The sequence below is a fragment of the Paenibacillus medicaginis genome, from assembly GCF_042138635.1.
In the GTDB taxonomy this organism is placed as follows: domain Bacteria; phylum Bacillota; class Bacilli; order Paenibacillales; family Paenibacillaceae; genus Paenibacillus; species Paenibacillus medicaginis.
Window position 1 is genome coordinate 1 of sequence record NZ_JBHIRY010000033.1, and the last position, 52,761, is coordinate 52,761.

Genomic DNA, 52,761 nt, shown 5'->3' on the forward strand with positions numbered 1-52,761 from the left:
CCGCCGTATACCGAACGGTACGTACGGTGGTGTGGAAGGTCGGCTATCCAACTAATGGATAGCCTCCTATCCGATTTTGACTGGAATGAACCTGTTGAGACGCAAGAAAAGTTAAAATTTTATAAAAAAGGTTGCTTTGCTGCAAAGACCGTGCGGAAAGGCGGTGTTAAGATTAAACAGAGAAAATTATGAAAGCGTTATCTTTTTTTATTGGAATGGAGTGCATTTTGCCATTCAGGTCAGTATCAAGAAAGGAGAGTTCCGCATGAAAAAAGGGGCTGTTGTGCTGCTCGTTCTCCTGCTGGCTGTCGTATGCACCGCTTGCAATCTGGCGGAAAGCAGTGCGGGAGATAAAGAAAAAGGTTACATCGGCATCGCGATGCCGACCAAATCCTCCGAGCGCTGGGTAGCGGACGGTGAAAATATGGTGCGTCTGTTCCAGGAGCAGGGCTACAAAACCGATCTGCAGTATGCCGAGGATGTAATTGAGAACCAGATTGCCCAGATCGAGAACATGATCACCAAGGGTGTGGATGTCATCGTGATTGCCTCCATTGACGGCAATACGCTGACGGATGTGATCAAGAAGGCCCATGATCAGGGGATTGCGGTCATTTCGTATGACCGGCTGATTCGCAATACCGAATACTTGACCTACTATGCGACCTTCGACAATTTCAAGGTAGGTCAGCTCCAGGGCTCCTATATCGAGGAAAAGCTTGGGCTGAAGGAAGGCAAGGGGCCCTTTAATATTGAATTGTTCGGCGGTTCGCCGGATGACAATAACGCCTACTTTTTCTTTGACGGCGCCATGTCTGTGCTGCAGCCCTACATCGATTCTGGCAAGCTGGTCGTAAGAAGCAAGCAGATGACGATGGCACAGATTGCGACGCTGCGCTGGGACGGGGCACTGGCTCAGTCGCGTATGGATAATTTGCTGAGCGCTTACTATTCGTCGGAGAACATTGACGCGGTGCTGTCCCCTTATGACGGCATCAGCATCGGGATCATTTCTTCCCTGAAGGGCATCGGCTATGGTACGGAGAGCAAGCCTCTGCCAGTCATCACCGGGCAGGATGCGGAGCTGGCCTCCATCAAATCGATTGTAGCGGGTGAGCAGACGATGACGGTATTCAAGGATACGCGCAAGCTGGCTGAGCAGACAGTCAAGATGGCCAACAGCATTCTGAAAGGGGAAAAAGCGGAGGTAAACGATACGACTTCTTATGATAATGGCATCATGGTTGTCCCCGCTTATCTGCTTGAACCGGTATCCGTGGACAGGACGAATGTGGAAAAAGACATTGTGGGGACCGGATATTATACTGCTGAGGAAATCGGACTTTAACGGCCGGCAGAACGGCAAACGGTGCAGCACAATTGGTTTCATGAAGGGAGCGATGACGGAATGTCCGGAACGATTCTGGAAATGCGAAACATTACGAAGACCTTTCCCGGCGTGAAGGCGCTGGAGAATGTCAATCTGAAGGTCAAAGCGGGGGAAATTCATTCCCTTTGCGGAGAGAACGGGGCAGGCAAGTCCACGCTGATGAAGGTGCTGAGCGGCGTGTATCCCCACGGAACGTATGAAGGCGATATTCTGTTCGAGGGCAAGGTATGCGAATTTAAAAATATCAAGGACAGCGAAGAGCTTGGCATCGTCATCATCCATCAGGAGCTGGCATTGATCCCGGACCTGTCCATTGCGGAAAATATTTTTCTCGGCAATGAACGTGCCAGCCGCGGCATTATTAACTGGCATGAGACACAGGTCCGCACAAGGGAGCTGCTGGCCAAGGTCGGACTGAACGAGAATCCGAATACGCTGGTGACCAATATCGGGGTTGGCAAGCAGCAACTGGTGGAAATTGCGAAAGCGCTGTCCAAAAGGGTGAAGCTCCTCATTTTGGATGAGCCGACAGCCGCCCTGAATGAAGACGACAGTGAAAATCTGTTGAATCTGATGCTTGAATTCAAGAAGCAGGGCATCGCCTGCATTCTGATCTCGCACAAGCTGAACGAAGTGGCCAAGGTGTCCGATTCCATCACGATTCTGCGTGACGGCAAAACGATCGAGACGATGGACATGAAGCAGGACGAGGTGACCGAAGACCGCATCATCAGCGGCATGGTGGGCCGTGACCTGACGCATCGTTATCCTGAACGCGATCCGAAGATTGGGGATGTGATCCTGGAGATCAAGGATTGGACGGTATACCACGAGCATCATGCGGACCGCAAGGTGCTGAACCGGGTGAACATGAACATCCGTAAAGGTGAAATCGTCGGCATTGCAGGATTAATGGGGGCTGGTCGCACAGAGCTGGCCATGAGCATTTTCGGCAAATCCTACGGCAGGAACATCAGCGGCACCCTCCTGAAAGAGGGCAGGGAGATCCGCAATAATACGATTAACGAGGCCATTGCCAACGGTTTTGCCTATGTGACGGAGGACCGCAAGGAGTACGGGCTCATTCTGATGGATGATATCAAGCGTAATATCTCGCTGACCGGCCTTGCCAAGCTGACAAACGGTATGGTCGTGAACGAACGTGAAGAAGTGCTGGTAGCGGAGGATATGCGTAAACGAATGAACATTAAGGCGCCGAGCATTTTGCAGAAAACGGGCAATCTCAGCGGTGGCAACCAGCAGAAGGTCGTGCTGGGCAAATGGATTTTCGCCGATCCGGATATTCTGATCCTGGATGAACCGACACGGGGCATTGACGTCGGGGCCAAATTTGAAATTTATACGATCATTCACAAGCTGGCGGCCGAGGGCAAAGGAGTGCTGGTCATTTCCTCCGAGCTTCCCGAGGTGCTGGGCTTGTCTGACCGGATTTATGTCATGAACGCCGGACAAATTACCGGTGAAGTCAGCCGGGAAGAGGCATCGCAGGAAGTATTGATGAGATATATGACCAAGTCGGGAGGGGTATAAGCATGGAAACCATATCGAAAATGTTCAAAGGCAATGTCCGCCAGTACGGCATGATTATCGCGCTTGTCGTCATTATGCTCCTGTTTGAAATCCTTACTGGCGGATTGCTGCTGCAGCCGATCAATATTACGAATCTGATTTTGCAAAACAGCTATATTCTCGTACTGGCCATCGGCATGGTGCTTGTCATCATTACGGGACACATCGATCTGTCGGTCGGGTCCATCGCCGCGTTTGTAGGCGCAATTTCGGCCATCATGATGGTGGATATGCAGCTTCCGCCATGGCTCGCTGTCATCGCATCCCTGATCATCGGGGGGCTGATCGGGGCATGGCAGGGCTTCTGGGTTGCCTATGTGCGGATTCCCGCCTTTATCGTCACACTGGCCGGGATGCTGTTGTTCCGCGGTTTGACGATGATCGTGCTGGAAGGGCAGTCAATCTCCCCTTTCCCGGGCGGGTTCCAGAAGATCAGCTCAGGCTTTATTCCGGGCTTCGGCGGGTCGGGAATGAATATGGTAGCCATTCTGGTTGGGATCGTGCTGACCGTCTGGTACATCATCAACGAGCTGCGCGACCGCAAGGCACAGAGCAAGTACGGATTTGAACTGTCCCCGCAGGGGCTGTTCATTCTGAAGCTGGTGGTTGTGGCTGCGATCATTAACGCATTTACGATTGTACTTGCCAGCTATTCCGGGATTCCCAACATTCTTGTGCTGCTCTTTATCCTGATCGTGGTGTACTCCTTCGTGATGAACCGGACGATTATGGGACGCCATATCTATGCGCTGGGTGGCAGCGAAAAAGCAGCAGGCTTATCCGGTGTCAAAACGAAAAAAGTTACCTTCTGGGTGTTTGTGAACATGGGCGTGCTATCCGCCGTCTCGGGCCTGATCTTCGCTGCCCGTTTGAATGCGGCGACACCGCGGGCGGGCACCAACTTCGAGCTTGACGCCATTGCGGCCTGCTTCATCGGCGGCGCTTCGGCTTCAGGCGGGATCGGTACCGTGTTCGGCGCCATCATCGGTGGCCTCGTTATGGGCGTACTGAACAACGGGATGTCGCTGATTGGTCTCGGCATCGACTGGCAGCAGGGCATTAAAGGGCTCGTACTGCTGCTGGCTGTGGCATTTGATATATACAACAAGAATAAAAGGGCTGTATAACCTTTCCGCTTGCTTCATAAAACTTAAGCCCTGTCAGACACAGTAACTGGTGTAGATAAAAAAACGGCAAGCCTGATCTCCTTTGGGAGGAGCGGGCTTGCCGTTTGTTGTATATCCGCAGCTGCAGCCGGGAGCGGATGCCGTGAACCGTGAAAAAGCCGTGTTAACCTGGATTGCCCGCTTCCTTGGCGTGACGGTACAGGTCCGCATAATACCCGTCCAGGGCCATCAGCGTTCCATGTGGGCCCTGCTCGACGATCTGCCCGTCCTTCATGGCGATGATGTTGTCTGCATGCATGACCGTGGACAGGCGGTGGGCGATGACTATGGTGGTGCGTCCTGTGGAAACGGTATGCAAAGCCTGCTGCACGAGCTGCTCGGTATGTGAATCCAGATTGGCAGTTGCTTCATCCAGAATAAGAATTTTCGGTTCAAAGACGACGATCCGGGCAAAAGAGATCAGCTGCCTTTCCCCGGCGGACAGTCCGCTTCCGCGTTCGGACAGCAGGGTATCATACCCCTCCGGGAGGCGCGCGATCATCGGATGAGCTCCGACGAAGCGGCAGGCTTCCATGACCTGCTCGCGGGAAATGTCCTGCCGGAACAGCCGCACATTGTCGATGATGGAGCCGGAGAACAGGAACGGTTCCTGCTGAATCAGGCCGACCATCCGGTGCAGAAGCTCCTGCGGGAACCTGCGGATATCGTTGCCATCAATCCGGATACTGCCCTCCGATCTATCGTAGAAGCGGTTGAGCAGGCTGATCAAGGTGCTTTTGCCGGCTCCTGTCGCGCCTACGACACCAATCATTTGGCCTGGTGCAATGTGGAGATTGAGATTGGTGATGACCGGCACATCCGGGTTATAACCAAAGCTGACATTTTCAAAATCGATCTGTCCCTGCACATCCTCTGGCTGCAGAGAGGCAGTCTGCTCCGGACGGGGATCGCGGACATCCGGCTCTGTTGATAAGATCCGCCAAATCCGTTCCATGGACACTGTTGTGGATTGCAGGGTATTCCACTGAGATGTAATCTGGTTGATCGGTTGAAAGAACTGCCGGATATAACTGATGAATGCATACAGCACCCCGAACTGGATGGCACCGTCCAGCACGGCTTTGCCGCCAAGCCAGACGATGAGCGCCAGCGCGGCATTACCGAGAATGTCGAATGTTCTGTTAAACAGCACGTTCGACCGGGCTTGCTTAATGTTGGCGGCAAGATAATCCCGGTTCTGCTCGTCAAAACGGCGGATTTGCTCCTTCTCCTGCCGGAAGGACTGAATCAGGAACATGCCCGCCAGATTCTCGGCCGTGAAGGCGATCAGGCGGGACAAGCGGCTACGAGCCTGCTGGTAGGTCCTCCGCAGGTAGGAGCGGAAGGAAACGGCGATGATGGCGACAACCGGCAGGATAAGCACTGCATACCAGGCCAGCAGCGGGTCCAGTCTGAACATGAGATAGATAATAAGCACCAGCATCATGCCGTCACGGATGAGACTGAGCAGCACCTGGGTGAAGAACTGGCTGATCGTCTCCGTGTCACTAGAGACGTTGGTTACGAGACTGCCGGTGTGAAACCGGTCGAAGAAAGACATGGACAAGCGGGAAATATGGTCGAACAGATCCTTGCGGATACGGGCAACCACACTTTGTCCAGCATATTGCAGCAGATTGTTCTGCACATAAGTGAAAGCGAAGCTGATGGCTGCCAGCGCGAAATATACAAGGCTGATGCCGACAAGAAAGCCGGTATCATTCCGCCCGATCGCCAGATGGTCATCAATAACAATTTTTACGAGATACGGCTGCAGGAGGTCGGCGGAAATTCCGAGCAGCGAGCACAGCGCGATGGCCGTGAAGGTCCAGGCATGTGGGCGGGCGTATCCTGAAATGGCGCGAAACGCACTCGCTCTGCCCTTCGCCGGTTTCCCGGGTTCATGACCTGTTGACACGGTACTGGTCTGTTGCATCCTGTAATCCCTCCTCCTGCAGTTTGTGCATGGCTGCGTAAATTCCCTGTCGCGCAAGCAGCTCGGCATGTGTTCCGGACTCCGCCAATCGCCCTTCCTCAAGCACGATAATATGGTCCGCATGCATGACCGCGCTGATGCGGTGCGAGACGATCAGCGTCGTCTTTCCTTTGCGCATTTTGCGCAGGCTGGCGAGGATGCCCTTCTCTGTCATGGCATCCACGGCGCTCATGCTGTCATCAAGAATAAGCAGCGATGAATTTTTGATCAGGCCGCGTGCAAGGCTCGTGCGCTGTCGCTGTCCGCCGGACAGGGTGACACCGCGTTCGCCAAGCCGGGTATCGAACCGGTCGGGGAAGCGGATGATATTGTCATAAATCATCGCCTGCCTGGCCCCGTCCTCAATGTGGCGCATGGATGCGGAGCGGTCGCTGAATGCGATGTTGTCGCGAATGGTGGTGCTGAACAGGAAGCCGTCCTGCGGCACATAGGCAATGGTGGAGCGAAGGCTGTCAAGCGAGTATTCATGAATGTCCCTGCCATTGATCCATACGCTTCCCTCAGGAGGGTCATAAATGCGCAGCAGCAAATGGATAAGGGTGCTCTTCCCGCTGCCGGTCCTGCCCACAATGCCAAGGGTCTGCCCTTCGCGGATCAGCAGGTTCAGATCCTTAAGGGACGGCTGGTTGCTTCCTGAATAGCTGAAGGTCAGACCGCGCAGCGCAATATGTTGAACGGAGGCAAGAGTCACCGCTTGATCGCGGTCGCGGACGTCGGGCATCTCAGCCATCAGCTTATTTACTCTTTCCAGAGAGGCGCCTGAGCGCTGCATCATGTTAATGACATTGCCAATCTGCTGCAGCGGGCCTGCGATGATGCGCAAATACAGGGTAAGGGCCACAAAGCTGCCGAGTGTAACGCTGCCGTGCATGACCATAATACCACCGGTAAGCAGCGAAATGACAAGCGAGATGGAGCCGAGAAACGGAAGCAGTGCCTGAAACAGGGAGGACATCCGCACAAGCTTCAGCTGCTTCTCTGTAATGTCGTCCACCTTTACCCCAAAACGCTCACGTGTGATGTCTTCGACGGCGAACGTTTTGGAGACCCGGATGCCGCCAAGCTGCTCCTCGGCTGCTTCCGTCATGGCCGCAATCGTCTCCTGCACACGCCTGGATCGGTCACGAATGCGCGGGCCGAAGTAGACGACGAGAAAAGGGATCAGCACCAGCGGCCCCGCGCTAATACAGATGAGCAGGGGAGGTATTCCGCTCGCCAGCATCATCACGACACAGGAGAGAAGCAAAAAAACGGCGTTTGTCGTCTGGGTAATCCCGTTAGAAATGGCTTCCCGCACATAGGTCACGTCGTTCATGACATAGCTGAGCAGCTTGCCGTTGCCCTGCTTGGCATAATACTGTACACCAAGCTCGGAAAATTTGCCGAACAGCTTGTCACGTGTGAAAAATTCAAAACGTCTGCCCAATTTCATAATGGTGTACTGCCCGAGCGCAAACAGGACATTGTAGGATACGGCAACGGCAAGCAGCAGCAGACTGTAGCGGATCACATCCTGCATGGTGAGCAGTTCCTGCTGGAGACGGTCGGTAAACCGACCAAGCAGCAGCGGAAGCAGGGCCTGATCGATATTGGAGGCGATGATGAGCAGAACAGCGACCATGTATACCGCCCAATGCTTTCTGACATAATCCTTTAATAGTTCCTTATCGTTCAAAGGACTCGCTCCTTTCGGACGGATAAACCGTCAGGCAAGAAAAGGGCAGGCGCTCCTCCTGACGCGCCGTGCCCTTTCAAGCGAATATTTTCCGTTCTATATATCATTACATATTCTTGCGAAAAAGAACGGAGTTGTCAACGTCGGACTGTTTCCTTTTCCATGTTATGTGCGTAATAACTAGAATAGATTACATCTCTGAAAGAGGGGCAAGATTATGGAGCAGCAAACCGGGGTACCGGAAAGCCGGGAGTTTCTGCAGGACGAAATCAGGAAAATAGAGCGGTGGGAGAAGGAACAGAAGGATGTGTTCTTTTGGGAGAAAATCGGGCGTATTCCGTTTATGCTGCTGGATAAAATCACCCCCAAGGCGATCAAGGACAAAATCGGCGCCGCCTTGAATGAGCTCGGCAGCTTTGTGCAGACTGGCGGCCAGTACCTCGTCAGCGAGAATGCGGTCCTTAAACGGATGCAGAAGGCCGCCAAGGAGGAAGAGCCGCTGACGCTGGAGCGGGTCGCCAGGCTTCCGATAGCTGTGATGGACCAGACTGCCGATGATCTGGCCTCCGGGCGGGTCACCTTTGCTACGGCGCAGGGAGCGACAACAGGCATCGGAGGGATTTTCACATTAGCCGCAGATATTCCGCTTGTGCTCGGATTGTCGCTGAGGGTGCTGCAGGAGTCGGCTATTTGTTACGGGTTCGATCCGAAGGACAAGCGCGAGCGTGTGTTCATCATCAAATGCCTCCAGTTTGCTTCCTCCGATATTGTTGGCAAGAAGGCGGTGCTGGAGGAACTGGCCCGCTACGATGAGCCACGGGACGGCGAAGATCAGGTCGCAGCGCAAATTCAGGGCTGGCGTGAGGTCGTAACTACCTATATGGATAACTTCGGCTGGAAAAAGCTGTTTCAGCTCGTACCCGTGGCGGGTATGCTGTTCGGCTCACTTATTAACCGCAGCGCTATCGGTGATGTGGCCGAGGCAGGGAAAATGCTGTACAAAAAGCGCCGCATTCTGCAGAGGCTTGCGGAGTAGGAATGGTTCGTTCCCGGAGCGTCTGCTCTTATACTTCAGCTCCGTTTTCCTCAGCCCAGCGGTTCAACTGCTTGTCGGAAGGCAACAGGAAGCTTAATACACCGAGCAGGGGAAGGAAGCCGCACAGCATCATGACATTCTCAATGCCCGCCCTGTCGATCCAGTTTCCGAGCACGAGTGCGCCGACACCGCCAAGGCCGAAGGCGAGCCCCGTGATCAGACCGGAAATGGTGCCAATTTTGCCCGGAACGAGCATCTGGGCATAGACCACCGTTACCGAGAAGCTGGACAGCATGATGAAACCAATCAGCGCGAGCAATACACCGGTCCAGAACAGATTGGCATACGGCAGCAGCAGCGCCAGCGGCGCGGCGAGTGCCATTGACAGGAAGATCATGTTGCGCTTGCCGAAGCGGTCTGCCAGCGGACCGCCGAAGAAGGTGCCGAGCGCACCTGCGCCAAGAAACAGGAAAATGTAAACCATAGCTGTTTCCAGCGGCAGATGGAACACCTGGATCAGATAAAATGAATAATAGCTGCCGATCGAAGCGTTATACCATGAACGCACGAACACGATCACAATAAGAACGATCATGGCGAACAGAATGCGGTTCTTCACGTCCGGTCTAAGCTTCTGCGCCTGCGCTTTCTGCTTGCGCTGGTACAGATCGGTCTGCAGCATCCGTCCATACCAGCGGGCGATGAATAGCTGTACGAGAATGCCCGCACCGGCAACCACGGTGAACCAGATGGCTCCGAACTGGCCCAAAGGCACAAATACAAGGCTCGTCAGCAGCGGGGCAAGCGACTGTCCGGCATTGCCCCCAACCTGAAAGATGGACTGGGCGAGTCCCCGACGCGATCCGGCAGCCATATGGGAGACACGTGAGCCTTCCGGGTGAAAGGCGGCGGAGCCGAGTCCGACGAAGACAACCGAGAGCAGCACGGCCGCATAATCCTGCGCAAAGGCAAGCAGCAGCATGCCCGTCAGGGTAAAGCCCATGCCGATCGGCAGCAGGGAAGGGGTAGGCCGCTTGTCAGAGAACCAGCCGACCACAGGCTGCATGATGGAAGCCGTAAAATTAATGGCAAAGGAAATCCAGCCGAGCTGGGTGTAGGTGAGCTTCATCGAATCCATCAAAATCGGGAAAATCGCCGGGATCACCGACTGAATGGTATCGTTGAACAGATGCACAAGGCTGATGGCCAGCAAAATGGCGAATACCGTGGCCTTTGGTTTCTGGCCGGGAATGGGCAGCGGGCTGCCGGCGCTTTTGACAGCAGATTTCATTGACATGAGTACCTCCGGTTGTAACAGCAGCTTAGCAGCGCTGATATGTATATTTTTAAAGATAATGCAGTGATGTCATCCTGGCAACCCTATTTACACAATTTGGAATAAAATTATGCCGCAAAATAAAAAAGAGGCGGATGCCCGCCTCTCGTACGTTTACCGGTTATCGACCTTTTCCGGATACAGATCATGGTTGAACAGCCGCTGCTGTGCCATTTCCTCGAACTTGGTGCCTGGACGCCCGTAATTGCAGTACGGATCGATGGAAATACCGCCACGCGGCGTGAATTTGCCCCATACCTCAATATAGCGGGGATCCATCAGCTTGATCAGGTCATTCATAATGATGTTGACACAGTCCTCGTGAAAATCGCCGTGATTGCGGAAGCTGAACAGGTACAGCTTCAACGATTTGCTTTCCACCATTTTAATATCCGGGATATAGCTGATATAGATGGTTGCAAAATCCGGCTGCCCGGTGATCGGGCACAGGCTTGTAAATTCAGGGCAGTTGAATTTTACGAAATAATCGCGGTAAGGATGCTTGTTATCGAAGCTTTCCAGAATGTCCGGATCGTACTCGAATTTGTAATTGGTCCCCTGGTTGCCAAGGAGCGTAATATCCTTCATTTCCTCTGTTTCTCTGCCAGCCATGATTTATCTCCTTTAATATAAATGTTCTATGCCGTTAAACGCCTCTTTTATTGCCCCAGACCAAGGTGTGTAGCTGTGGAAGCACGCGTACGTCATTCAACCGGTCATCCTCCATGACCCGGTTAATCAACCATTCATAGCGGGCCAGCAGCGAGGCCGCCTGCCCCTCTGTATCGAGGGAATGCACATCCGGATTGCCTGTCTGCAGATACAGCTCCTGATCCGGGTAACGCTGATGAACGGAGCGGGCGTATTCCAGGTCGGTTTCGTCAAAAATAACAACCTTCAGGCTGACGGCATAACCTTGCGGCCGCCCGGAAAGCCGGTGGACCATTTCGTCCAGCGCATTCCAGTCGGTGTTCATGCCGGAGCTGGGTGGCTTCGGGGAAATGGTGACTTCATCGATATCCATCAGCCAATCCTGCCAGCGTGAGCCCTGTGTCTCGACAGCGGTAGTCACGCCCTGGCCGCGCAGCAGCTCTGCCAATGCGGAGATCTGCGGCAGCAGGGCCGGATTGCCGCCGGAAATGGTCACATGCGAGAAACGGCCGCCGCCAATGTCTTGCAGCTCCTGCCAGATGCCTTCCGCTTCCAGGCGGCGAATCTGGTCCTTGGCGCTGCCGTCCCAGGTGAAGGCGGAATCGCACCAGGAGCAGCGGTAATCGCAGCCGGCGGTACGGACGAACATCGTTTTACGGCCGATGACCATCCCTTCACCCTGGACTGTAGGGCCGAATATTTCCAGCACAGGGATGGCTGCAGGACTTTTTGACACACTGCTACTCATCCAGCATCCACTCCCGTCTCGCTTCCGCATAGCTGGTCGGTGTTTCATACAGCCGCACGAATTCGGTGCGCCCACCCTGCACGCTCCCCCTGTATTCTGATGAAGACAGAGCGGCGTCCATCTGATCAAACAGCCACACGACCATATTTTCCGCCGTCGTATTCATCGGAGGCAGCGTTTCGTTCAGATACTGGTGGTCAAGATAAATTTCGATCCGTTCCTTCCATATGCTTTTAAGGTCTGCAAAATCAAGCACCAGCCCCGTAGCGCCGGGATATCCGCTCACCCCGAATACAACCTTGTAGGTGTGTCCGTGCAGGTTTTTGCATTTGCCTTCATAGCCGTGCAAATGGTGGGCGGCATCAAATGTGAATTCTTTGCTGACCATCACCCGTTTGCCGTGATAGCGAAGCTGCTCCGCCTGGATGTCCTCTCCAAACTTCTGCAGCTTGTCAACAATGCGGAAGGTGCCGGGCTCACGCATGAGCAGAGCCCCCCTTGCCGGCAGTGTCCCGTTCGGCCAGGTACTGCTCCAGACCGGCTCTGCGCAGCTTGCAGGCCGGACATTCGCCGCAGCCGTCCCCCTGAATGCCGTTATAACAGGTGAGCGTGCGGGATCTGACAAAATCAAAGGCCCCCAGCTCATCGGCCATGCGCCATGTTTCCGCCTTGTTCAGCCACATTAGCGGGGTGTGAATGACAAACTGGTAGTCCATTGACAAATTCAGCGTCACATTCAGCGATTTGATGAATACATCCCGGCAGTCGGGATAACCGCTGAAATCGGTCTCGCAGACACCTGTGATCAAGTGGCGGGCCCCTTTCTGCTTGGCCAGAATGGCGGCAAAGCTGAGGAATAACAGGTTGCGCCCATCCACAAAGGTGCTTGGCAGCTCTCCCTCTTTCTGGGTAATCCCGATATCGCTCCGCGTAAGGGCATTCGGGGCCAGCTGATTTAGCAGGCTCATGTCGAGCACGGTTTGGGGGATCCCCAAATCGCGAGCTATATCGGCAGCCACCTCGATTTCCAGCTTGTGGCGCTGGCCGTAGTCAAATGTCACGGCCTCTACCTCGGCAAATTGCTCTTTTGCCCAGAACAGGCAGGTCGTGCTGTCCTGGCCACCGCTGAAAACGACAACAGCTTTTTCATTTTTAAGCATAAAAAAACCCTCCATCTTCTTAAAATTGTACAGAGCCGCCGGCTCTGCCTCGGGGAAGAAAGAGAGTTCTTGAACTGACATCCAACAAAAAACAGGCCTTGCCGGAAATGAGGCACCATCCGGGAAAGCAAGCTTAGTTTTTTATAGAGGGAGTTCGCGAACCTCTCCCATGCGGGCGCATGGATTCTCTTCAATTCTGGTCCTTTCGGATGCTGGTCCTAAAGGGCACAGGGGCTATTATAACATGAATGTGCTATTTGTTCTATTTAATGAAAACACCGCCGAACGGCAGCGCCTCCCGCAGAAAGCGTTTGATCACGCCTTCGTCGTCCAGATCCTGCGCCAGCCGCCGGTTGTATTCACCTGCCTGAAACAGCACCGTGCCTTTGCCGGTCATTTTAAAATGGTAGTTCATATGCTGACTGGCCAGATTGTTGCCATAAACGGTCAGCTCCAGGCTGGCGTTCTCCGGATAGGCGATGACGCTGCGGGCATCGATATACAGCGGCTCCGTCGGGTGCAGCACTTCCTGACAGACAATACCTTGGGTCAACAAGCCGATTTGCCCGCTTCCTGCAAATTTGATTTTAACAGCATCACGGGTGAACAGCATATTTTTCATGCTCAGCACCTTGGTCTTCATGTGTATCCCACTGGAGTAGCAAAAAAGATGCTTGAAATCATACAGCAAGTCGCTTCCGTCCTCCAGAGTGATCATTTTCAGGGAGAAGCCTGGGGGAAGGGCTGCAGTGAAACGGCACGGTCCTGTAAAGTCGCCCTGGATCAGCTTCCGTTTGCGGTAAATTCCTTTGATATTCATCAGCTTGTCGGAACGGCCGCTGCTTGGGCCCCGGTAAGCGATAATCTGCTGCGGATGCAGGACATGAACGAGCTCCCGGCCTTCCAGGGAAAAAGTCACCGCTGTACCTGAGGAGCTGTCCTGATGCTCACCGCCCGTTATGTTCATGACCTGCACATCCTTTCATGCTGCGTTTTTTTTCCTGATAACTGTTCATCACCTTAAAGCCGGTCAGACTTGCGTTTCATCATATATCTCATCAGCCTGATCAACACAAAATAACCAACCAGCAGGGCAAGTGAGGTCCAGAAGATGATTTTATTCCGGTGCAGGGCCGCTTCCCGCCGTTGTTGAAGCCGGGTCAGTTCAGTTACCGTTTCGGTCAGCTTGCGGTTTTGTTCCAGTAATTGTGTGTTCTGCTCCTGGTAGGACTTCAGGTTTTCCTGGGCCTGCTTTAATTGCTCCTGGGTCTGCTGGTAGCTTTCATGCAGCCGATTGACCTCATCGGGCAGATTGGAGTACCGCTCCCATCCCTCCACAATATCGTTCCAGCTCGCCTGTGCGCTGCCAGGGAAGGAGAACTGAATACCGGCGAGCAGGGACGCAGCAAGAACGTATGGAGCCAGCCTGCGCCTGACAGTGATTTTCATCCAGACTCCTCCTTAACCGTTCATTCCAGCATGGGTGATTTGAAGAAAAGTTTTATTTTATCGGTTCATGATTTAAGTGTACCTTAAATGGGGCATATGAAGAAAGTAGTTAGCAAGGGAGAGGAATACCTTCGTCTTCCTTCTCAATGATCCTGGTTCTAATAGTAAAATCAACCTGCTAATACAGGTTGATTTTTCGTTTTTATGCATTTATTTTCGTTAATGGTTATAACTTTTTACATAATTATCTACTTTTCGTACACAAAAAATGTATTTTTATCATGAAACATATGTTCCCTGACAATATAGTGTCGAGGTCTCCTGCTAACGTAAGAGATGATTTACCAGATTGGAGGGACTTGGAAAATGAATTCTACTATCAACGTCAATTACTCATGGGACAAAGAAGCAGTTTTTGCGAAGGGTGCCGATCAGGTACATTTGCTTGTAGAATGGGGCTGCGGAGCGGTTTACAAGAGAAAAGCGGCTGTCCAGCCAAAGCTGATCGGATTCGATCTGCAGCTGCGTATTATACCGGAGAGCGGGGTTAAGGTGATACATAAAAACGGTTCCAAAATCAATCCAAAGCAGGTTGCTTACGAGCAAGAAACAGTGCTTCACTGTGGTCATATGTTTAACGGCAAGCATAAGCATGCCATTTTTGTGTTTTCCTTCGACAAGCATAACAGCGGGAAGCAGGCTGTCGCGACCATGGAATGGAGCTGGTACAAGCCGCTGGCGGACAAGCGCACGGTGATCCGCACGGAACGCATCTATACCCAATTCACCTATCATCTGGGGCTGATTCAGCTTCCTGCCGATCCGAGAGTAGAGAAATTGTTGAAGATGGATGAATCATCCTCTGTATTAAAGAAGGCACTTCGCGCTTACGAAAAAGGAAAGAGAGATGAAGGAAACTGGAAATTGCGCAGTCATGCAGATATGCTGCTTTTGCTGGCGGCCCGAACTGGCGATCTGGACTACCTGCAGGAAGCCGAAATGTTTTTGGGCTTACAACGGCAATGGAATTACACTTATCAGATGTGATTCATCACTTTAGGCTTAATGTCTTGGTTTCAATGTAAAAATTTATTTAAAAAGGCAACGGGAATGCCGGTAACTTCGCAGAATTATGACTTATATTGTACTTTTAGGATAATTGTGTAGGTCTAATTCGCTACATAACGAGTGTGTGTGAAAGGAGGGCCTCTATTGACCGATCGACTAATTCGACTCATGCGGATTATCACTATAGTGCAGGCTAATCCGGGGATACTTGCCAGAGAACTTGCCGAACGATGTGAGACTTCCGAACGGACCATTTACCGGGATATGGAGGCGCTGAGCGCGATGCATATTCCGATTACGAATCTGGGACATGGTAAGGGCTACACCTTTATTAGCAATTTTGCCTTGTATCCTCCGAATTGGACAGATGAGGAGGCTGCGGCCTTTTCCATGCTATCCGGCGTTATGGACAAAATTAAACCGATGCTTCCTGCGGCTTTTGAACGGGCGTACGAGAAAGTCATGGCTTCGACCCATAAGAAAAAAATCGAGCAGGCCCATATTGCCCAGCAGGTATCCAACATCATCCAGCTCGGGAGACAGGCAGACTGGGAAGAGCAGCCATATTTTTTGATGCCCATTATCATGGCCAGCCTTTCTCAGCAAACGATAGAAGTAGAGTATCATCCTGTCTCGCATGACGAAGAAATCTCTACTTTGCGTATTGATCCTTATTGTCTTATTCCACAGGAACGGCGCTTTTACATGCTTGGCTATTGCCATTACCGGTCAGCCGTTCGAACGTTCCGCATCAGCCGCTTCCGGAATGTCCGTATTCTTCCCCGCACCTTTTCCAAAGATAAAACGGAAGTAGAGGCCTTTTTCAGGCATACGTGGGGAGTGGAGGGAGAAGGCAGCGCCACCACCCGGTTTGTTGTCCGCTTTTCTCCGGAATGGGCAGAGGCTGTCCGGGCTGAAGAACTGTTTGTAAAACCGGATATACAGCAAATGTCGGATGGCAGTCTGCTTTTCGAAGCTGTGGTGAATAATGAAAATGAATTTCTGAACTGGCTGAAAAAGTTTGGGCCTGGAGCTGAAATACTACACCCTGCCGCCCAGCGCAAGCGTTTTGCCGACATGCTCGCTGCCTGGGTCCGGATGTATGTTAAACCTGAACACGAGGAAGAGGTGGCAGCAAGCAAAGACCCCCGGTGATAAGAGCCGAGGGCAGGGGGAATGACTTATTTTTTGAACAGATCGGCCAGATTGCCAAACGGATTATAGGGTTCACTGTCATCCTCGTCGGTGCTTGAGTATACCAGCTTGGACCCTGAGCCTTCATTCTCGGTGGCGCTGTTCGTTTCCATGACAAGCCGGTCAACATAACGCATGAATACCTGTGCGGTGTTCAATGCATCATCCATGGCGCTGTGCTGGCGGCCGTCAAATTCGATCTGGCATAATTCCAGCACCTGACTCAGGCTGAGCTGGCGGTATTTGCCTTGCCCGCTCAAAATGCGGGAAATCTGCTTTTGAATATCGTTGGTATTCACGATCCAGGACAGATCAACATGATGAGTACGGCAGTGTGACACCAGCTTCATCCGGTCATCGGGCCCCCAGGCGCACAAGCTGTAGACACGATCGGTCCCAAGCCATTCACTGAACTGCTTGATCGCTTCAGGGAACAGGGGAGCGGCATCGATATCCTTTTGTGTAATACCGGTAAAACGAATGGTTTCCGCGGACAGCACGGGTCTGTTGGAGGGGCGGACGAAAGTATGAAAGGTGTCGGTGATCTCCAGCCCGTCCCCCTGCTGCTCTATTTTGACTGCGCCTATATCTATGATTTCGGAGGAGTAGCGGGGATCGCGGCTGACAGTAAACTCCAGATCGTATATGATGTAGACCATAAAAAGGGCTCCTTTTGCATGTTATTCTAATCCATCTTACATGTAAATGAAGCGTATGTCAGCATAAGCGGACAAAGCCAACCCAAAAAAAGAGAGTGGAGCCGATGTAACCCGGCGTGTTCCACTCTCTTAATGTTGTTTTTAAACATGAATGAATATTGGAAATCAGGCAGGGATTTTAATTTTTTGCCCCGGATAAATCCAATGTGCATTTTTGATTTTATTCAGCTTCTGCAGCTCCTGCCATGTTGTACCGTAGTTCTCGGCAATCGCGTACAGCGTATCGCCGGATTTTACCACATAAACCTGGCCGGCTGCCGTGTCCTGAGGCTTCGGTGTGCTTGGCTTGGGAACAGGAACGGGCACAGGTGCGGGCTCCTCCACTTCAGATACAGGAGTTGGTTCTGCAACAGGTGCTGGTGTTGGTTGCGGAACAGGAGCCGGTGCAGGCTCGGTCCCCGTATTGCTTCCTTCGTCAGCAGAAGTGACCCGTCCATCCGCCTGAACATGGACAGCGCCAAGCTCCTGCATGTGGCTGATCAACGCTTCATCCAGCGAACCGAACATGCCTGCCTGCGGGTATTTCGTAAACATAGTGTACTGGTCGCCGCCTGCCGCCGTAAAGTCATTGGTGGCCAGCGTGTACGTTGCTGCCGGATCGTATGGCTTGCCGTCGATCATCAGCGAAGTGACACGGCTGCCTGCAGCAGCAGACGTATCAATCTTGAACGTCATGCCGGATACCTGCGGAAATCCGCCGCTTGGTTCAGGATAGGCGGATACACCGTTCTCCAGCGCAGCTTTGATATCCGCGCCGGTGACTTCAAGGGTGACTACCTGATTTCCAAAAGGAAGCACAGAGATGACCTGGCCTTTGGTCACATCACCGGCAGGAATGGAGGTACGAATACCGCCGCCATTCGTCAAAGCCACGTCAGCGCCGCTGACATCCCGGATCGCATCGGCGACCAGATCGCCCAGGTTGGTTTCACCAGCACGCACGTTTTCACGTTCCCCGTTCAGGTTCACTGCGCTGTTGGCGACTTTCTCCTCCAGAATCGGCTTTTGCTCGGCCTGGATGGACTGCACCAGGGCGTTTACATCAGCGTCAGGCTGGATGTCTGCGGCTTCCTTGGAGTCTACCAGCGTTGCTTTTTTGCTGACCACATCGTTATTTTCATCAAGATACAGGTCGACCACGCCGAGGAATTTGGAATATTCGCCAGCGCTTGCAATCAGCGTGTCATTGCCGCCAACCAGCCCGTCCTGAAGCACAGTATGGCTGTGACCGTCGATGAACACGTCGATGCCGGGCACTTCCTGGGCAACTTTCAGGCTGGTATCCACACTGGACTTATCCTGCCCAATATGACCCACGGCAACGACCACGTCAACCTGATCCTTGATCTCGTTCACAATGGCCTGTGCTTCTGCGGCAGGGGCGGCAAAATCAATGCCTTCCACATTTTTAGGATTGGTTTTGTATGCCGTCTCTGGTGTAGTAAGGCCAATAATGCCGATTTTCACACCATCTACTTCTTTAATGACATAAGGCTTGAACAAACGGTTGCCGTCCGCTTGCTTCACATTGGCGCTGAGCAGCGGGAATTTCATCTCACCGGCCAGCTTCACGAGCTGCTGCCAGCCGTAGTTGAATTCATGGTTGCCTGGCGCCATGGCATCGTAGCCCATCTCGTTCATCACTTTCACGACACTTTCACCGTTGACGAGCGTAGCGAAGGTGGTGCCATGAACGGCGTCACCGGCATCAAGCAGCAGGGTGTCGGGATTCTCGCTGCGGTACTTGTCAATGATGCCGGCCAGCTTGGCGTAACCCATTTCTTCCTTGTTCTCGACGGCATGGGAATGCACGTCATTGGTATGTAAAATCGTGATGTGTTTGCCGCCTTCAGGGGCAGCGGCCTCATCTGTTGCCGGAGCCGCAGAGACGGCGGCTCCGAAGCTGCCGAACAGTACGGTGGCGCTCAGCAGTACGGAAGCAAATCTTTTCCTTTGGTTCATTGAATACATCACCCTTCCACAACATATAAATGCAAATCTATCATAGAGGTAGTTCAAAAAGTCATCTTTTGATCACGAAGGAAATCAGGAAGCGGACTCGACATCGAATCTTGAATTCAGCCGGGCCTTCCGGTGCTCACGTACCCCACGTACGCTCCGCTCCTCAGTCCCTAGCTTCATTCAACCTTCTTGGTGCTGAAAACCTGACTTTTTGAACTCGCACTCACAGCTGCTATTTTATCAGAGAATTGTAAATAAATCTTGAGTTTTGCGTAAAAATAGATGCCATGGAGCTGACAAAATACCAGGTTTCTCTGAAATTATTGAAAGTATTTGAATGGAACAGGCTTCCTTCAATCTATATCTGTAAGCCAGGAACAGCCGCTTTCCCGCTCCGCAGGCTGCGGCCAGAATATTGAGGCTTCACGGGGCAGGCCGATGCGCGGAAGATACGCGTCCAGCGTCTCGTCAGGCTGCGGCGGCTGGCCCTCGCTCAATAGCAAAACGGCAAAGCGGTTGGCCTGCCGCTCCCATTTTCCCGGCTGAAAATAGGAGTGCTCCTCCAGGAAAAAACGGCTGATTCCTTTGTGCAACCGATCATGCCCCAGTTCATGGGCACATACAAAACGTTCCCACTCCGGGGTCAGGCCGTTATGAAGCACGATAAAGCGGCGCCGGAGCTTGCGGAAGTAAAGGCCCTTCGTGGCCGTGCCCAAGTCTGAGTAGCGGATATGTATGCCGAGTGAGCGGGCGATTTCAAATGGACAGTTGGTCCGGTATTTTTTAACCAGCTTTTGTATGATTTCATGCATAGTTATTCACCTGCTATCGGTTGATAAATGGCGGTTTGGCTCATTTTCACTTGGAGGAGGGAGGCTTGCGCTTGTTCATCTGCTTGGCTTCCCAGAACAGTCCAGTCAGCACATCCTTGATCCGCCTCTTGTCCTCCTCATCAAGGGGGATGCCGTCAAACATCAGCTCCCCGTCTTCCTCCAGCATTTTTTTGAAGTCCCGGCGGTCCCTTGAAGTAGCCCAGGCTGGGGAGTTGGTGGCAACTTCCTCACTCGCGTCATGCTCCAAATACCCTGCCTGCTTCATCATCTCGGCGTAGGGCACCGAGAGCGAATCGGCCAGCTTGCGGATCGTGGCCGGCTTTGGTATGCCCCGCAAGCCGTTCTCAATGCGTGATATTTGTGAATTGCTGATGCCTGCTGCTTCTGCCAGCTGATTAATGCTTACCTTTTTTTGTTCTCTTAACTGTTTCAGGTATATTCCGAATGAAGGGTTTTCCACGTTGACGGACACTCCTTTATGCAGGATCCAAAACATAGCGCCGGCGAGCCTCAAGCAGGCCAGTCTATAGAATACTATAAAACCGTGATGCCAATAGGTAAAGGAAAATGGCAATAATCATGCCAAAAGGCATAGAAAACGAAAGCTTAGGCGTTTTTTTCTGGGAAAAACGGGCTAAAATGCGGTTTGGTTCGACAACCATAAAGTGGTATCTTAAGGTTAATATACGAACAAAAATACGAACAAAATGTGAATTTCTCGTTTTCCTCATGAAGAATCGGCTTCACAGAATGACAGCTGAGGTCCTTCATTACACTTAAATTGTTGCCAAAAGGCATAAAAAAGGAGACTGGCTGATGAATACTCTTTTACCTGAATTGGACCGCCGCAAAACACAAACTGCCCTGGAGGCTGTGTTTGAAAAATACCGTATTTACAAAACGATCACATTCATGGACCGTGAGGTGTCCGTAACGGCATCTTATACAGACAGGCCCCACGGCCCCACGAACCTGACCTCCGATCCGACCGCGCGCACCGCAATCTATAATGTAGACGCACCTGCGGCAAGAGCCGCTTATTGCGACATGGTGGATACAATCGTGGACCGGCTGAATGAACGCGAACAGCTGTTGATCCGGGAACGCTACCTGAAGCAGGACGATGTGTTCGACTATAAAATTTACAATCATGTATTCGACCCCCCGGTCAGCAAGGATACCTATATGAAAATCCGCGCCCGCGCGCTGTACAAAATGGCACTGGCTCTTGCAGACCTCGGCTGGCTGCAGCTCGACAATTTATGCAAGAAGGCAGCAGTGAAATAAATAAGCAGAAAGAAGACAAAACCGGATTGGCCGTACAGGCTTGTCCGGTTTTTTCACGTCTGAGCCGGATGCTAATATTTTATCATAAAATAACGAACATGTGTTCTACTTTTTGCCGCCAATTGTTGTCTCTTATTCGGTCCATTTTCGTTCTATTAAGCGTCAGCGTATACGTTTTGGGGGTGTAAGATTATAGCATCGGGAATGAAGGCAAGGGACAACCGAACACCCACACCGTTATCGTGATCCGGCCAATGAGAGCCGGTTTTTTACTGCGGTTTGCTCTTCTTGCTTCATTTCCGTACCCGGTCTTCGCCGGGGGTATGAGATTGCAATTTGAAGGAAAGGAGGGCTGTGTAATGAACCGGTTCAAGACTGACATGCTTCGTAAGCGGCTGCGGCTGGCAGTGTTAAGTAAAAGGCTGCTGATGCTGATGCAGCCCGCGGGCAATGCGGAAGGGAACGGTTTCAGGGCAGCGCAGCAGGCATAACGAATGAGAGAAGCAATCAAGCAAAAAATGGCGGAGCTTGTTCCGGAGCTGCAGGGCAGGATCTTCGACGTTCTACCGCCAGAGGGACAGTCAACACCGTTTGCTGTCATCGTGCTGGGTGAGGAAATATGGAAATCCGGCTGGGCTGGCTACAGGCAGGTTATTCGGATCCGGCTGCACGGGAGTGCAGCGGAAGCCCCTTCGCGGGACGAGCAGGCACGCAGATTGATTGACGGTCTGCATCGCATACCGGTCCCGGTAAGCACGGCTGACAGGGCCTCCACGGTGATGTTCCACTATTTGGGCAGCCGTGAAGCAGAGGGCACCGACAGCAGCTCCGGCACTACCGTGCGCGCACTCCGATTCGGAATTTATATTCCTGAATCCCAGGGTGAAGCACAGGCTGGGACTCCAGAGGATGAATGGCTTGCCGCACTTGCCGCCTGGACGAAAGAACAGTTGGATGACACCTGGGCGGTTTACCGCGACCAGTGGCCGGCCGATCTGGGCAGCAGAGCGATTCTATGGAGAATGACGGGTTATGAAACCCGGCTGCCGGGAGCTTCGATGTATGAAGTGAGGAAAAGCTTTACAGGGCACGTGATCGCACCTGATACGGCAAGCGAGCAAGGCATCGCCATCCTGCTGGCTGAACGGCTTAGCGCACAAATTCAGCTTCCTCTTAATGCTGCACAGCGGCGTTACCTGTCAGCCGCAGAGATCAAGGCTGACCTGCAGGCGGATGCGATCCTTGAAGGCCAGCTTCGACTCACACTGGCGCAGCGGCACGTAAGGCCAAGCGAGGAGGCTGCGCTGATCCGCAGAGTGGAGATGCAACCCAAATTGAAATGAGGTATTCGTATGGCAGCAAAAAAAACAACGGCAAAAGCCGTCCGTGAAGACAGCGCTCCGCGCTACACGCTGGACGAGCTGAAGGAAAAAGCGGAGCAGCTGTTCTCCGTGAAGGAAGAAGTATTGGTGGGCGCGTTTTACGGAAGCGGACAAACCGTCTGTTCAGTAGAAGAAGCGAAAGCAAAAATTAACGAATTTATGAAAGCGAAGGTGGAGTAATATGGCAGGCGGAACATGGGAAAACACGAATAAACCGGTATTGCCGGGTTTGTATATGAATTTTCAGGCGGCGGCCGCTTCGGCGATTCAGGGCGGCTCGCGCGGTACAGTGGTAGTGCCAGTCAAAGCGAACTGGGGACCAGTGCGCGAATTTGTGGAAATCGGCAGCGAGACGGCCATCGGCCAGGTTTTCTCCAACAGCACCGAGGACGGAGCAACGGCTTATACGACCCTGTATTTGGCACTGCTCGGCGGACCGAAGAAGCTGCTGGCCTACCGTTTGGCGGATGATACGGCAGCCAAGGCATCGGTAAGCCTGAAAAATGCGGAAGATGCTGAAGTATTGAAGCTGACGGCCAAATATTCGGGCTCGCGCGGCAATCAGTTTGCCGTAACCGTGCAGCCATCCCTCGAAAACAGCGCGGCGAAGGAAATCCGTCTTTATGAAGGAACCAAGCTGCTTAAGACTTTTACGGCCGCAGATAATACGGCTGCAGCTGTAGCAGCAGCTGTTAATAAAGACGGTGAAAATGTATGGATCACGGCGGAGGCCGTCAACGGGGCATCCGTCCCTGCGGATGTGACAAGCGTGCTGCTTGCAGGCGGTGTCAGCGGCAACAGCAAGCTGACCAATGCCGATTATATCGCCATGCAGGAAGCGCTGGAAGGCCAGGACTTCAATGTGCTGGCACTGGATTATGCGGCAGATATGGCCTTGCTGCAAAGCTTTGCCGCCTGGATCAAACGGATTCGTGATCATGGCAAAGGAGTGGTGGCAGTCTTTGGCGGCTCCAAGGCTGACGATACGGCGCCGAACGCAGCTGAACTGGCGGCGGCAAGATCCCTTGCTCTGAACCATGAAGGCATCATTAACGTCGGCACCGGCGTGCGCCTGTCCGGAACGGAGTACAGTTCTGCCCAGACGGCTGCCTATGTGGCCGGCCTGATGGCTGGACAGCGGTTGAATGAATCCACAACCTACGCGGTAACTCCGTTTGAGGACGTAACCCGCCGCTGGACCCGTCCGGAACAGGAAAGTGCTATCAAAAACGGCGTGTTCATTCTTTTCCATGACGGTCGTCAGGTGAAGGCGCTGCGCGGCATTAACAGCCTTGTCGTTCCTGCAGCCGGTCAAAACAACGCCTGGAAGAAAATCCGCTCGATCCGCGTCATGGACGCCATCAATGCGGATCTGCAGCGTGCGGCTGAAGAAACGTATATCGGCAAAGTGAACAACACCGAGGAAGGCCGGCTTGCCCTGATCGGTGCGATCAAGGAATATCTGGCCCAGCTGTCGCTGAGCAATGTCATTGAACCTTCCGGCTACGATGTCATCCTGGACCCTGCTTATTACGGAGATTCTCCGATCGTTACACCGGAGCCGGATCAGGTGTTCCTGCAGTGGAATGTGAAGCTGACCGACGTGATGGAGCAGCTCTTTGGCACTTTTTATGTTCAGTAAATAAATCCAGGGGAGCTGGAAGGCTCCCTTATCTAAAACTAAATTTTGATCATTTCGAGGAGGAAATAATATGTTGGATGCTTCAAGAGTTATTTTGGGAACGTACGGTCAGGCGTATATTGATGGGGTATGGCAGACCCATATCAACAAGCTGGAAGCTAGCGTGGAGATGGAAAAACGTGAGCTAAACCTGGTGGGCAGCGACTGGAAGGTGCATAAAAACGGCATTAAAAAAGGCACCGGCACCATGAGCGGTTACAAGGTTACTTCGGACATGATCAAGCGCGGTTTCACCAAATTTGAAATCATCACCAAGCTGGATGATCCCGAGTCTTACGGCCATGAGCGCATTCGCCTCATCCGCTGCATGCCGGACAAAATCCAATTGGCCAACTGGACAGCCGGCGAGGAAGTGCAAGAGGAAACCACGTTTACGTTCGAGGGTTATGAGCTGCTTGATCCGATTGTTGCGGACTAATCTTTTATTCATAATGGGCCTGGAGTAATCCAGGCCTAATTCTAAAGAAATTATTTAGGGGGATTTAATATGAGCTTGCCTGAAAATATGTCAGAAGAACAGATTTTGGATAGTCTTTTTGAAGCAGCTGACAAGTTACCTGAAGAAACTGTTCGTATCCAACGACTGGATATGCTCCTCACGCTTCGTGGTTTGACATCCAGCAAAGTCGATAGCATTCGTGAACGGTGTACTATTCGTAAGACCATTAAAGGCCGTGTAGATGAAAAAGTAGATACAGAAACGTTCAATGCACTGCTCATTTCTGAAGCTACGGCTAGTCTTGAAGTGAAAAGTCTGAAAATTAATGGATGGGGGGACCCGCGAATTACTAGCCGTCTTAAGTTGTCTGGAGGGGAACAGGCGGTGCGTCGTATGCTTCTGGCAGGGGAACTGGATGCAGTAGGTGACAAAGTTTTGGAGCTTTCGGGCTTCGGTGTGGAAATTGATGATCTAAAAAACTGATTCGCTCCGGCGGAATGACGACGGTGATGTATCATCTGTGGATACGTCATCATCTCCGTCCCGGAGAGTTTTGGGCCTTACCCAGAGGAGAAAAATCCATGCTAATCGCATTTGCAGAAGAGGAACTGGATGCATTATCCAAACAAATACAGCAATGATAGATATGTTGGGAGGTGAGTAAATGGCAGGATCAAGTAACTACAGAGTTAATATTGTTACAGATGTAGAGGATTTGATCATTACAAACCGGGAACTTAAAGCAACAAGCCGCTATATTGAGCAGATACAACGGCTTTCTGATCGCTTAGGACGTGCCCGTTATCAGAGCTTGATCAAGCTAAATACGGAACTTAAATATATGCATAGGCATCTGGGCAATATTTATAGTCTGGCTATTCGTCTCAGTCGTCTGCGTATTATACCAAAAGTCTTTTTGATTGATAAAGCGACCCCAGTGCTTGAAGCGCTTATCAGAAAGCTAAAAAGTCTTAAGGATGCTTATATTGTTGCACGTGCTAAAACGGGTATTGATCAAGACGGTATTAGGAAAGGTAAAGGCGGAAATGAAGGAAACAATTCAAATGTTTCAAATATTGTTGATAAATCTGTAAATGTTACTACGAATATAAATGATCCTAAATTTGACTTTAATTTTAACTTTAATAATGATATCAAAGTTGGACCACCTCGAATCATTTTTAGAGTTGCAGCGCCAAAATTTATACCTAGGATCAATGTAAGAACAGGCCCAATTCGAGTTTCTCCAAGAATCAATGTAAGAACAGGTCCAATTCGACTTTCCCCAAAAATTAATGTAAAAACAGGTGCAATTCGAGTATTTACAAAAATTAAGGTAATTTGTGATTGTTGCTGTGGAAAAAAAGGAAATAGCACGAGAAAGTGTCCTGAAAAAAAGTGTCCTAAAAAAAATGGGCCAAATTCTAAAGATAAAGATAAAAATAAGAACAACAGAAAAAATCCTGGCAGTAGACCTGGAGTTCCTAAACTATGGGAATCGTTAAAACGTTTTTTCAACCCAAAACCGGGCTCAAAGTCTACCAATGTGCCGGGAGTCCCAGAGGGGCGGCCAAATGGGAATAAGGGGACGCTTGACAAAATCTTTGATTTCGGAAAAAAGTTAGGTAAAGGAGCTACGAAGGCGAGTAAGAGGATACTTGGCCCGGCTAGCGTGGCTTTTGATGTTATAGACATTGCCAAGGCTTCGCCAGAAGATCGTCCAGCTGCCATTACATCAGCGAGTTTAGTAGGTGGTTTTGCTGCTGGTGGGGCAGCTATTGGTACAGCGATTGCTCCAGGAATAGGTTCTTTAATCGGTGGTCTTATTGGCGCAATTGTAGGGGTCGTAGCAGATAGCTTAGTAGGTGAATGGTTAGCTCAAAAGTTCACTGAAATGATTAATTGGGTCAAAGAAAAAATCCCTGCTGTAATGAAATGGGTCGGAGAAAAGGCTACTATTGCAAAGGATTGGATTGGTGAGAAAGCCACTGGTGTAATGGAATGGGTCGGAGAAAAAGCTACTATTGCAACGGAATGGATTGGTGAGAAAGCTACTGGTGCAATGGAATGGGTTGGAGAAAAAGCTTCCCAAGCTACGAATTGGATGGGTGATAAAGCAACCGAAGTAAGCAATTGGTTTTCCAGTCAAGCAGATAGTCTTAAAAATAACTTCTACGATTTATTCGGATATTCAAAAGAACCGGAAAAATCACAACCTGAGGTATCAGCAAATAATGTTTCGCATCCTTATAACCCTGCTTCCACTACACCTGGAGAAACGTTAGCTCTTTCAGGATTGCCGATACCACCTGTTATCCAAGGACTCCAAAACCGTTCTGAAACAATTCAAGGAATGGGTTCGGCCGGTTCACAGGTTCCCATGGCGAATGGAGGGAAAACTGCTCCGTATCTTGTTCAAATAACAGATGAGCAAATGAGCAGCCTTTCAGGCTTTCTTAAGGATTTCAAGACAGAAACGAACAATCAGGTCAGTGTAACGTTGCCTCCAGGCGCAGTGCAGGTAACGGTTAGGGAAGATTCCATTGATTTTGACGCGATGGCACTTCAAGTAGGATACCGAATCGTGAATGAGGTACGACAGGCAATGATTAATAGAAAGGGAGGGGGCGACAATAGTTCTCCTAAAAAGGGGAAGGCTGTATTAGTCTAATGTGAATTTATTACAGTAGAAAGGAGGAAGGCCATGAGCGTAGACTTTTTTCTTATTAATGGTGGGTTTATATTTCAATTCCCGGTTAACCCTGAAGAGGTTAACATTTCACGACAAAAGGGATATGAAACAATTACGATGCTTACGCATGGAGAATTTGATTTTCCACAAGGTGAAAAGGTGAAAGAAATCACCTTTTCTTCTTTTTTTCCAAAGGTATATGATGCATCGTTTTGCAGGTATAAAAATATTCCGGACCCTAATGAAGCGATGAATATGTTGAATGCTATGTTAAAAGCAGAGAAGCCGTGTCAATTTATTATCACGAATACGTTAATTAATGTTCCTGTTTATATCATTGCCCACAATACTACCTTTCGCGGAGGCGAGTCAGGGGATATATATTTCGAAATTACTTTGCGTACATGGCGTGAACCTAAAATAGCTTTGCGAAGTGGGAGCTCTGCTCAAAAAGTCAACGCAAGCAACCTTCCGCGTACGAATCTAAAAACCAAACCTAAAACGTACACTGTCAAGGCAGGGGATTCGCTTTCCAAAATTGCAAAGTTGGAGTTGGGGGACAGTTCAAAATGGAAAAATATATATCAAATGAATAAAAAAGTCATAGGCAATAATCCGAATTTGATTAAAGTGGGCCAAAAGCTGGTGATGCCATGAGCTATCAAGTAATACTTCAAGATAAATATGATCTTACCCCTATGGTTGAGAAAATAACTTTAAAAGATGCTCTTAACCAAATCGCATATCAGGCCAGCATCCGTGTAGCTGCTTCAAATAATATGCCCCCGATTACTCCGGGAATGCCCATTCGAGTCAGTGGCATTCCATTTGGAAAAAATGTCAAGGTGCCGCTTCTTCACCCTGCTGTTGTGTGGGAAGTAGAGAGCTCCAACAGCGGTACAAAACGATTTTCTTTGGTGGTATATGACCGAACGATTTATTTAGATAAATCCGAGGATGAATATTTATTTCCTAAAGGACAGACTGCCACACAACGTTTGAAAAAATACGCGAAGGATTGGGAGTTTAAGATCGCCTCAATACCCGACACGAAGGTGCAGCTTGGAAAAGGGATATATCGTGCCCAGACTCTTTATTCCATGATGCTTGCTGATTTGAAAGAGACAGCAAAATTGGGTGGAGACCTGTATCAGTTGCGTATGACAACTGCCGGGCTGGAGCTGTTTAAAATCGGCAGTAATCCTTCCCCCTACGTGTTAGACCGATTTATTGACATTACTCAGTTAAGGACACTTGAGGGAGCTGTTACTAAGGTCAAAGTAATGACAGCTAATGAGAATGTGGGCAGCGGACAAGAGGTACCATCTAAGGTGCTGGCTGTAGCAGAAGGGGATACTAAAGGGCTGGGCACTTTGCAAAAACTGGTGGAGGATGATCAAGTGAAAGCCGCTGGCGGGGCAAGTAAGCTTGCTAAAAGTCATCTCACCGGAATTCAGGAAACTTTTACTGTAAATTTACCGGATATTAACACTATACGTGCTGGTGAAGCTGTTGTGTTACAAGGATTGAAGCTGATCGTGACATCGGTCAGTCGCGATTTGGGTAACCCAGGAAATATGACTTTGGAGCTGGCTTCCTTCGATATGGTAAAAAGGAGGTATTTTCTTGAGTAAAGACCCTTACGGCGCATTTGTTAGTATAATGCAGTCTTCTATGGCAGGGCACACTCGCCAAGCGCTGAGTGGAGTAGGAGCAGTTCTGGGCACGATTACCTCCACGGGACTCAAGCTGGACGATTTTAAGCATGAGCTTCAGGATTATCTGGTTGCCGAGCTGCCGGGATTGCTGTCTGTCCCCCGCCATATGTATATAGGTACCACGACCTCGGTGGAAGAAGAGAGTTGGGAGGGCAAGGAGCTCAAAACTTCTTTTTACATTGGGGAGGACAAGTTGGAGGATGTGAATCTGGGCCTGAAAGAAGGGCTTAAGCCCGGGGATCGTGTACTGGCGGTTCAGGTAAATGGCGGCAACGACGTGGTTGTTGTGTGCAAGGTGGTGAATGGACGTGGCTAATTTATTTCCGGAAACGGAGGAAATGGTCTGGAAAGATGTGACCGACCCGGGCCTGCTGGAGGATAATCAGGCTGTGTTTGGAAGAAGCTGGCGGTTTGATTTTGAAACCGGAGATTTTGTCATGAGTCCCAGTCGTAAAATCGTAACCACAGGTGAAAAAGAGTCCTGGGTGCAGTGGTGTGAAAAAGCAATTCTTACCCCTCGCTACCGTCATGTCATCTATTCTCCTGACTATGGAAGTGAGCTGGAGGAACTGATTGGCAGCAGCTATGGGCGAGGTGTGCAGGAAAGTGAAATTAAACGTATGGTCACAGAAGCGTTGCTGGCAGATGCCCGTACAGCCAGTGTGGATCAGTTCACTTTTCGCTGGGAAGGCGAAGCATGCCATTTTAGCTGCCAGATTACAAATGTGCGTGATGAGACGGAAATTGTAGAAAGTGTGGTGATCTGATGGCAGACTTACCGGAATATTTGGTAGACCAGACGGAAGAGGAAATTTTAAATCGGATGCTGGAAAAAGTGCCTTCGGACATTGATAAGTCCGAGGGCTCTTTTATTTGGGATGCGCAGGCTCCGGCAGCGTTTATGCTATCAGAGGCGGCGATCTGGGCGCAGGAGTTGCTGCGGCGCGGCTTTGCCAGTACGGCAGCGAGCGACAATCCGGATTTTCGCTCGCCAGAGCTGGATTTGCGGACCGCAGAGCATGGGGTGACAAGGCGGGAAGCGGTAGCAGCCTCTGGATCAGTCACGTTTACGGGCAAAGCGGGGACGATTGTCCCGGCGGGAACGTTGGTGGCGACTCCGGCAGACGATGTATCGGGGGAAGCTTCGATTGAATTTGCGACTACTGCATCTCTAACGCTGGATGAGCATGGGACAGGGGATGCGGCGATCCGGGCGGTCAATCCCGGACGAAGCGGCAACGTGCCTGCAGGTGTCATACAGGTAATGGCAACCCCGGTTAGCGGGATATCCTCTGTGATCAATAAAGAGGAAACGAAAAGCGGCACAGACATAGAGAGCGACCAGCAGTTGCTGGAGCGTTTTTATGCCAAGGTGCGAAACCAGGGCACAAGCGGTAACAAAGCACAGTATATCCAGTGGGCGAATGAGATTGCCGGAGTTGGCGGTGTAGAGGTGGTTCCACTGTGGAAAGGGCCTGGAACAGTGGGGATCTATCTACTGGATACGGATAAACGGGCTGCCAGCCCAGATATCGTCGCGGCGGTGCAAAAGTATATTGATCCGACCCAGGATGGACAAGGCGAAGGCCGGGCGCCAGCAGGTCCTGTGGTAACGATCATGCCAGCGCAGGAAGTGGCCATTAACATCTCAGTCAAGGTACAGCGTACCAAGGAGAAACCATCCACCCTGGAAGAAATCAAAAAGCTGATCGAAAGTGGTGTGCAGGCTTATTTGAAGCAGCTTGCTTTCTACAAGGAGGACCCTTTGGTTCGGTATACCCGGATTTCTGCTGTTTTGCTTGATATTCCAATCATCATTGATTACTCGGACCTTCTCGTTAACGGGATGAGCAATCAAAATATTGAGATCAAGACCGGCCAGGTAGCGGTACTGGGGACGGTGAGCGTCAGTGAGTAATTTGCAGATGATCAGCAGCAGGGGAAGCGAGCTTTTTTCCTATTTGCCGGGATATTATAGCACCTCAAGGATTATGGGCTCGATGATGGACGCCCAGGGCGGCGAAATGGATCAACTGTATGCGGCGCTGAATGAAACGGTGGATCAGTTTTTTGTCAGCACGGCGACCTGGGGACTGGAGCGCTGGGAAAACGAGTTAGGGATATCAACGGATTTGACCAAGCCGATTGAGCAGCGCCGTGCTGTGGTGGAGTCGAAGCTGCGGGGGGCCGGTTCTTTTACCGGCCGGCTCGTGAAAAATGTGGCCGAGGCGTATGACGGAGGTACCGTGGACATCACCTTTCAGCCGCAGGAATGGAGCTTCACGGTCAAATTTGTGGATACGATTGGCATTCCGCCGAATCTTGAGGACCTGAAGGCCGTCATTGAAGAAATCAAGCCTGCCCACTTGGCGGTCGAATACGAATTCAGCTACCTCCTGATCCGCGATATCCATGAAGTGATGACCCTGGCCGAGATGGAGCAGACTTTGTTGCACAAGTTTGCGGGGGGCGTTCGTTTGGACAAGCAGCGTGTTTAATAGGGGGACGGCTAAGCAGCAGGATATTGATATTAAAACGCACGCCTATATTGACAGCTTTTTATGAATGAAGAGGTGAGAATCTTGAGCGAAAATACGCAACAGTTGAACTTGCTAATGAAAGACCCGACGTTGGATGGCCATGAATATTTTAATGTGAAAACGATGATGAACGACAACTGGGAGAAGATCGATAAGTTTGCTGGTGAGGCTAAGGCGAACATTGAGAATCTTGAGGGTCGTTTGAATTCAAGAACTGAGGAAGAGGTTGTTCTTAATGGGGGAGTTCAGATTGTTGATGCCGTCAAGGCGGCGCCGTTCAACCTGACCGGCCTTAAAGGCCGGACGCTGGTTAACCTGCTGGGGCGCTGGGGAGGCATGGAGAGCCTTATAGGTGTTTTAGGATATCAGGCTACGGTATCACTTGATACAACAAACAAAACACAGGGAAGTAGCGGTTTAAAAGTAACATTGGCTTCGGGGTATTCGAGTGGTGCGGGTTATTATTCATCCTTAAAACTAACTGCTGGAAAGTATTATGTTGGAATTGCAAATGTAAAAAACGGAAATGCGTCAACAGGTGCGACAATCTCATTCCCTTCAATTGGAGCTGGACCATGGATTACGGATGCTTCAAAGTTCCAACCTGTATTTTTAAAAGTTAACCCTACCACTGATGTAACTACAAATGTAGATGTGGCAATAAAAGGATCGGCGGGGCAATACGCCTATTTTGATGAAATTCGTGTCTACGAAATAAGCGCTGCTGAATATGCAGACCTTCCAGGTATGACCGCCGCACAAGTTGCTGCTAAATATCCATACGTAGACAGCGTTACACCTGTCCGTAATCCGTATGTGATCCGGTACGGGGAGAACCTTTTGCCGCCGTTTTATGAGTGGTCAGGCGTGAGCGCGGCGAAAGTTAACGGGCCATATGAAGAAAGTATTACCGTTGCGTCGGGAGCCACCGGAAATACAACGATTATTCATACGATGCCAGCTGTTCCCGGAACTACGTATACATTCTCATGTGAACGAACCGGTAGTGGGCTTTTGGGCTTCGATTTTCTGAATGCTGAAAGGGACACTGTCCTTTTAACTACAGGATTTATCGACGCTCCTGCGACAACTTTAACGGCTCCCGCAGGAGCGGGTTATATGCGGACGTGGACAGTCGCACCGCCTACAGCTGGAACATACACCTACAAAAACCCTATGCTAAACATCGGCAGCAAACCTCTACCGTTCGTGCCGCGTGAGGATGCTATGCTTGCGCTGCAAACGGACCTGTATGCCGATCCGGTGACAGGCGCAAATGCTGATTCTGTATTTGAGCAGGGCGGTCAGTATTTCAAGGCTAAAAAGTGGCAGAGGCTTGTACTAGATGGGTCTCAAAATTGGATGTGGTCTGTGTGGTCAACTACGGGATATAAACGGGTGCAACCGAATGTGGGTGGTAATTATGAAGTATTAAACAACCCTGTCAACGAATCTGGCTGGTTGGTGAAGTATGACGGGAAATTACTAACCCGCGCTGCATCAGGAACCGTTCAGTCAGCAGGAGACCAGCAGATTGTTACCGGGATTTACAACAATGCAGTTTATAACGCTTTTAACTTAACCGTATCTAATACTGACAGTGGATGGGGTGACAACTACACACCGACATCCGACGAGATCAAGGCGTATTTTATGGGTTGGGTGATGTATGACGGATCATTAGTTGGTGGTGCAGCCAGTCCTAATAACCCTGCAGGCAATACGTATAACGGCACAGGATCAAAAGCGTGGTGCTATCGTACAGACGGCGTTTCTCGCACATACGCAGGGCCTACAGCGACACTACCAACCACACAAGCTCCTGTATGGACGCCTTACGGGCTTGTATACCAACTCGCAACGCCTACCGTCGAGCCGATTGTTTCCGAGGGGCAGCTCACGTTTAATGAGGGCAGCAATCAGGTAGAGGTAGGTACGGGGATTGTGCTGCGTGAAGCTGTTAAGGTAGAGCCTTACTATGATTATAATCCCAATGCTAACAGATGGGCGATAAACCGCCTCTCTGGATCAAGACCTAATCCATTAAAGAACAAGCCTATTAAAATTATGGTGGTATATGGAAATAGCATGCCAGAGGCTTTTAATTGGGGGGTTACTTCTTTAAATGATGGTAATTGGTACGGGAATGTATATATAGATCAGATTTATGCTTATTCCAGCGATAAAGCATATTCCGTAACCTACCTTATGTCGGCTACTTCCCCGACCCAGCCAGTCACCGGAACCTATGCCGGAAATGAAAAATCATTGCTGGAGGACTTGGTGGATAGCGTCACACAGCAGGAAATCCGTCTCGCGGTCGTCGAGAATAAGAAGTCGGAGAAGGACAACCCGGCGTGGATTACGCCGACGCTGCTCAATGGCTGGACAAGTCCCGCATGGAAACAGATATCTTACTACAAGGATTCAGAGGGTGTTGTACGATTCCGGGGGGCGATACTAGGCGGAGTAATTACCGGAAACGCGCACATTATCCAACTGCCTGTAGGTTTTAGGCCCACCATCTATCAGCAGTTCGCAGCTATCACTATTTCGTCGTCCTCTGGCGCGATGCTAGGTCGTGTTGTGGTAGATAGTCAGGGCCGCGTATTCGTGGATTTCGGTAGCAATACAGAGGTTTCACTGGATACGGTCGCATTCAGAGCAGACTTATAAAAGGAGGTGCATAGACCATGAGAGCAGTTCCCAAAATTGATATTAGCGGACTCTTTATCGAGGACGTAATCACTGACGATTCCTTTACTGGGGTTGTCCCTTTTTATGCCGATCAACCAGTGAAGTCGGACTTGACGCCTAAAGAGGAGGCGGAGAGACAACTGGAAGGGGAATCGCAACCTGCCGGGTACATCGTCGGCGTCCCGGTCCCTGTTGGGCTATACAAGCCACGTTTCGATTTCGACGTATGGGAAGCATATCAGGAAAGCATCAGCACCGCTGGGAATGAATACCAAGCAGCATATGCAGATTGGTCCACCTTGCCGGAGAAAGAGCGTGGCGAGGCTCTTGTATATGTTCAGCAAGAGGAGCCAGCATTCTGGATCGAGGGACTAACCCCCGAGGAGATTGCCGAGTTGACCGCTGCGCCGCAACAGGAGCCAAGTGAGACCGAGCAACTGAAACAGCGGATCGCGGATCTGGAATTGGCATTGGCTCAGCTAGTGGCTGGAAAACAAAAATAAAGGAGGCGAGTGTGCTTGTCAGCACTAACTGAAGAACAACTGCGCATTTGCGCACGGGCGTGCATTATCCGTTATGACAAAGGCGAGCAGAATCTGGGTGGAATCATCAGCAGCTATACCATGAACCAAAGGGATGCAAATGCTATTCTCTCGGATATTTATGCCAAGCGTCCCGAACTACGATCTGCAGGAGAGGAGCAATCCGCCCCCGTCAAGGGAAAGTGGTACCACGCTGTTTTTCGTAAAAAGTCGGTATAACCCTATGCACAATAAATCTACAGCAAGAAGGAGGGAGAAGCTATGAATGAACAGACAGCTTTTATGCCTATGGCTCTGTCCACCGGGGGTGTGGTAGATTATCTTTTCGGCGGCTGGACGACGATGCTGACATTGCTGTGGTGGATGGTAATTATCGACTTTTTCACCGGCTGGGCGGCGGCCTGGATCAATGGCGAGCTCAAGAGCCGGTCCGGATATTATGGAGTGTTTCGGAAGGTCACTGTATTTTTGCTTATAACGATTGCTCATTTAATCGACGGTATCCTTGGAGATGAACACTATTTCCGGGATGCGGTCGTTTTCTTTTATCTGGCGAATGAGCTGCTGTCCATTATTGAAAATGTGGGCAGAATGGGCGTGCCGATGCCGGATATTTTGCGCAACGCAGTTGCCATATTCCAATCCAGGTCAGCTGTGAACAAAGGCGGCAAAGGCAATACAGAGCAGGATGAGATTGCGGAAGTGCAAAATGCACACCAGAATGAGAGCGGTGAAGCACAAAGATTTCAAGAAAGCGTTCTGCAGCAGAGTTCTGAGATTAATCAGGATAGCAGCAGGGATCTGCTGCAGAAGATGTTTGTAGACCCGGAAACTGCTCTGAAAGCAAAGGAGCGCATGACTGGCCCGAATGCTCAGGACAATCAAGAGACTGCTGCTCGTTCTAAGGGCCAGATCATGTAGTGATCAGGAAGACTATGGTAGATGACGCTTTTCAAAATGTCTAGGTAAATCGTGTTCTAAATACAGAAGGGACTTCGAGCCCCTTTTATCCAAGCTTATAGGAGGTACTTAATATGGCAAGTGATACGGAACATTTAAAATTGCTTAAAAAAGATCCCCTAACTGATGGCAATGAAACTTTCAACATCCAAACGATGCTGAATGACAATTGGGATAAGTTAGACGATGCAGTAGGAAGCTTGCAAGACGAAATCGCTAATCTGGACCCTGAAATTCCTGAGGGAAGCACTACGCAGAAAGGAATTGTGCAGCTAAGCAGTGCTACGAACAGTACATCGGAGACTTTAGCAGCAACGCCCAAAGCAGTGAAGGCTGCGTATGACTTGGCCGCGTCCAAACTTGACAAGAATACTGCATTCATCGAACTAAGAGATGGGGCAACGACAGCAGGACCTGCATTTATCGATTTCCACAGTGGGGCCAGTGTTACCGATTTCGATTCTCGAATTATCGCTGAGGGAGGCAACGGGAATACTGGGGGCGGCAATTTGTCCCTGCAAGCTAATAATATAATCATGAACGGTAGCACGACTCTGAATGGTTGGACCTCTGTAAAAAACAACATGGATGTTGTACGCGACGGGGGCACTGGTCTGAGGCTTATCGGTTCGACGCATACGTACATTCCGCTTTACCCGAAGGGTCTTGAAGCAGGGCGCAAAGGCTGGTTTGGATTTGGTAACCCAAACACTAATGACATACAGATAGTCAATGAGGCTTCTGATGGACGCGTAATCTTACAAGGAGCTAACGTTGAGTTTGTTGGACCTGTAAATGCAGGTAAGGTTTGGGTAGCAAGAGATCCGGCATACGGTACTGTTGCTGCAATTTCTTTAGCCATCGGGGACAGCGACACTGGCTTTCATTGGCTGCGTGACGGTTACGTCGATATTTACTCTAATGGTCAAGTGCCTGCCAGACTTATAGGCGGCGAAATTGAATTCAAAAACACCAGTGGCAGTTATGAAAATCTAAGACAGGCGATTGATAGGCTAAGGAACAGACATATTATTTCGTCTGCCGCCCCTTCTGGTGGCAATGATGGGGACATCTGGTTTCAATACCAATAAGCAGGGGGGCGCACCGAGTGGCTCTAGGTACTAAAGTTAATGGGGTATGGAAAACGCCGACAAGAGTGTCCGCCAAGGTTGCGGGGAGCTGGCGGAGCGTGCAAAATATCTGGGTTAAAGTGTCGGGAACATGGCGCCCCGTTTGGACCGCTGCCCTAACCATGCGGCAAGGTTCCATATGGGGGAGTAGTTCATACGTGGCCAAGCAAGTGGATCATGTGGAATGTTATGCGTATAACCCGAGTACAGGAGGCGGGGAGGCTGGCGTTGTAACAAGTACATCGGTGAATTTGACGGGTGTTTCAACTGTAACTTTTGTTGTGGCAATTGAGGGATCCAGCGATGTCCAGTCAGATGGTATTTTCATAGCGTCAACTGAGCAGATGGGCGGCGGCGGTACATATAACGCCCGAAAATACCAAGGGAAACTTACTAGCCGGACGTCAATAAATTTGGATGTGTCCGCTTTGTCCGGGTCCTACTATTTACGCGCCCATGCTACCAACAACGCCGGTATAACAAACTGGAAGCGGGTAAGACTGTACAGCATTTTGTTGGATGGCCGGGAAATTTGGAATGGCAGCAATAGCTGGACATACGTTTAATAAGGAGGCACAATCATGGCTGATAACAATTATATGTACGTGCAATACTACAAGGAAACCGGCAACGTGGTGGCCATCACGTCGGCAGAGCTGGCAGCGGCAGAAGGGTATGCGGTCGCCAAGACGGAAAAGTATAAGCCGGGCGACGAGTTCACATACACCATAACTGTGTTGGCTGTAAGTGAAACAGGCGACATCGATTCAGACTTTTCCGTACTGAACAACCCACAGGCAGCTCAGCTTCTGGCCGACAACGCCGCTTTGAAAGCGGAAAACACCGAACTTAAACAAGCCATAGCTGACCTGACTTTGACGCTTGCTGCTGTAATGGCTGAGTAAGGGGGATGAGGACTATGAACTATACAAAAGACAGTGGACTCGTTAAAATCTGGGTCAGTTTGGTGATGACTGGCACATATAAACTTGAACAAGTGCCTAATCTGTACAATCTTAAAACTGTCGTATCAGATGTCATAAACGGAACAGCATAAAGATTCTAAACAACGCCGAGAGGCGTATTTTTAAGATATAAGAAAGTGTAACTTCGGAGGAATTACTTCCTTTGTTCCGGATGCGGCTGACACGCAGCAGCAAAATACCCGTCCCAAAGAAACAAGTACAAGGCCTCAGTAAAATACCGAATGGCCTAATTTTTCGACTCTGTCCGAACAAAAGGATAACAGCCCGTACAAGAAAAGAAGACAAGCATACAATATAGAGCAAGACAATAAACATCCTTGCAAGAGAGATATAAGATCTCCAACAATTCAGATTCTGCGGATGAACGAAGGGGGAGTGTCATATGCAGAATAGTCGCTCTACGAACGCCGAAGGTATTGATGTTTCAAGATATCAGGGCAGTATTAACTGGCGGAAGGTGCGTGCAGACGGTAAGTCTTTTGCTTTCGTCAAAGCGAGCCAGGGGCAAAGCTATGTAGACCCCACATTTGAGGCCAACGTGCAGGGCGCGAAGGAGGCCGGGGTGCTGATCGGTGCGTATCATTTTTTGGACGCGGCGAGTGCCAGCGCTGCCCGGCTGGAAGCGCGTCATTTTTCGGAGGTGCTTGAACGGGTTGGCGGTGCGGCCGCATTGGAGCTTCCGCCGGTGATGGATTATGAAAATAATCCCACCGGGCTCAGCAAATCAGCGATCAACAGTGTCGCCATGGCTTTTCTGACCGAGCTTGAAAAGGTAACTGGTCGCCGGCCGATCATTTATTCAGGTAATTCATTTGCCGCCAATTTTGACGCTTCACTCAGCCTGTACAAGCTGTGGATTGCGCGATACAGTACCAAACCACCATATGACACCCCTGCCTGGAAGCAGTGGGATATCTGGCAATATACGGATAATGGCCGTGTGGACGGTATTGCGGGCGCTGTGGATTTAAATGTATACAACGGCACGGAAGCAGAACTGCGTGAGGAATTTGCAAAAGGCGGAGGAGATGAAGAACCGATGACGAATGAAGAAAAAGCAGCCTTCCAGGCACTGCAGCAGCAGGTAGCGGCACTGCAGGCATCGCACAGCATGCCGGTTCCCGAGTGGGCGAAGGAAGCCGTAGCGGCAGCAGTGGCCTATAACCCGCAGCAGCCGCTTCTGGATGTAAACGGCGCCACAAGCTATGATATGTACCGCCTGATTGTGGTGATGCACCGCATGGGTCTGTTCAATAAAAAATAATAGACAATCAGCCACAGTAGTAAAGAGCACTGGCCTTATAGGGTCGGTGCTCTTTTTTGGTTTAAAGTGCAAGTTCAAAAAGTCAGGTTTTCAGCACCGAGAAGGTTGGATGAAGCTAGGGACTGAGGAGCGGAGCGTACTTGGGGTACGTGAGCACCGGAAGTCCCGGCTGAATTCAAGATTCGATGCCGAGTCCGCTTCCTGATTTACTTCGTGATCAAAAGATGACTTTTTGAACTACCTCTTAAAGAGGAATTCTTGAGTACCCGGCGCTTGAATGCCTTGCATTCCTGCAATTTGTGATTTTATTGACCGTTATCTAATTAGCGGGTTCATAGAACGAATGATATTCCATCTTTTTACTTGTAATAATATTTTACATATAGAAAAATCAAATGCCGTAATATTGTAAAAAATGCTTGTTAAAAACGTCTTCCTGTTGTAAAGTAACCATAAATAACCTCTATGTACATACCACATGACGAGTGAATGTTATTAATTATAACATTAGATAACATCCAATGTTTTTTCTTCTTTGCGAATTTTATCGATTTTTGCCAATGAAATTATTAAACTCTATTTTCTGTTTTAACACTAGTGTTATACTTTTTTTACCAGATATTTTATGTATTTAATTACCAAAAAGTGATTTTTTATTTACTCCGGTAACAACACATTTACAACATAAACACAAATCGAGAGGGGTTTCAGAATGAGTAAAAAAAGATGGTACAGCATGTTTGTTATGATGCTGGCAGCTGTGATTGCTTTGGTCGGCTGCGGAGGAGGATCTGGTGAAAGCGCTGATCCGGCTGCTGAACCACCAGCGGATCAAGGGGATGCGTCCCAAAATAATACGCTGATCTTCGGCCGCGGCGGCGACTCGGTGGCATTGGATCCGTCGATCACGACAGACGGCGAATCTTCGAAGGTCTCGAAGCAGATATTCGATACGCTGCTTGTTTATGAAGAAGGTTCAACTAAGGTCAAGCCTTCACTGGCTGAAAGCTATGAAGTTTCCGCAGATGGCCTCGTCTATACTTTTAAATTAAAAAGCGGTGTGAAATTCCATGATGGTACAGATTTTAATGCTGATGCCGTTGTATTCAACTTCAATCGCTGGTCTGATCCGAACAGCCCGTACAAGTTTGAAGGGGATTCCTTTGATTATTACGATTCCATGTTTGGCTCTCCCGACAACAGAGTCATCAAGGAAGTCAAGGCAGTTGACGATCTGACTGTTCAATTTACACTGAATGCGCCACAAGCGCCGTTCCTGCAAAATATCGCCATGACTTCCTTCAGTATTGGCAGCCCTAAGGCCATCGAAGAGAAGAAAGAGAAATTCAAAAGTGAGCCTGTAGGTACTGGACCATTCAAGTTCGTTGAATGGAAGCGCAATGACTCCATCACGCTGGAGAAGAACCCCGACTACTGGCAAGAGGGATTGCCTAAGCTGGATAAAGTCATCATTCGCTCCATCCCTGATAATACTGCCCGCTTTAACGCGCTGCAGAACAAAGAAATCGATATTATGGAAGACCTGAACGCAGACGATCTGGCCGTGCTGGAAAGCAATCCTGAACTGCAAAAAATCGAGCGTCCTTCCTTCAATGTGGCGTACATCGGCTTCAACGTTAAGAAAAAGCCGTTTGATAACCCGCTCGTTAGACAAGCGCTGAATCATGCGGTGAACAAACAGGCGCTCGTAGATGCCTTCTTCGGAGGCAGCGCAATTCCGGCGAAGAACCCGATGCCGCCAACGCTGTGGGGTTACAACGACAGCATCCAGGATTATGCATACGACCTGGAGAAGGCCAAGTCCTTGCTGGCCGAAGCCGGTTATCCGAACGGCCTGCCTGAAGAAGTGACATTTTATGCGATGCCTGTATCCCGTCCTTATATGCCAGATGGTAAGAAGGTGGCTGAGGCGATCCAGGCGGATTTTGAAAAAATCGGTGTTAAGGTCAACATCCAGTCTCCTGAATGGGCAACTTACCTTGATGACCTCAAGGCTGGTGAGAAAGATGATATGTACATGCTTGGCTGGACCGGTGATAACGGAGACCCTGACAACTTCATTTATACGCTGCTCGACAAAGATACCATTCCGGGCAACAACCGCAGCTTCTATGTAAATGAAGAGCTGCACAAGGTGCTTGTTGGAGCACAGCAGGAGACAGATCAGGATAAACGTGCGGCACTTTATGAGCAGGCGCAAGAAATCATCAAGAAGGATGCTCCTTGGATTCCGCTGGTGCACACCACTCCACTGATGGCAGCCAGAGCGGACCTGAAGGGTTATACGCCTTCGCCAACAGGTACTGAGCCTTACGCAAGCATTTATTTTGAATAAGGTCCAGTGTATGGACTCATTTACAGTATGAAAAATATCAAATATGAGTGAACATCCGGCGGTGTGTTCCGCGGTCGAAAGCTGGCCGTACGGGGCAGCCGCCGCCATGTTCATACCCACAGCAAGCGGGCGGTGAATCGATTTGAGCGCTTACATTATTAAAAGAATAGCTGTACTTATTCCTGTACTGCTTGGCATGACGTTAATCGTATTTTCCATCATTCATGCCATTCCTGGTGATCCTGCGGACACGATTCTGGGGGATAAAGCGACAGAGCAGTCCAAGCAGGCGCTGCGTGAGCAGCTCGGACTGGATAAACCGTGGCTGCAGCAGTATGGAGCCTATTTAGGGGAGCTGTTACGCGGAGATTTGGGAGATTCCATTCGGACCCGCGAGCCGATTGCCCGGGAAATGCTGCCTTATCTGGCGGCTACTCTGGAATTGACGGTAGCTAGTATGCTATTTGCGTTGATCGTAGGTGTTAATGCAGGCATCATCAGTGCCTGGAAGCAAAATTCCTGGTTTGATTATGCCAGTATGGTGATCGCGCTGGTCGGTGTTTCAATGCCGATCTTCTGGCTTGGTCTTATGGAACAGTGGATTTTCGCCAACAAACTGCACTGGCTTCCTTCGATCGGTCGCATGAATTCGCGTGACCCTATCGAAGCGGTAACACATTTGGCCGTGGTGGACGCCATCATTGCCGGACGATGGGACCAGATCTGGACTGTCGTCAAGCATTTGATTTTGCCGAGCATCGCCCTGGGAACGATCCCGATGGCCGTCATTGCAAGAATGACACGCTCCAGCATGCTTGAAGTGATGAATTCCGAGTATATCCGGACGGCCCGCGCCAAAGGGCTTGCCCCATTCCGGGTGGTCTACAAGCATGCACTCAAAAATGCTGCCATCCCGGTGCTCACCGTCATCGGCCTGCAGACAGGCTCCTTGCTCGGCGGTGCGGTGCTGACAGAGACGATCTTCGCATGGCCGGGTGTGGGTCGCTATATTTATGATGCGATCAGCTCTCGAGACTATCCTGTCATTCAGAGCGGTATTCTGATCATTGCATTCTTGTTCGTCGTCATCAACCTTATTGTCGACCTGTTGTATGCCGTGATCGACCGCCGTATACGTTACTAATCGTGTTCAAAAAGTCAGGTTTTCAGCACCGAGAAGGTTGAATGAAGCCAGGGACTGAGGAGCGGAGCGTACATGGGGTACGTGAGCACCGGAAGGCCCGGCTGAATTCAAGATTCGATGTCGAATCCACTCCCTGACTTACTTCGTGATCAAAAGATGACTTTTTGAACTACCTCTACTAATCCATTCGGCATTAACTCACTCTGAATATGGCCGCCACTCTGGTGGAGCAAGGACAGGCAGGAGGAAATTATGAGTCAAATTTCAATGAATACACACAAGGCAAGCATTCCGGCTGCGGAACGGGCATCAGGGCCGTGGCGTGACGCCTGGAAGGCCTTCCGGCGGAACAAGACCGCCGTGGTCGGTCTGTCTATCATTATTATTTTCATTTTGATTGCGATCTTGGCACCATTGCTTTCCACCTATGACTACAAGGAGCAGGTGCTGACGGATCGCCTGCAGGCCCCGTCTGCAGAGCACTGGTTCGGTACGGACGATCTGGGGCGGGATATTTTTACACGGACATTATATGGAGCACGCATTTCACTCTGGGTTGGCTTTTTATCTGTCATAGGGTCTATCATTTTGGGCACGGCGCTTGGCATTCTGGCCGGGTTTTACGGAAAATGGTGGGATATGCTCATCTCCCGTCTGTTCGATATTCTGCTGGCCTTTCCCAGCATATTGCTGGCGATTGCTATCGTCGCCATTCTGGGCCCATCGCTTGAGAATGCCCTTTATGCGATTGCGATCGTCAACGTGCCGACCTACGGTCGCCTTGTGCGCTCCAAGGTGCTCAGTCTGAAGACAGAGGAGTACATTACGGCGGCGCGGGCGATCGGAGTTAAGAACTCACGGATTCTGATCAGGCACATTCTGCCCAACAGCCTGACACCCATCATCGTGCAGGGAACGCTCGGAATCGGTACGGCTATCATTGAAGCGGCCGCGCTGGGTTTTCTGGGCATGGGAGCACAGCCGCCCGAACCGGAATGGGGCAAAATGCTGTCCGATTCCAGACAGTTTATCCAGACGGCACCGTGGACTGTAGTCTTTCCGGGTCTGTCGATCATGCTGACGGTATTAGGCTTCAACCTGCTTGGCGACGGATTAAGGGATGTACTGGATCCGCGCATGAAACCGAAATGAGCCGGCAATTCGCCTTCAGCTACGAATGGACGAGCGACTTTTCCGGCTGGCCAAAAATGTGTATAATCACTCCAACGATGTAGGGAGTGAAGTTGCATGACATGGACGACAAAAAGAGAACACCGCCAGCACCCGGAGCGCATCCGTTCCGATGCCTCCCGGGCGGCTTATGAAAGAGATTACTCACGTTTGATCCATTCGCCGACCTTCCGCAGGCTGCAAGGGAAATCGCAGGTCTTCGGTGCAGGCACTGGTGATTATTACCGGACCCGGCTCACCCACTCGCTGGAGGTGGCGCAGATTGCCCGCGAAGCGGCACGCAGTCTGATTCGGGCATATCCGGATGCGGCTTTCGAACGGGCGGATAATCCCGGGCTAGTTATTGATTCCGAGGTTGTGGAATGTGCAGCCATCGCCCATGATTTCGGGCATCCTCCTTTCGGCCACAAAGGCGAGGAGGTGCTGGACGGCATCCTTGAGCAGCTGGTCAAGCAACGGGCAAGGGAGGCTGCCGACGCGCTTGGGCTTCCTCCCTTGTCGGAGCCAGCTCTGGAGATTCATAAGGCGACACGCCTCAAATATGAGCATTTTGAAGGCAACGCTCACAATTTCCGGCTGATCATGTTTCTGGAGAAGCGGGAGGATATTGACGGTCTGAACCTTTCGGATGCGGTGCTGCTGGGCATTAATAAATATCCTTATCCTGGAACGGTGAACAAGAAGGGCATGTATTTGCATGAATGGCAATATATCGAAGCGATCCGCAGGGATTGGGGAATTCCGGACAGTAAAAAAACGCTGGAGGCGCAGCTGATGGATCTGTGCGACGATATTGCTTATTCTGCGCATGATCTTGAGGATGGCATCAAGGCGGGGAAAATTGAGCTGCATGAGCACTTTTTGCATGATCCTTTATTGAATAAGCTTATAACCGAGAAGATTACAACCCTGGAAGACCCGTTCTGGCAGGGTTGGACCTCCGGGCAGATTGCAAGCAAGGTTGAAACGGTGCTTAAGGAATTTCTCAAGGTGTGGAATGCGAAAATGCCGTTCTGCGAGAACGATTATTCCCGCACCCGGCGCGAGGTCAAGGCGTATTGGGTCAGCCTTTTTGTGAACAGCCTGGGCATTATTGATGACGGAGACTGGAGGAAGGTCACCTTTGTCAATGAAGGCATCGAGGATGAGGAGATGCTCAGGACGGTGAGTGTGCTCAAGAGCTTTGCCTGGGTGACGATGATCCGCGATCTGAGAGTGCAGCGGCTGCAAAAGCGCAGCGAATGGATGCTGAAGCGGTTGTGGCAGGCTTTTGTAGATCCGGAGACTTCGAAATCGATCATTCCGAGCGATTGGCTGCTTCGTTTTGAACGTGATCAGGCTAAGCCGAAGCCCATGTGGACATGGGAGCATATGATCATCGATTATATTGCCGGCATGACGGATGCGTTTGCGGAGAAAGTCTACAATGAATTATACGGATTGAAGGTCGGGTCCATTTATGATCTGGATTAAAAAGGCCCAATTGGAGCGGGTTAATCGACACATTATATTGAAGAGAAAGCAGCAGTCCTGAGGGTGAGGGGCTGCTTTTTTTCGTGTGAACAGCTGGGGGCGACGATTTTTTTGTTTATAGCTGAAGTAGCGGATGGTGCGGATTGATTGAAAGCTACCGTCTTTTGTCAGAGTATTTTCGTGAAAGAAAGTAAAATTTCATGTATAACCGTTAAATTTTCGTAAAAATAACGAAAATTCATCTTTTTTAAGACTAAAGAACTAAAAATAGACTTCCGAACTTCCGAAAAAACAGATATACACGTAATTGTGAAGCCGATCCGTGCTATAGGTAAGCTACACATTTACAGGTATCCAATCCCGGCAGCAACCCACGTCAGGATTTCTTCAAAAGCTAAATATAGAAGAGGAGTAGGATGAAGGGAGATGTCTGAAAAGATGAAAAATCGTAAACTTTTGGACAAACGTGGAGAGCTAAAAAAGAAGCAGGAAGGGAAAAGCCGACTTGGTCCCGAACCGGGCCGGTGGCTGCGGTTTGAAACGTGGTTTGGGGTCAACAAGAGTGTTGGTAAATTTACAGCTCTTATTTTTGCCGGCCTGATTGTCTATCTGCTGATCTTTGGTGTCGTGTCCCTGCAGCAAATGAATAAAATGCAGCAAAATTCGTCTAACATTATAACCAACGTCATGCCCGTGCTGGAGGATATCAACAGCATCCGATATGCCACCGAGCATGTATTAACATTGAGCTTTCGCCATTTCTCCACAGGCGACCCTGGTGAAAAGAGCCTGCTTGAACAAGAGCGCAATGAAATGGTACGGATGGCGGCACAGACCTTCAAGAGGCTGGAGACGCGGCCGCTGACGTCCGGAGAGGCCGAGCATTTGCAGGCGCTTCATGAAAAATGGGATAATTACCTGAAGCTGAACATACAAGCGATCAACCTCAGCAATGATGAGCAGAGTGAGCTGGCGGCAGAGGTTGCATCCAAAGGCACGAACGCTTTTACCGCCATGGAGGGAGATCTGGATTTTCTCGTTTCATTTAATCAGGAGAAGGCTGCGGCGGCAGAAAACGAGATGCGTAACAGCTTTGTCTGGGCGCAGGTGATCACTGGGATTTGTCTTGTTTTGGCTGTTGTCCTGGCTTTTACGGCGAACCGGCAAATTACAAGACGTGTGCTTGCCCCGTTACGGACATTCACTTCCAATGTTAAAGTCATCGCCAAAGGAGATCTGACCGGCGACAATATAATTGCTGTCCATAAGGACGAAATCGGAGAGCTTGCCGATTCAGTGAATCTGATGAAGCGCAACTTTACAGCTATGGTGCAAAGCATCCATGATATTTCAGGGGCGATGAATCAACGAACCGCCGAGCTGGCAGCTTCCGCTGTTGAAGTCAAGGCGGGCAGTGAGCAAATTGCAATTACGGCGGCGGAGCTGGCCAAGGGAGCTGAGGACCAGGCGCTGACGGCGGCTGATTCCGCGGCTTCAGTAGAGCATTTGAATGAGCGGATTGCACAGCATGCACGACATGGGGAGGAGCTGCAGCGCAATTCGGAGCTTGTGCTTCATAAAGGCGGTATCGGCAAAGCTGCGATGGATCAGTCCATCAGCCAAATGTCGGTGATCTCCCGCCTGGTGTCCGATTCTATGGACAAGGTTATGGAGCTTGACCGCAAAAACCGGGACATTGATCGTTTAGTACAGACCATCCGCGAGATCGCACAACAGACCCATTTGCTGTCACTTAATGCTGCGATTGAAGCGGCAAGAGCCGGGGAAAGCGGGCGCGGCTTTGCGGTCGTAGCCAGGGAGGTAAGCAGCCTGTCTGATGCAGTCCGGCAAGCGGTGTCCCAAATTACGGGCATTACTACAGATATACAGAACGATTCGCGTGCAGTCGTAGAATTGCTGCAGGCTGGAGTGCTGCAGACAGAGGAGGGCGACAAGCAGATGAGCATCACCGGCCAAGCATTTACGGATATTAATCAATCGGTGGCTTCCATGGTAGAAGTCATCGCGGAGGTCTCGTCCAATCTGCAGAGTATGCAGGAGGCAAGCGAGCAGATGAACGAGCAGAGTCAAAATATTTCCGCCGTTTCCCAGCAGGCTGCCGCAGGGGCTGAACAGACGTCAGCGTCGGTGCAGCAGCAGGTGTCCAACGTTGAAACGGTTACGGAGGGCATTCACTCATTGAAGGAGCTGTCTGATATTTTGCTGGAATCGGTATCCCAATTCGAGATTCGGAAGACATCATGAACAGCGGAAGCATCAAGAAATTTCGGCACATTTACGTGTATGCATGCCATGAGACCGAAAGAGAGCTATGTGAGCTGGAAATGCTGCGCTTGTTCGATACCCGGCCCGTTACATCCGCACTTGTTGCGGCCTGCCGTCTGATTAATCCGGATGTTAGTCCGTTTATCCGCCTCAGACTGGATGTGCTTGGGGCGGCGGCCGACCTGGACGAACTGGCAGCTTTCGCTTCCGAGTTGATCGTAGATGAAGGAACCACCTTTAAAGTAACTTTTATCAAAGAAGGAGACGGCGCGGAGGATTATACAAGACAGAGAGAGATCGAACGGGAAATCGGTTGGCGCATCCGGGGACGAGCTATAATGAAGGAACCCGACCAGGTCTTTGGCATCATTCGCTTGCAAGGGCGATGGCTGCTGGGCCGATGTGTGTACAGCGATCGTTCCTGGCTGCAGCGCAGGCATAAGCCGCAAAATTATTCCACAGGTCTCCCCGTGCTGGCGGCTAAAGTACTTGTGAATCTGGCTGCTCCCTATCCTGAGGGCAGGAAGCTGATCGACCCCTGTTGCGGTATGGGCAATGTGGTGATCGAAGGGCTGATGAACGGAATCCACATTTACGGCAATGACATGAATCCGCTGGCTGTCCAGGGAGCACGGGTGAATCTGCGCCACTATGGCTTGCCGGAAGAGCTGGTCACGCTTGGTGATATGAATCTGCTGGAAGGGCGCTATGATGCCGCCATCCTGGATATGCCCTACAATCTTTGTTCGGTTTTGTCACAGCCGGAGCGGGATCGGATGCTGACGAGCCTTAGAAGATTTGCCGTAGCAGCTGTCATCGTAAGCATTGAACCGATCCGTGATGCACTGCTGGCCGCAGGCTGGCAGATTGAAGCGGAATGCAGGTTATATAAAGGTGAGCGCGGCGGTATGGTAAGAGAGATCTATATTTGCAAATAGAATAGAAAACTTCATATGAAGAGGGAGCCACCCCATAAGCAGTTTACTTTGCAGCGGGGTGGTTCCTTTTTTAATATTTTATTTTGTAATCTACCAAATTGCGCGGAAGCTCGCGTCCGGCTGTGTAAGCCTTCAGATTTTCCAGAAAAATATCAAAAACGCGCTCATCATAACGTTCCGTATCTCCTGCAATATGCGGAGTAATCAGCACGTTGTCCATTGTCCATAGGGGATGACCGGCAGGGAGAGGTTCTTCTTCAAAGACATCAAGGCCTGCGAAACGGATCTGTCCATTCTGCAAAGCCTGTATCAAGGCGCTTGTTTTGACCGTTGGGCCTCGACCGACGTTCACAAAAAACATGCCCGGCTTGAAAGCGGCGAACACCTTTTCATCAAAAATATGCAGTGTCTCGTCCGTCAGCGGCAGAAGGTTCACGACAATATCTGCCTCCGCCACGGCCTCCTGCAAACCGCCCATGGTATACATTTTATGGACATGGGGGACGTCCCTGCCGGAGCGGCGCATTCCCGTAACCTTCAGGCCGAAGGCTTTGGCAATGCGAGCGGTCTCGGAACCGATTTCGCCGACACCGGCAATCAGCATCGTCTTTCCGTGCAGCTCCCCAAGCGTGTTGAGTTCAGTTTTTTTCCAGACCTGTTGAAGCTGCTGCTTCCCGGCGGTATGCATATAGCGTGTGTGGGAGAGCAGAAATCCGAAGATCATTTCCGTAATCGGGATAGCGTGAACGCCGCTGGCGTTCGTTAACATAATATTTTTGTCTTCCAGCAGTTCCAGCGGCAGCATATCTACGCCTGCTGATCTGGTCTGAACCCAACGCAGGGGGCTTTCCGGATCAAGCGCGGCTTCTTCATAGCCTTTGGGCCAGCCCAGCAAAATTTCAGCCTGCCGGATGACGTGGGGGTCGATTTCCTTGCCTGTTTCCTGGATAATCTCATAACCTGGAGCCGTTTCCCGGATAAGAGATTCCTGTTCGGGCGACAGGACTTGCAGACTAACCATTTTGCCCATTAATCATTACCTCCCGAGTGAACTGTTTACATTCAAAGTGTGATACAAAAATTATAGCACACATGTTCGTTTTTTTGAAAGGAAATGTGTGTATCACCGAGCTTTGTGGAATGATGAATCATATCGATTTTTTTAAAAGGAGATCACATAACATGTCTAAATCAGGAAAAGAAGGCACTGGAAGCGAGCGGTTGTTTACAGCCATTCGGCTCCCCCATCATCTTCAGGAGCAGGTAAAAGTTTGGCGGGATGACATAAAGAGGCAGCTGTCTTTCCGTACATGGACCGATCCGCGCGATTATCATATTACTCTTCAATTTATGGGTGATGTGGATACAAACACCATACCGTCCGTGATCGAGGCGTTGAAAGAGGCGGCAGCAAAAAGCGGGCCTTTTCAGCTTCGTCTGGGTGGAGCAGGAACCTTTGGGAGACCAGCTTCTCCAAAGGTGCTGTGGAGAGGAGTGGAGGGGGAGCGGGATAAACTCGGATTGCTGCAGCAAACCGTAGCAGATCACACGCTGCCGCTTGGTTTCAGGCCGGAAGAGAGGCCGTACAGCCCGCATATTACCATCGCGAGATCCTACATCGGTTCCGAACCTGTACAGCCCCTCCCGAACATTGAAAATGATGGAAGCGACGCATCGTGGATCGCCACGGATTTTGTACTTTTTGCAACAAAATTTGGCCGAAAACCGATGTATGAGGTTCTGCAAACATTCCCGTTTCCATATTCCTACCCTTGAAATTGGTGTCAACTTAGTGATAATATTGTGCAGCATTATTCAAAAGGTCGATTTTAGGTTACATCACTGAAAAAAATGTGCCTGAATCACGGGAGGAACAAGATGGAAATCATAAAAGAGCATCGCTGGATCGCACCTCTGATGAGTGTGCTTATGGTATGTATATTGGGGATCAGTTTGATGGTGGAAAGCCAGAATACCAAAACGGGAAACACTGCAAATACATCCGGTTCACAGCAGTGGACGGCTGCTGCCGGTACGGAGCAGGGACAAAACAGGATTAGGCCCAAGCATATTGTGGATCACGGCTCGTCCATGAATGATATGCACAGCTTGAAAGGTGTCATGCCCACTCTTCTGCTGCAAGTGCAGGCGGAAAAGGCGGTACTGGACGCAAAAGGAGTACAAGCTGAGAAGAAAGCCAGCCCTGCTGCAAAACAGGCGGCTACAGCCGTCAGCAAAGCTAAAATCCAATCCCAATCCCCTCCTAAAAAACTCTTCTTTACGCGGACTGCAATGTTGACCCAGGCGGACCAGGCCAAGGCAACATGGAGTTACAGCATCACCGCGCGAGAAGTGCTTCTGCTGCAAAAGATCGTCATGGCAGAAGCAGAAGGTGAACCGTACGAAGGCAAAGTGGCAGTTGCCAACGTTGTCTTAAACCGGCTGCGGTCAGCCAATTTCCCTGATACCATACGAGAAGTCATCTATCAAAAAGCCCAATTCAGCCCGGTAGCGAACGGGCGTCTTGACCGTGTCCGTCCGAACGCTGAAGCTGTGAAAGCAGTCAACGAAGCGCTTGAAGGGCACAAAGCTGTTCCGGATCATACTTATTATTTTCTGTCCCTGACTTTAGCGGATGATCTTACGGTTCATCACTCACGCACCAAAGTCAAAACAATAGGCAATCATACGTTTTATAAATGAGCTGACCATTGCTCCGTATCGGACCAAAAAAGTCCGCGCCTGTCCTGAACAGCGGCTGATTCTGCCGTCAAACGGAAGACGGTTGCCGGACAGCATAACGAATCGTATCTGAAGTCCATGTCGTATCTGAAGTCCATGGCGGCCGACTGCATAGTGTAACGAGCATTGCTATTATTTTCATGAATATTCTGTATTGCATTACGCAGACTTAGCATCAGTTGGACAGGACCGGCCACCGTTTTGGCGAAGCCGTTTTTCTCAAAATATCCGCAATTCTCTTCTTCCTGACCGGGAAGCAAGGACGCGAACAGCATCGGGAGCCTTTTGGCCATCGCCTCCGTGCAGGTCATACCGCCCGGTTTTGTGATCAGCAGGTCGGATGCATCCATCAATGCGCTGATTTCACGGGTAAAGCCAAGCACGTGAATATGCGGATGCCGGAATGCCGGAGTTGCTGCAAGCTTGGCAAGCAGCTTGTCATTGCTGCCTGTACACACAATGACCTGAAGCTGATCCGCCATGCGGACAAGCACGTTCATCATGCTCTCTTCAAGCGGAATGCCCCAGCCTCCGCCCATGACAAGAACTGTAGGCATATCGCGGAAGCCAAACCGCGCCCGGGCTGCGGACTTGTCGCCGCAATCCCAGAAATCGGGATGCACGGGAATGCCTGTGACGGATATACGGCTGCTCTCCACACCTCTGGTCAGGAGCTTTTTCCCGGTTTCAGGTGAAGGAACCAGGTATTGATTCACCTCCTGACTGACCCAGGCTCCGTGGACATCATAGTCCGTAATCAGGGTGTAGAGAGGGATGTCCAGGCCGAGCTTTTTCAGCCGGGCCACAACTGCGCTGGGGAACGGGTGGGTGCAGACAATCGCATCCGGCTCCCAGCCGCCGATCACTCTTAGAGCTCTGGTGTAAAAAAGCTTATGCAAAACGATGCGGGCCAGTTCGTTCAGCTGCTTGTGATACTGCCTGCGGTACAGCATGCCAATCATCTTCGGCTGTTTGTATATCGTTTTGCGGTAGGCGGAGAAGATGACCGGTGCTATTTTAGGATTCAGCATCGTACCGAGCTCCATCACCTGCGTGCAGACACCCGGATACAATCGGTGCAGGCCGTCGGCGAGAGCGGTGGCGGCACGGGTATGGCCCGTGCCGAAGCCCTCGGACAAAATCAGGAATTTTTTGGGTAACATGAAAGCACCTACTTTATTGGATCATTTGAAGGAATAAAACGGGTTGCTCACTATTGATAAAATATGAAATTCTTCTGGAATTCATAACCGCGCATGGACACACGCGACTTTAGCCGTGTGAGGAATTGCGCTCGGCATAAGGGCTACCATGGGTAG

General features: G+C 50.5%; 51 protein-coding genes, 1 pseudogene and 1 riboswitch. Of the genes and pseudogenes, 37 read left to right on the top strand and 15 right to left on the bottom strand.

The genetic code is table 11. The features are described 5' to 3' along the window. The first annotated feature begins 265 nt into the window (after positions 1-265). From chvE to mmsB, 3 genes are read left to right on the top strand one after another with little or no spacing between them, the layout of a single operon-like run. On the top strand, positions 266-1,348 hold the full coding sequence (gene chvE, locus ACE5LO_RS23235) for a multiple monosaccharide ABC transporter substrate-binding protein (RefSeq protein WP_375522345.1): 1,083 nt from the start codon (positions 266-268) through the stop codon (positions 1,346-1,348). Between the two features lie 60 nt (positions 1,349-1,408). Then, the gene (mmsA, locus tag ACE5LO_RS23240) at positions 1,409-2,941 is read left to right on the top strand and encodes a multiple monosaccharide ABC transporter ATP-binding protein (protein WP_375522346.1); all 1,533 of its coding nucleotides are present in this window, start codon (positions 1,409-1,411) and stop codon (positions 2,939-2,941) included. A 2-nt stretch (positions 2,942-2,943) separates the two neighbouring features. Then, on the top strand, positions 2,944-4,107 hold the full coding sequence (mmsB, locus tag ACE5LO_RS23245) for a multiple monosaccharide ABC transporter permease (protein WP_375522347.1): 1,164 nt from the start codon (positions 2,944-2,946) through the stop codon (positions 4,105-4,107). A gap of 163 nt (positions 4,108-4,270) precedes the next feature. Here mmsB and ACE5LO_RS23250 read toward each other — a convergent pair whose 3' ends face one another. Beyond that, positions 4,271-6,082 (bottom strand): ABC transporter ATP-binding protein, encoded by a 1,812-nt coding sequence (locus ACE5LO_RS23250; protein ID WP_375522348.1) that lies wholly within the window; start codon positions 6,080-6,082, stop codon positions 4,271-4,273. Further along, the gene (locus ACE5LO_RS23255; RefSeq protein WP_375522349.1) at positions 6,048-7,817 is read right to left on the bottom strand and encodes an ABC transporter ATP-binding protein; all 1,770 of its coding nucleotides are present in this window, start codon (positions 7,815-7,817) and stop codon (positions 6,048-6,050) included. Before ACE5LO_RS23255 ends, ACE5LO_RS23250 begins: the two co-directional genes overlap by 35 nt. Positions 7,818-8,034: 217 nt before the next feature. Here ACE5LO_RS23255 and ACE5LO_RS23260 point away from each other — a divergent pair, with 217 nt between their 5' ends. Continuing rightward, positions 8,035-8,853 carry an EcsC family protein gene (locus tag ACE5LO_RS23260; RefSeq protein WP_375522350.1) on the top strand — a complete coding sequence of 273 codons (819 nt, stop codon included), beginning with the start codon at positions 8,035-8,037 and terminating at the stop codon, positions 8,851-8,853. A 28-nt stretch (positions 8,854-8,881) separates the two neighbouring features. Here the strand turns inward: ACE5LO_RS23260 and ACE5LO_RS23265 are convergent, their stop codons facing one another. The 7 genes from ACE5LO_RS23265 to ACE5LO_RS23295 form a co-directional block, all read right to left on the bottom strand. Further along, on the bottom strand, positions 8,882-10,150 hold the full coding sequence (locus ACE5LO_RS23265) for an MFS transporter (protein WP_375522351.1): 1,269 nt from the start codon (positions 10,148-10,150) through the stop codon (positions 8,882-8,884). Positions 10,151-10,303: 153 nt separating this feature from the next. Beyond that, positions 10,304-10,801 carry a preQ(1) synthase gene (queF, locus tag ACE5LO_RS23270; RefSeq protein WP_375522352.1) on the bottom strand — a complete coding sequence of 166 codons (498 nt, stop codon included), beginning with the start codon at positions 10,799-10,801 and terminating at the stop codon, positions 10,304-10,306. Between the two features lie 34 nt (positions 10,802-10,835). Beyond that, complete coding sequence (gene queE, locus ACE5LO_RS23275) at positions 10,836-11,588, bottom strand: 7-carboxy-7-deazaguanine synthase QueE (protein ID WP_375522353.1); 753 nt, start codon at positions 11,586-11,588, stop codon at positions 10,836-10,838. Further along, positions 11,581-12,072, bottom strand: coding sequence for a 6-carboxytetrahydropterin synthase QueD (gene queD, locus ACE5LO_RS23280; protein WP_375522354.1), 492 nt, complete (start codon positions 12,070-12,072; stop codon positions 11,581-11,583). The genes queE and queD overlap by 8 nt, the downstream gene beginning before the upstream one ends. Beyond that, positions 12,065-12,748 carry a 7-cyano-7-deazaguanine synthase QueC gene (queC, locus tag ACE5LO_RS23285; RefSeq protein WP_375522355.1) on the bottom strand — a complete coding sequence of 228 codons (684 nt, stop codon included), beginning with the start codon at positions 12,746-12,748 and terminating at the stop codon, positions 12,065-12,067. The genes queD and queC overlap by 8 nt, the downstream gene beginning before the upstream one ends. 132 nt (positions 12,749-12,880) lie before the next feature. Then, positions 12,881-12,919: riboswitch (PreQ1 riboswitch) on the bottom strand. Between the two features lie 91 nt (positions 12,920-13,010). Beyond that, positions 13,011-13,715 (bottom strand): AIM24 family protein, encoded by a 705-nt coding sequence (locus ACE5LO_RS23290; RefSeq protein ID WP_375522356.1) that lies wholly within the window; start codon positions 13,713-13,715, stop codon positions 13,011-13,013. 53 nt (positions 13,716-13,768) lie between these two features. Beyond that, positions 13,769-14,197 (bottom strand): hypothetical protein, encoded by a 429-nt coding sequence (locus ACE5LO_RS23295; RefSeq protein WP_375522357.1) that lies wholly within the window; start codon positions 14,195-14,197, stop codon positions 13,769-13,771. 366 nt (positions 14,198-14,563) lie between these two features. Between ACE5LO_RS23295 and ACE5LO_RS23300 the strand changes: the two genes are divergently transcribed. Both ACE5LO_RS23300 and ACE5LO_RS23305 read left to right on the top strand, forming a co-directional pair. Further along, on the top strand, positions 14,564-15,244 hold the full coding sequence (locus ACE5LO_RS23300; RefSeq protein ID WP_375522358.1) for a hypothetical protein: 681 nt from the start codon (positions 14,564-14,566) through the stop codon (positions 15,242-15,244). A gap of 165 nt (positions 15,245-15,409) precedes the next feature. Beyond that, a complete protein-coding gene (locus ACE5LO_RS23305) occupies positions 15,410-16,420 on the top strand; it encodes a helix-turn-helix transcriptional regulator (protein WP_375522359.1) in 1,011 nt (336 codons plus the stop codon). A 26-nt stretch (positions 16,421-16,446) separates the two neighbouring features. Here the strand turns inward: ACE5LO_RS23305 and ACE5LO_RS23310 are convergent, their stop codons facing one another. The 4 genes from ACE5LO_RS23310 to ACE5LO_RS23325 all read right to left on the bottom strand — a co-directional run bounded on the left by ACE5LO_RS23310 (position 16,447) and on the right by ACE5LO_RS23325 (position 20,433). Next, on the bottom strand, positions 16,447-17,118 hold the full coding sequence (locus tag ACE5LO_RS23310; protein ID WP_375522360.1) for a 3'-5' exonuclease: 672 nt from the start codon (positions 17,116-17,118) through the stop codon (positions 16,447-16,449). Positions 17,119-17,283: 165 nt separating this feature from the next. Next, entirely contained in the window at positions 17,284-19,140 is a 1,857-nt protein-coding gene (locus ACE5LO_RS23315) for a 5'-nucleotidase C-terminal domain-containing protein (RefSeq protein ID WP_375522361.1), read from the bottom strand. Between the two features lie 353 nt (positions 19,141-19,493). Next, positions 19,494-19,952, bottom strand: coding sequence for an ImmA/IrrE family metallo-endopeptidase (locus ACE5LO_RS23320; RefSeq protein ID WP_375522362.1), 459 nt, complete (start codon positions 19,950-19,952; stop codon positions 19,494-19,496). 46 nt (positions 19,953-19,998) lie between these two features. Beyond that, positions 19,999-20,433 carry a helix-turn-helix domain-containing protein gene (locus tag ACE5LO_RS23325; RefSeq protein WP_375522363.1) on the bottom strand — a complete coding sequence of 145 codons (435 nt, stop codon included), beginning with the start codon at positions 20,431-20,433 and terminating at the stop codon, positions 19,999-20,001. Positions 20,434-20,789: 356 nt separating this feature from the next. On the opposite strand from ACE5LO_RS23325, the gene ACE5LO_RS23330 reads away from it, so the two are divergent. The 29 genes and pseudogenes from ACE5LO_RS23330 (at position 20,790) to ACE5LO_RS23470 (ending at position 48,700) form a co-directional block, all read left to right on the top strand. Beyond that, complete coding sequence (locus ACE5LO_RS23330; RefSeq protein ID WP_375522364.1) at positions 20,790-21,260, top strand: ArpU family phage packaging/lysis transcriptional regulator; 471 nt, start codon at positions 20,790-20,792, stop codon at positions 21,258-21,260. Positions 21,261-21,619: 359 nt separating this feature from the next. Then, entirely contained in the window at positions 21,620-21,751 is a 132-nt protein-coding gene (locus ACE5LO_RS23335) for a hypothetical protein (protein ID WP_375522365.1), read from the top strand. A 3-nt stretch (positions 21,752-21,754) separates the two neighbouring features. Further along, complete coding sequence (locus tag ACE5LO_RS23340) at positions 21,755-22,603, top strand: hypothetical protein (protein WP_375522366.1); 849 nt, start codon at positions 21,755-21,757, stop codon at positions 22,601-22,603. A 9-nt stretch (positions 22,604-22,612) separates the two neighbouring features. Then, a complete protein-coding gene (locus tag ACE5LO_RS23345) occupies positions 22,613-22,822 on the top strand; it encodes a YqzN/YkzM domain-containing protein (RefSeq protein ID WP_375522367.1) in 210 nt (69 codons plus the stop codon). A 1-nt stretch (position 22,823) separates the two neighbouring features. Then, positions 22,824-24,284, top strand: coding sequence for a phage tail sheath family protein (locus ACE5LO_RS23350; RefSeq protein ID WP_375522368.1), 1,461 nt, complete (start codon positions 22,824-22,826; stop codon positions 24,282-24,284). 70 nt (positions 24,285-24,354) lie between these two features. Further along, complete coding sequence (locus ACE5LO_RS23355; protein WP_375522369.1) at positions 24,355-24,762, top strand: phage tail tube protein; 408 nt, start codon at positions 24,355-24,357, stop codon at positions 24,760-24,762. 69 nt (positions 24,763-24,831) lie between these two features. After that, positions 24,832-25,266 (top strand): phage tail assembly chaperone, encoded by a 435-nt coding sequence (locus tag ACE5LO_RS23360; protein WP_375522370.1) that lies wholly within the window; start codon positions 24,832-24,834, stop codon positions 25,264-25,266. 181 nt (positions 25,267-25,447) lie between these two features. Continuing rightward, positions 25,448-27,454, top strand: coding sequence for a hypothetical protein (locus ACE5LO_RS23365; protein WP_375522371.1), 2,007 nt, complete (start codon positions 25,448-25,450; stop codon positions 27,452-27,454). 33 nt (positions 27,455-27,487) lie between these two features. After that, the gene (locus ACE5LO_RS23370) at positions 27,488-28,132 is read left to right on the top strand and encodes a LysM peptidoglycan-binding domain-containing protein (protein WP_375522372.1); all 645 of its coding nucleotides are present in this window, start codon (positions 27,488-27,490) and stop codon (positions 28,130-28,132) included. Continuing rightward, positions 28,129-29,109, top strand: a complete 981-nt coding sequence (locus tag ACE5LO_RS23375; protein WP_375522373.1) for an XkdQ/YqbQ family protein — start codon at positions 28,129-28,131, stop codon at positions 29,107-29,109. Before ACE5LO_RS23370 ends, ACE5LO_RS23375 begins: the two co-directional genes overlap by 4 nt. After that, on the top strand, positions 29,102-29,509 hold the full coding sequence (locus ACE5LO_RS23380) for a hypothetical protein (RefSeq protein ID WP_375522374.1): 408 nt from the start codon (positions 29,102-29,104) through the stop codon (positions 29,507-29,509). Before ACE5LO_RS23375 ends, ACE5LO_RS23380 begins: the two co-directional genes overlap by 8 nt. Continuing rightward, on the top strand, positions 29,496-29,960 hold the full coding sequence (locus ACE5LO_RS23385) for a DUF2634 domain-containing protein (RefSeq protein WP_375522375.1): 465 nt from the start codon (positions 29,496-29,498) through the stop codon (positions 29,958-29,960). The genes ACE5LO_RS23380 and ACE5LO_RS23385 overlap by 14 nt, the downstream gene beginning before the upstream one ends. Next, a complete protein-coding gene (locus ACE5LO_RS23390) occupies positions 29,960-31,111 on the top strand; it encodes a baseplate J/gp47 family protein (protein ID WP_375522376.1) in 1,152 nt (383 codons plus the stop codon). The genes ACE5LO_RS23385 and ACE5LO_RS23390 overlap by 1 nt, the downstream gene beginning before the upstream one ends. A 7-nt stretch (positions 31,112-31,118) precedes the next feature. Then, a complete protein-coding gene (locus ACE5LO_RS23395) occupies positions 31,119-31,691 on the top strand; it encodes a YmfQ family protein (protein ID WP_375522394.1) in 573 nt (190 codons plus the stop codon). A gap of 84 nt (positions 31,692-31,775) precedes the next feature. Further along, the gene (locus ACE5LO_RS23400) at positions 31,776-34,409 is read left to right on the top strand and encodes a hypothetical protein (protein WP_375522377.1); all 2,634 of its coding nucleotides are present in this window, start codon (positions 31,776-31,778) and stop codon (positions 34,407-34,409) included. 17 nt (positions 34,410-34,426) lie between these two features. Further along, positions 34,427-34,933, top strand: coding sequence for a hypothetical protein (locus ACE5LO_RS23405; RefSeq protein WP_375522378.1), 507 nt, complete (start codon positions 34,427-34,429; stop codon positions 34,931-34,933). Between the two features lie 15 nt (positions 34,934-34,948). Then, positions 34,949-35,191, top strand: a complete 243-nt coding sequence (locus ACE5LO_RS23410; protein ID WP_375522379.1) for a hypothetical protein — start codon at positions 34,949-34,951, stop codon at positions 35,189-35,191. Positions 35,192-35,233: 42 nt separating this feature from the next. Beyond that, positions 35,234-35,659: pseudogene (locus ACE5LO_RS23415) on the top strand (phage holin family protein); the annotation flags it as partial. Between the two features lie 347 nt (positions 35,660-36,006). Continuing rightward, a complete protein-coding gene (locus ACE5LO_RS27945; protein WP_445993913.1) occupies positions 36,007-37,023 on the top strand; it encodes a phage tail protein in 1,017 nt (338 codons plus the stop codon). 197 nt (positions 37,024-37,220) lie between these two features. Then, on the top strand, positions 37,221-37,628 hold the full coding sequence (locus ACE5LO_RS23425; RefSeq protein ID WP_375522380.1) for a hypothetical protein: 408 nt from the start codon (positions 37,221-37,223) through the stop codon (positions 37,626-37,628). A gap of 15 nt (positions 37,629-37,643) precedes the next feature. Then, a complete protein-coding gene (locus ACE5LO_RS23430) occupies positions 37,644-37,967 on the top strand; it encodes a hypothetical protein (protein ID WP_375522381.1) in 324 nt (107 codons plus the stop codon). A 14-nt stretch (positions 37,968-37,981) separates the two neighbouring features. Next, entirely contained in the window at positions 37,982-38,119 is a 138-nt protein-coding gene (locus ACE5LO_RS23435) for a hypothetical protein (protein ID WP_375522382.1), read from the top strand. Positions 38,120-38,430: 311 nt separating this feature from the next. After that, positions 38,431-39,312: a glycoside hydrolase family 25 protein gene (locus tag ACE5LO_RS23440; protein WP_375522383.1), complete on the top strand. Its 882-nt coding sequence runs from the start codon at positions 38,431-38,433 to the stop codon at positions 39,310-39,312. 712 nt (positions 39,313-40,024) lie between these two features. Beyond that, positions 40,025-41,668, top strand: a complete 1,644-nt coding sequence (locus ACE5LO_RS23445; RefSeq protein ID WP_375522384.1) for an ABC transporter substrate-binding protein — start codon at positions 40,025-40,027, stop codon at positions 41,666-41,668. A gap of 142 nt (positions 41,669-41,810) precedes the next feature. Further along, complete coding sequence (locus ACE5LO_RS23450; RefSeq protein ID WP_375522385.1) at positions 41,811-42,812, top strand: ABC transporter permease; 1,002 nt, start codon at positions 41,811-41,813, stop codon at positions 42,810-42,812. A 252-nt stretch (positions 42,813-43,064) separates the two neighbouring features. Further along, entirely contained in the window at positions 43,065-43,964 is a 900-nt protein-coding gene (nikC, locus tag ACE5LO_RS23455) for a nickel transporter permease (RefSeq protein ID WP_375522386.1), read from the top strand. A gap of 96 nt (positions 43,965-44,060) precedes the next feature. Continuing rightward, positions 44,061-45,476 carry a deoxyguanosinetriphosphate triphosphohydrolase family protein gene (locus ACE5LO_RS23460; protein ID WP_375522387.1) on the top strand — a complete coding sequence of 472 codons (1,416 nt, stop codon included), beginning with the start codon at positions 44,061-44,063 and terminating at the stop codon, positions 45,474-45,476. 438 nt (positions 45,477-45,914) lie between these two features. Next, positions 45,915-47,741 carry a methyl-accepting chemotaxis protein gene (locus tag ACE5LO_RS23465; protein WP_375522388.1) on the top strand — a complete coding sequence of 609 codons (1,827 nt, stop codon included), beginning with the start codon at positions 45,915-45,917 and terminating at the stop codon, positions 47,739-47,741. Continuing rightward, entirely contained in the window at positions 47,738-48,700 is a 963-nt protein-coding gene (locus ACE5LO_RS23470; RefSeq protein WP_375522389.1) for a TRM11 family SAM-dependent methyltransferase, read from the top strand. Before ACE5LO_RS23465 ends, ACE5LO_RS23470 begins: the two co-directional genes overlap by 4 nt. A 70-nt stretch (positions 48,701-48,770) precedes the next feature. On the opposite strand, the gene ACE5LO_RS23475 is transcribed toward ACE5LO_RS23470, so the two are convergent. Beyond that, positions 48,771-49,730 carry a D-2-hydroxyacid dehydrogenase gene (locus ACE5LO_RS23475; RefSeq protein ID WP_375522390.1) on the bottom strand — a complete coding sequence of 320 codons (960 nt, stop codon included), beginning with the start codon at positions 49,728-49,730 and terminating at the stop codon, positions 48,771-48,773. A gap of 152 nt (positions 49,731-49,882) precedes the next feature. On the opposite strand from ACE5LO_RS23475, the gene thpR reads away from it, so the two are divergent. Together thpR and ACE5LO_RS23485 are read left to right on the top strand one after the other, a co-directional pair. After that, positions 49,883-50,476 carry an RNA 2',3'-cyclic phosphodiesterase gene (gene thpR / locus ACE5LO_RS23480; protein WP_375522391.1) on the top strand — a complete coding sequence of 198 codons (594 nt, stop codon included), beginning with the start codon at positions 49,883-49,885 and terminating at the stop codon, positions 50,474-50,476. A 102-nt stretch (positions 50,477-50,578) separates the two neighbouring features. Then, a complete protein-coding gene (locus ACE5LO_RS23485) occupies positions 50,579-51,403 on the top strand; it encodes a cell wall hydrolase (RefSeq protein ID WP_375522392.1) in 825 nt (274 codons plus the stop codon). Here ACE5LO_RS23485 and ACE5LO_RS23490 read toward each other — a convergent pair. After that, complete coding sequence (locus tag ACE5LO_RS23490) at positions 51,394-52,605, bottom strand: MGDG synthase family glycosyltransferase (protein WP_375522393.1); 1,212 nt, start codon at positions 52,603-52,605, stop codon at positions 51,394-51,396. The two genes, ACE5LO_RS23485 and ACE5LO_RS23490, sit on opposite strands and share 10 nt — an antisense overlap. Positions 52,606-52,761 lie beyond the last annotated feature (156 nt).

What these genes read in the sequence shown, in the direction of transcription:
- chvE (WP_375522345.1), top strand. Translation starts at nt 266, where the DNA reads ATGAAAAAAGGGGCTGTTGTGCTGCTCGTTCTCCTGCTGGCTGTCGTA.
- mmsA (WP_375522346.1), top strand. Translation starts at nt 1,409, where the DNA reads ATGTCCGGAACGATTCTGGAAATGCGAAACATTACGAAGACCTTTCCC.
- mmsB (WP_375522347.1), top strand. Translation starts at nt 2,944, where the DNA reads ATGGAAACCATATCGAAAATGTTCAAAGGCAATGTCCGCCAGTACGGC.
- ACE5LO_RS23250 (WP_375522348.1), bottom strand. Translation starts at nt 6,082, where the DNA reads ATGCAACAGACCAGTACCGTGTCAACAGGTCATGAACCCGGGAAACCG.
- ACE5LO_RS23260 (WP_375522350.1), top strand. Translation starts at nt 8,035, where the DNA reads ATGGAGCAGCAAACCGGGGTACCGGAAAGCCGGGAGTTTCTGCAGGAC.
- ACE5LO_RS23265 (WP_375522351.1), bottom strand. Translation starts at nt 10,150, where the DNA reads ATGTCAATGAAATCTGCTGTCAAAAGCGCCGGCAGCCCGCTGCCCATT.
- queF (WP_375522352.1), bottom strand. Translation starts at nt 10,801, where the DNA reads ATGGCTGGCAGAGAAACAGAGGAAATGAAGGATATTACGCTCCTTGGC.
- queE (WP_375522353.1), bottom strand. Translation starts at nt 11,588, where the DNA reads ATGAGTAGCAGTGTGTCAAAAAGTCCTGCAGCCATCCCTGTGCTGGAA.
- queD (WP_375522354.1), bottom strand. Translation starts at nt 12,072, where the DNA reads ATGCGTGAGCCCGGCACCTTCCGCATTGTTGACAAGCTGCAGAAGTTT.
- queC (WP_375522355.1), bottom strand. Translation starts at nt 12,748, where the DNA reads ATGCTTAAAAATGAAAAAGCTGTTGTCGTTTTCAGCGGTGGCCAGGAC.
- ACE5LO_RS23290 (WP_375522356.1), bottom strand. Translation starts at nt 13,715, where the DNA reads ATGAACATAACGGGCGGTGAGCATCAGGACAGCTCCTCAGGTACAGCG.
- ACE5LO_RS23295 (WP_375522357.1), bottom strand. Translation starts at nt 14,197, where the DNA reads ATGAAAATCACTGTCAGGCGCAGGCTGGCTCCATACGTTCTTGCTGCG.
- ACE5LO_RS23300 (WP_375522358.1), top strand. Translation starts at nt 14,564, where the DNA reads ATGAATTCTACTATCAACGTCAATTACTCATGGGACAAAGAAGCAGTT.
- ACE5LO_RS23310 (WP_375522360.1), bottom strand. Translation starts at nt 17,118, where the DNA reads ATGGTCTACATCATATACGATCTGGAGTTTACTGTCAGCCGCGATCCC.
- ACE5LO_RS23315 (WP_375522361.1), bottom strand. Translation starts at nt 19,140, where the DNA reads ATGAACCAAAGGAAAAGATTTGCTTCCGTACTGCTGAGCGCCACCGTA.
- ACE5LO_RS23320 (WP_375522362.1), bottom strand. Translation starts at nt 19,952, where the DNA reads ATGCATGAAATCATACAAAAGCTGGTTAAAAAATACCGGACCAACTGT.
- ACE5LO_RS23330 (WP_375522364.1), top strand. Translation starts at nt 20,790, where the DNA reads ATGAATACTCTTTTACCTGAATTGGACCGCCGCAAAACACAAACTGCC.
- ACE5LO_RS23335 (WP_375522365.1), top strand. Translation starts at nt 21,620, where the DNA reads ATGAACCGGTTCAAGACTGACATGCTTCGTAAGCGGCTGCGGCTGGCA.
- ACE5LO_RS23340 (WP_375522366.1), top strand. Translation starts at nt 21,755, where the DNA reads ATGAGAGAAGCAATCAAGCAAAAAATGGCGGAGCTTGTTCCGGAGCTG.
- ACE5LO_RS23345 (WP_375522367.1), top strand. Translation starts at nt 22,613, where the DNA reads ATGGCAGCAAAAAAAACAACGGCAAAAGCCGTCCGTGAAGACAGCGCT.
- ACE5LO_RS23350 (WP_375522368.1), top strand. Translation starts at nt 22,824, where the DNA reads ATGGCAGGCGGAACATGGGAAAACACGAATAAACCGGTATTGCCGGGT.
- ACE5LO_RS23355 (WP_375522369.1), top strand. Translation starts at nt 24,355, where the DNA reads ATGTTGGATGCTTCAAGAGTTATTTTGGGAACGTACGGTCAGGCGTAT.
- ACE5LO_RS23360 (WP_375522370.1), top strand. Translation starts at nt 24,832, where the DNA reads ATGAGCTTGCCTGAAAATATGTCAGAAGAACAGATTTTGGATAGTCTT.
- ACE5LO_RS23365 (WP_375522371.1), top strand. Translation starts at nt 25,448, where the DNA reads ATGGCAGGATCAAGTAACTACAGAGTTAATATTGTTACAGATGTAGAG.
- ACE5LO_RS23370 (WP_375522372.1), top strand. Translation starts at nt 27,488, where the DNA reads ATGAGCGTAGACTTTTTTCTTATTAATGGTGGGTTTATATTTCAATTC.
- ACE5LO_RS23375 (WP_375522373.1), top strand. Translation starts at nt 28,129, where the DNA reads ATGAGCTATCAAGTAATACTTCAAGATAAATATGATCTTACCCCTATG.
- ACE5LO_RS23385 (WP_375522375.1), top strand. Translation starts at nt 29,496, where the DNA reads ATGGACGTGGCTAATTTATTTCCGGAAACGGAGGAAATGGTCTGGAAA.
- ACE5LO_RS23390 (WP_375522376.1), top strand. Translation starts at nt 29,960, where the DNA reads ATGGCAGACTTACCGGAATATTTGGTAGACCAGACGGAAGAGGAAATT.
- ACE5LO_RS23395 (WP_375522394.1), top strand. Translation starts at nt 31,119, where the DNA reads ATGATCAGCAGCAGGGGAAGCGAGCTTTTTTCCTATTTGCCGGGATAT.
- ACE5LO_RS23405 (WP_375522378.1), top strand. Translation starts at nt 34,427, where the DNA reads ATGAGAGCAGTTCCCAAAATTGATATTAGCGGACTCTTTATCGAGGAC.
- ACE5LO_RS27945 (WP_445993913.1), top strand. Translation starts at nt 36,007, where the DNA reads ATGGCAAGTGATACGGAACATTTAAAATTGCTTAAAAAAGATCCCCTA.
- ACE5LO_RS23430 (WP_375522381.1), top strand. Translation starts at nt 37,644, where the DNA reads ATGGCTGATAACAATTATATGTACGTGCAATACTACAAGGAAACCGGC.
- ACE5LO_RS23435 (WP_375522382.1), top strand. Translation starts at nt 37,982, where the DNA reads ATGAACTATACAAAAGACAGTGGACTCGTTAAAATCTGGGTCAGTTTG.
- ACE5LO_RS23440 (WP_375522383.1), top strand. Translation starts at nt 38,431, where the DNA reads ATGCAGAATAGTCGCTCTACGAACGCCGAAGGTATTGATGTTTCAAGA.
- ACE5LO_RS23445 (WP_375522384.1), top strand. Translation starts at nt 40,025, where the DNA reads ATGAGTAAAAAAAGATGGTACAGCATGTTTGTTATGATGCTGGCAGCT.
- nikC (WP_375522386.1), top strand. Translation starts at nt 43,065, where the DNA reads ATGAGTCAAATTTCAATGAATACACACAAGGCAAGCATTCCGGCTGCG.
- ACE5LO_RS23460 (WP_375522387.1), top strand. Translation starts at nt 44,061, where the DNA reads ATGACATGGACGACAAAAAGAGAACACCGCCAGCACCCGGAGCGCATC.
- ACE5LO_RS23465 (WP_375522388.1), top strand. Translation starts at nt 45,915, where the DNA reads ATGAAAAATCGTAAACTTTTGGACAAACGTGGAGAGCTAAAAAAGAAG.
- ACE5LO_RS23470 (WP_375522389.1), top strand. Translation starts at nt 47,738, where the DNA reads ATGAACAGCGGAAGCATCAAGAAATTTCGGCACATTTACGTGTATGCA.
- ACE5LO_RS23475 (WP_375522390.1), bottom strand. Translation starts at nt 49,730, where the DNA reads ATGGGCAAAATGGTTAGTCTGCAAGTCCTGTCGCCCGAACAGGAATCT.
- thpR (WP_375522391.1), top strand. Translation starts at nt 49,883, where the DNA reads ATGTCTAAATCAGGAAAAGAAGGCACTGGAAGCGAGCGGTTGTTTACA.
- ACE5LO_RS23485 (WP_375522392.1), top strand. Translation starts at nt 50,579, where the DNA reads ATGGAAATCATAAAAGAGCATCGCTGGATCGCACCTCTGATGAGTGTG.
- ACE5LO_RS23490 (WP_375522393.1), bottom strand. Translation starts at nt 52,605, where the DNA reads ATGTTACCCAAAAAATTCCTGATTTTGTCCGAGGGCTTCGGCACGGGC.